Consider the following 55,124-nt stretch of genomic DNA (forward strand, 5'->3'; position numbering starts at 1 on the left):
GCCGGCGACATCGTGATCATCCGTTACGAAGGCCCGAAAGGCGGCCCGGGCATGCAGGAAATGCTCTACCCGACCTCGTACCTGAAGTCCAAAGGCCTGGGCAAGGCTTGCGCCCTGCTCACCGACGGCCGATTCTCGGGCGGTACCTCGGGCCTGTCGATCGGCCACGCCTCGCCGGAAGCCGCTGCCGGCGGTGCCATCGGCCTGGTGCGCGACGGCGACAAGGTGCTGATCGACATCCCGAACCGTTCGATCAACCTGCTGGTCAGCGACGAAGAGCTGGCCCAGCGCCGCGTCGAACAGGACAAGAAGGGCTGGAAGCCGGCTGAAGTACGCCCACGCAAGGTGACCACCGCGCTGAAGGCCTACGCCCTGCTGGCGACCAGTGCCGACAAGGGCGCTGTGCGTAACAAGGCGATGCTGGAAGGGCTGTGAGGCTCTGACAGTGTGAAAAAAGAACCGGCGCCTTGAGCGCCGGTTTTTTTATGCCTGTCAGGGCCCTTTCGCAGGTAAACCCGCTCCCACAGGTACGACGTCTGCCTCAAAGGCTGTGGGGTCCTTGTGGGAGCGGGTTTACCCGCGAAGAGGCCGGTACAGGCAACACACCAACTACTGGATCTGCTCCGGCGTCACGATCACCCAGTTCTTGTCCGCCGTCACCGGCAGCCCTTCCCTGGCCTGCGCCGCCGCATTTTTGGCAATCATCCCGTTCAACTGGTCCATGTACTTGGCCTTGCGGTTTATCCACAGGTGGATGCCGCCCTTGCCCACATCCACCCCATGGAACTGCATGTAGCCATCACTGGTCGGCGTATCGCCGCCCACCAGCACCGGTTTCTTCCATTCATCGATATAAGTCAGGATCGCCGCCTGCTTGCCTGCCATCCAGGTGGCCGGGGTCCACAGGTACGGAGTCAGCTCCAGGCCCTCGTTGGCCTTGGCATCATATTGCCCGGCGCTGATCTGCTTGCGCGCGGTGGTCAGCTGGCCGCTGGCACGGTCCTTGAGCAGCAGGCTCACACCAATCACGTTCTGCGGTTTCACGTTGTAGCCATACTTGGGGTCTGACGCGACCATGCGCACCAGTTCCTCGGAAGCCGCCGAAATCACATAGACCTCGATCCCGTTCTCCATCAGCTTGTTGTACAGCTCGGCCTGGCCCTGGAACACCTTGGGCGGCTGGACCTCGATGGCCTTCACCTGGTCACCTTCGTAATAGGTGCTGGGGATCGGCTTGGTCGAGGCCATCAGTTCGTCCACCTGCACCTTCAGCTCCTTGAGGGTAAAGCCAGAGAACACCTGGGCTACCCACGGGTAGCAGACCATGTCGTCGATTTCACACAACCGGTAGTAATAGCTGAACAGGCTTTCCTTGTGCTCGGCGGTGTCCTTGAACGGTATCAGCTTCAACGATGGGTCGAGCTTGTCGCGGCTCAACAGCCCCTTGTTTTCCATGAACGGCAACAAGGCTTCTTCGAGGTCGTAGCGATAGCTGGTGTTGTCCATGTCGAACACCGCGTAATTACCCTTGTTGGCATTGGCGGCAATCATGCTGTCGAGCTGTTTGGCCGCCTCGGCAGGCCAGTGCTTGAGCTCGGTGGCGAAGGTTTCGATACTGAACAGCAGGGACAGGCCGATGGCGACAGCTTTCGGAGCGAACTTCATGTACGAATCTCCTGAAATGACCCAGAAACGCTAGTGCAAGAATCCCCTTGGGCAACCCCCGATAACGACCTCCATGCAGCCGCAAACGCCGCGTTCATTGCAATTTGCGACACGCTGTTATTCCATAAACGACTATACAAATTCCATTTGGGTATAAATTCGTTTGTTTTCAGCCTGTTAGCATTTCCGTTCGCAATCGCTCACAGAGGCGATGCCACTTCTGCTTTTTTCTGCTGGAGCTTCAATGAACCTGCCGCTGTCACTAAACCTGCTGGCGTTCCTGGCCCTGTTGCTGGGCCTGGCACAAACCCGCCGCACTGACTGGAGCCTGGCCAAGAAGGTACTGCTTGGCCTGGTGCTGGGCGTGGTCTTCGGGCTGGTCCTGCACACTATTTATGGCGCTGGCCACCCGGTGCTCAAGGCCACCATCACCTGGCTCGACCTGGTTGGCAACGGCTACGTCGGCCTGTTGCAGATGATCGTCATGCCGCTGATCTTCGCCTCGATCCTCAGTGCCGTGGCGCGCCTGCACAATGCCTCGTCGCTGGGCCGCATCAGCGTGCTTAGCATTGGCACCCTGCTGCTGACCACCGCCATTGCCGCGCTGATCGGCATCGTGTTGACCAACCTGTTCGGCCTCAGCGCCGAGGGCCTGGTGGCCGGTGCCCAGGAGAGCGCGCGCATGCAGGTTATCCACAGCGACTATGCAGGCAAGGTCGCCGACCTGAATATCCCGCAGCTGCTGCTGTCGTTCATCCCCAGCAACCCGGTGGGTGACCTGGCGCGGGCCAAGCCGACCTCGATCATCAGCGTGGTGATCTTTGCCGTGTTCATCGGCCTGGCTGCGCTGCAGCTGATCAAGGACGATGCCGAGAAAGGCGAGCGCGCGCTGTCGGCCATCGACACCCTGCAGGCCTGGGTAATGCGCCTGGTGCGGGTGGTGATGAAGCTGACCCCGTATGGCGTGCTGGCGCTTATGACCAAGGTCGTCGCCAGCTCGAACATGGAAGACATCCTCAAGCTGGGCAGCTTCGTGGTGGTGTCGTACCTGGGCCTGGCGCTGATGTTCGTGGTGCACGGCATCATCCTCGCCGCCACGGGCGTGAGCCCACTGCGCTTCTTCCGCAAGGTGTGGCCAGTGCTGACCTTTGCCTTTACCAGCCGTTCAAGCGCCGCCAGCATTCCGCTGAACATCGAAGCACAAACTCGCCGCCTGGGTGTGCCGCAGTCGATCGCCAGCTTCAGCGCATCGTTCGGCACCACCATTGGCCAGAACGGCTGCGCCGGGCTCTATCCCGCCATGTTGGCGGTGATGGTGGCGCCAGCAGTGGGCATCGATACCTTCGACCCGCTGTGGATCGCCACCCTGGTGGCCATCGTCACCCTGAGTTCGGCAGGGGTTGCTGGCGTCGGCGGTGGCGCTACCTTCGCCGCGCTGATCGTGCTGCCGGCCATGGGCTTGCCGGTGGAGCTGGTAGCGCTGCTGATCTCGGTGGAACCGCTGATCGACATGGGCCGTACGGCGCTGAACGTGAACGGCTCGATGACTGCGGGCGTGGTGACCAGCCAGCTGCTGAAAGAGACCGACAAGGAAGTGCTGGCTGGCGATGAACATGCCGAGCTGAGCCATACCTGACAAATCGCCGGGCCCTGTGGGAGCAACTGTCTTGCTCAATTTCTAGAAGCTGGCGCGATCCCTGTGGGAGCGGGCTTGCCCGCGAACACGGGCGAAGCCCGTGCCATCCACTGCGGTGTCTTCTTCGCGGGTGAACCCGCTCCCACAAGGTACTCGGTACGCCATCTGACATAGGCGAAGGGCTGCAAAGCAGCCCCGTCCATCTCAAACCTTGGCCCAAACTTCGAAGTGATACGCCGGTTTACCTTCCTCAGCCTGTGCCTCACTCGACATCAACTTCCATTGCCCCTGCTCAAACTCCGGGAACCACGCATCCCCCTCCGGCGCCAATTCCACCCGCGTCAGGTACATACGGCTGACCAGCCCCTTCTCCAGCGCCTGCCTATACAGCTGCGCCCCGCCAATCAGCATCAGCTCATCGGACCCTTGCTCCCGCGCCCACTGCTCGGCGCGCACCAACGCTTCTTCCAGTGAGCCGAACACCTCGGCCCCTTCCAGTTGCAGCCCAACCTGGCGGCTGACCACGATATTCAACCGCCCAGGCAGCGGCCGCCCCAGCGAATCCCAGGTCTTGCGCCCCATGATGATCGGTTTGCCCAGGGTGGTGGCCTTGAAGTACTTGAAGTCCCCCGGCAGATGCCAGGGCATGGAGTTGTCGATGCCGATCACGCGGTTCTCGGCGTGAGCCGCGATCAGGCTGAGGGGGAGTGATGTATTCATGCCAGCGAGGATAGCACCGGGCGTGTGGGTTATGCTTCTGCCCTGAACTGTGCAATGGAAGACCTTGTGACTGCACCGACATCACTGGACAAGCGCTGGCTCACCGAAGCGGTACGCCTGCGTGAGGAACATGCCGGCCCCCTGGAGGACCAGGAAGCCAACCGCCGTGCCCGCCAGCTAGGCGGCGACTTGGCAACGCGCATCGAAACCCGTGCGTTGTTCCTGGCCGAGCGCGACGGCATGAGCACCGCCCTGCGCCACTGGAAGCAGGGCGCGCGCCTGGCACTGCTGGCCCTGCTGCTGCTGGCCGTGCTCAGCGGCGCCGGCCTGGCGCTGGCCGCCCTCGGCGACGGGCAGCGCCCGGTGAATGTGTTCTGGGCGCTGGGCAGCCTGCTCGGGCTGAACTTGCTGATGCTGTTGGGCTGGGCTATCGGTTTTGCCCTGAGTGGCGAGCATGGCGCAGGGCTGGGGCGCCTATGGCTGTGGCTGAGCGAATGCTTTGCCCGTGACGCCAAGGCCGCGCACCTGGCGCCGGCGCTGCTGGTGCTGCTGCAACGCCAGCGCCTCAACCGCTGGCTGCTCGGCTTACTGGTGCACAGCCTGTGGCTGCTGGCGATGCTCACCGCGCTGGGCATGCTGCTGGCGTTGCTGGCCACCCGCCGCTACGGCTTTGTCTGGGAAACCACCCTGCTCGCCGCCGACCCGTTCATCCACCTGACCCAGGCGCTGGGCGCCCTGCCCTCGCTGCTGGGCTTTACCGTGCCCGACGAGGCCATGATCCGCGCCAGCGGCGCCAGCCTGCCGGCGCTCGACCTGGCGCGCCAGGCTTGGGCCAGCTGGCTGCTCGGCGTGGTGCTGGTGTATGGCCTGCTGCCGCGCCTGCTGCTGGCCGGGCTGTGCCTGTGGCGCTGGCGCCAGGGCCGCCAACACCTGGCACTGGACCTGAGCCTGCCTGGCTATGCGCAACTGCGCGAAGCCCTGATGCCGCGCAGCGAGCGCATCGGCGTGCAGGACGCCGCCCCCGAAGCCTTGCCAGAATTTGCCGCCGGCCAGCTGGAAAGCGGCAGCAGCGGTGCCCTGCTGGTCGGCCTGGAACTGGACGACCAACGCCCCTGGCCGCCCACCCTGCCGAAAAGCGTGACCGATGCCGGTGTGCTCGACAGCCGCGAATCGCGCAATCGTCTGCTCGAACAGCTAAGCCGCTTCCCCCCGGCCCGCCTGGCGATTGCCTGCGACCCACGCCGCTCGCCCGACCGCGGCAGCCTGGCGCTGCTCGCCGAGCTGGCGCGCAATGCCGGCGCAACCCGTATCTGGCTGCTCCAGGCCGCGCCAGGCCAGGCCCTGGACGCCCAGCGCCTGGGCGACTGGCACGAAGCCCTCGACCGCCTTGGCCTGCCGCACGCCGACACCTCACCGCTGACCTGGCTGGAGCATGGCCATGACTGAGCCACTGAAGCTGGCCGTGGTCGGCCATACCAACGTCGGCAAGACCTCGCTGCTGCGCACCCTGACCCGTGACGTTGGCTTTGGCGAAGTGTCCCACCGGCCCAGCACCACCCGCCATGTGGAAGGTGCGCGCTTGTCGGTGGACGGCGAACCCTTGCTGGAGCTGTACGACACCCCGGGCCTGGAAGACGCCATCGCCCTGCTCGACTACCTCGAACGCCTGGAGCGCCCGGGCGAGCGCCTGGACGGCCCAGCCCGCCTCGAACGTTTTCTGCAAGGCAGCGAAGCGCGCCAGCGTTTCGAGCAGGAGGCCAAGGTGCTGCGCCAGCTGCTGGCCAGCAATGCCGGGCTGTATGTGATCGATGCCCGCGAACCGGTGCTGGCCAAATATCGCGACGAACTGGAGGTGCTGGCCAGCTGCGGCAAGCCGTTGCTACCGGTGCTCAACTTCGTCGCCAGCCACCAGCACCGCGAGCCACAATGGCGTGAAGCCCTTGCCCGGCTTGGCCTTCACGCGTTAGTGCGGTTCGACAGCGTGGCCCCGCCCGAGGATGGCGAGCGCCGTTTGTACGAAAGCCTGGCCCTGCTGTTGGAGGACGCCCGCCCGGCCCTGCAGCGGTTGATCGATGACCAACAGGCGCAGCGCTTGGCCCGCCAGCACAGCGGCAAGCGCCTTATCGCCGAGCTGCTGCTGGACTGCGCTGCCTGCCGGCGCAGTGTCGAAGCTGAGCCAGCGGCCGAAGCCAAGGCTATCGAGGCACTGCGCCAGGACGTTCGCCAGCGCGAGCAGCGATGCGTCGAGGCGTTGCTCAAGCTGTATGCCTTCCGCCGCGAGGATGCCCATGCCAGTGACCTGCCGCTGCTGGACGGCCGCTGGGGCGATGACCTGTTCAACCCCGAAACCCTGAAGCTGCTGGGCGTGCGCCTTGGCAGTGGCGTGGCGGCGGGGGCTGCAGCCGGTGCCGGTGTCGATTTGCTGGTTGGTGGGCTTACCCTGGGTGCAGCGGCGCTGGCCGGGGCGATTGCCGGTGGTGCGCTGCAGACGGCACGCAACTATGGGTCGCGGTTGATGGGCAAGCTCAAGGGCAAGCGCGAACTGACCGTGGACGATACTGTGTTGCGCTTGCTGGCCTTGCGTCAGCAGCAATTGATGGTGGCACTGGATAACCGCGGGCATGCGGCGCAGGACAGCATTCGCCTGGGCGCACTGGATGAAAAGGCCTGGCGCGAGGGCAAGTTGCCGGAGGCACTGGTGAAGGCGCGGGCGCATCCGCAGTGGTCCACCCTCAACCCTGGGGCGAAGCTGAACCAGGCAGAGCGGCAAGAGCAACTGGAGGCGCTGGTTTCGCAGTTTTGAGTGGGCAGGCCTGGCCTCTTCGCGGGTAAACCCGCTCCCACAGGGATCACCACATGATTCAACGCCTGTGGAGTACCTGTGGGAGCGGGTTTACCCGCGAAGAGGCCAGCACAGGTAACCTCAAATCAAGGCCAAGGCCTTGTCCTTCAGCACTGCCAAATCCACCACCGGCACCCCAACCTCCTTGGCCCGCTCATCCCACTCCCGCATGCGCAAGCTCACCTCGAACAGCGGATCAAGCTCGAACGCATCCGCCTCCGCCTCACTCATCACGCTCCCCTGATACTCCAAGGTCCGCCGGCTCGCCTCGCTCAACCGCTGGTAATACCCAGGCTGGCGCAACGTCAGGTAGCGCTTGGCCTCCACGTGATACTGCACCAGCCGCGCCATGCGCTCGCCAAAGCCACAGCGGCGCAGGTACTCAGCCCCGATACGTTCATGGCTGACCACGCCATAGCCACCCATGCTGGCGTCGCCGCCGCACAGGTGGCCGATGTCGTGGAAAAATGCCGCCAGCACCACTTCATCGTCGTAACCTTCAGCCATGGCCAATTGTGCGGCCTGGGACATGTGTTCGAGCTGGGTGATGGCTTCGCCGATGTAGTCGTCGCTGCCGTGGCGGTGGTACAGGGCGAAGGTGCTGTCGATGATCTCGGCAGGGGTGGGCATCACAAACTTCTCCTGGCTTGATTCGGTGGTGGCCTCTTCGCGGGTTTACCCGCGAAGAGGACGGTACAGGTTACTGCTGGGCCACCTTCTCCGACTTGCCGTCAAAGCGCTTGCGCCACTCGGCCAAAATCTCGTCACGGTTCTTCGATGCCCAGGCAAAGTCATTCTTGATCAACCGCTGCTCATAGTCCGCCGGCAACTCGGTCTGTGGCTTGGCAATCCCCGGCGCAGCCAATACGGCAAAGTTTTCCTTGTACAGCTCCATGGCCGCCGGGCTGGCCGAAAAATCAGCCAGGCGCTTGGCCGCATCCGCCTTAGGCGAGCCTTTGATCACCGCAGTCGCCTCGATCTCCCAGCCCAATCCTTCCTTCGGCAACACGATATCCAGCGGCGCGCCCTGGCGTTTCAACTGCACAGCCGGGTACTCGAACGAGATACCGATCGGGAACTCGCCCGCCGCCGCCAGCTTGCACGGTTTGGAGCCGGAATGAACGTACTGGCCGATGTTCTGGTGCAACGCGTCCATGTAGGCCCAGCCCTGTGGCTCGCCGAAAGTCTGCAGCCAGGCGCTGACGTCGAGGAAACCGGTACCCGACGAAGCCGGGTTGGGCATGACGATCTTGCCCTTGTACTCAGGCTTGGTCAGGTCCTGCCAGCTCACCGGCTTGCTCAGGCCCTGTTTCTCGGCCTCGATGGTATTGAAGCAGATAGTCGCGGCCCACACGTCCATGCCGACCCAGGCGGGTGGGTTGGCAGCGTCGCGGTAGTTGCCGGCAATCTTGCCCAAGTCCTTCGGCGCATAGGCTTCAAGCATGCCGTTCTGGTCGAGGATGGCCAGGCTGGACGCCGCCAGGCCCCATACCGCGTCGGCTTGCGGGCGGTCTTTCTCGGCCAGCAGCTTGGCGGTGATGATGCCAGTGGAGTCACGGACCCACTTGATCTCGATGTCCGGGTTGGCCTTTTCGAAGGCCTGCTTGTAACTTTTGAGCTGTTCGGCTTCCAGCGCGGTGTAGACCGTCAGCTGGGTACCGGCGGCCGAAGCCTGCAGGCTGAACACGGCGGAAACGGCAGCGGTAAGTGCAAGGTGCTTGTACATGGGTAGGTTCCTTACAGGTCAGACGGTCGCGGCGCGTTGGCGCCAGGCTTGGGAGCGGCGCAACAGGCCGCGTGAGGCTGCGGCCAACAGCAGTGAAGCGCCGGCACTGGTCAGCAGGATCAGGGTGGACATGGCGGCGGCGCCGCCGACGTTGCCGGCGTCGTCCATGTTCAGCACGGCGACGGCCGCCAGGATGGTGTCGGGGCTGTACAGGAAGATCGCCGCCGATACGGTGGTCATCGCCGAGACGAACAGGTAGCGGATGATGTCCAGCAGCGCCGGCAGGCAGATCGGCACGGTCACCCGCAGGAAGTGCTTGTACAGCGGCGCCTTCAGCGACAGGGCGGCGGCCTCGAACTCGCCATCAAGCTGACGCAGCGCGGTGGTCGCGGTCATTTGCGCGGTGGTCAGGTAATGGGCGATGGTGCACACCACCAACAGGCCCATGCCGCCATACAGCACATGCAGCGGGTTGCCGTTGAGGTTGAAGAAGAAGACGTAACCCAGGCCCAGCACCAGCCCCGGCACGGCCATGGGGATGAAGCTGAGCAGGCGCAGCACCTGGTTGAGCAGGCGCTGGCCCTGGGTTTTCTCCATCAGGTAGGCGCCGGTGAAAATCACGATGCTGCCGATCAGCGCGGTGCCGATGGCCATGGTCACGCTGTTGCGGTAGGCCAGCCAGCCGCCACCTGCGGTGTCCTCGAACATGTAATGGCGCAGCGACAACGACAGGTTGTAGGGCCAGAAGGTGACCAGCGAGGAGTACACCGCCATGCCGATCACCAGCAGCAACGCCGCGCACACCAGCAGCACGATGGCCAGGAAGCAGGCATCACGGCCCCGCGACGGCTTGGGCTCGAACACCTGGGCACGGCCGCTCATGGCTTCGCCCTGGCGCCGACGCAGCCAGGCATCGACGCTGAAGCTGAACAGCGCCGGCAGCAGCAGCACCATGCCGATCAGCGCGCCACGGCCAAACTGCTGCTGACCGACCACGGCCTTGTAGGCTTCTAGCGCCAGCACCTGATAATCGCCACCCACCACGACAGGTACACCGAAGTCGGTGATGGTCAGGGTGAATACCAGGCAGAATGCCGCGAACACCGCCTGGCGCGTGGCCGGCCAGGTAATACTGGTGAACGCCCGCCAAGGGCCGGCCCCCATGCTGGATGCCGCATCGAACAGACGCGCATCGGTCAACGACAGCGCCGACAGCAAAATCATCAGGGCATGCGGGAAGGTGTAGATGGCCTCGCCCAGCACGATGCCCCAGAAACCGTAGATATTGTCGCTGAGCAACCCGCGCAGCAGCCCCTGGTTGCCGAACAGGTAGACCAGGGCAATGGCCGGCAGCATCGACGGCGCCAGCAGCGGCAGCAGCGAAATGCCCCGCCACAGGCCTTTGGCCGGGATCAGTGTGCGTTGCAGGGTATAGGCAAACAGATAGGCCAGCGGCACCACGATGGCCGCGACAGTGAAGGCCACCGACAGGCTGTTGCCCAGCAACCAGTGGAAGTTGTCACTGGCGAACAGTTCGCGGGCGGCCAGCAAGCCACCGCCCTGGCCAGCTTCACCACTGAAGCCTTTCCAGAAAATCGCCAGCAATGGCATCAGCACGGCCAGCACCAACAGGATCAGCAGCAGGCTCTTGCCGCCGACGACGAACAACCGGTCACCCAGGGCGACACCAGCACGCGGGGCGGCTTTGGCCTGGCTCAGCGGCAGGGACATTGGCGCGGCCATCTCAGGCAAACACCTGCAGGCTCTGCGGCGGCAGCGCCACCCAGATATCCTGCGAACCCAGGCGTGGCATGGCCTCGGGGGCCAGCTCGGCCAGTAGTGCATGGCCTGGCAGGGCCTTGAGTTCGAAGCTCATGCGGCAGCGGTTACCGAGGAAAGTGATTTCGCGAACCATGGCCGGAAACAGGTTTTCCTCATGTACCAACGGGTTGACCGTGATCGCCTCTGGGCGGCAGAACAGCCGGCCACTGCTGGCCCGGGCCGAGCCCGGTGCCAGGCGCATGCTCATGGCCCCGACCTGGGCATGGCTGTCGCCGCTGCGCTGGAACGGCAACCAGTTGCCCTGGCCAACAAACTCGGCGACAAACGGCGTGGCCGGCTGATCGTAGATTTGCTGTGGGGTGGTGTACTGCTCGACCTGGCCGTTGTTCATCACCGCAATGCGGTCGGCCATCAGCATGGCCTCATCCTGGTTGTGGGTGACCATCAGCGTGGTGATGCCCAGCTGGCGCTGCAGCTGGCGCAGTTCGGTGCACAGGTGCTCGCGTACCCGGGCGTCCAATGCCGACATGGGCTCGTCGAGCAGCAGCAGCGACGGCGACGGTGCCAGCGCGCGGGCCAAGGCCACGCGTTGCTGCTGGCCACCAGAAAGTTGGCCGGGGTACTTCTTCTCGCTGCCGGCCAGGCCTACCAGTTCGAGCATTTCGGCCACTCGCTGGCGAGCCTGCTCGCGGCCACTGCCGGTGAGGCCGTAGGCGATGTTGGCTTCGACGGTAAGGTTGGGGAACAGCGCGTAAGACTGGAACAGAATGCCGTAGTCACGGGCCTGGGGCGGCAGCTCGGAGATATCGCGTTCGCCGATGTACAGCGTACCGCGGTCCTGGCGCTCCAGGCCGGCGATGCAACGCAGCAGCGTGGTCTTGCCACAGCCGGACGGGCCAAGCAGGCACACCAGTTCGCCGGCGGCGATGTCCAGCGAGACATCGTTGAGCGCGGTGAAGGCGCCGAAGCGCTTGTGGATGTTGCGCACTTTCATCTGTGCGCCGGAGGTGGTGTGGTTCATGGCAGGGCCTCATCGAAGAGATGGGGGCCATGCTAGGAAGGCTGTGCGAAGGTTCTGTGGCTTTAAGGCAAAAGCCGGTGATAGTGGTATAGGCAGATTTTGTACTAGCCCTTGAGGGCCTCTTCGCGGGTAAACCCGCTCCCACAGGGATCGCACCGCATCTGAAGGCTGCGCATTAGCTGTGGGAGCGGGTTTACCCGCGAAGAAGCCAACACAAATTTAGAAGTGCGAACCGGCCACTTCCTGCGCCACCCCGAGGAACGCCGCCGGTAACCGGGCCTGGCGCCGTTCCTTCAGGCAATACAGGTACTCATGCATCACCGGCGCATTCTCCAGCGCCAGCACCCGCAGTTCTGGGTTGTGCGGCACCTCATGGCGGGCAATCACGCTAATGCCGATGTTGCGCAGCACCGCCTCACGGATCGACTCGCGGCTGCCGATTTCCAGCAACGCCCCGGCCTTCACCCCAGCCTCCTGCATCATCTGCTCGGTCAGCTTGCGGGTGGTCGAGCCCTTCTCACGCATCAGCAGGCAATGCCCAGCCATCGCCTCGATGGACACCGCCTGGCGATGGGCCAGCGGGTGGTTGCGGTGCACCGCCACCACCAACGGGTCAGTACCCAACACCCGCCGCACCAAGCGCGCGTCCTCCACCAACTGTGATGAAGCGGCGATATCCACCCGGTAATCCTCGAGCATTTCCAGCACCTGCTGCGAGTTGCCGATCTCCACCGCCACTTCCACCTGCGGCAGGCGTTCGCGGTAGATCTTCACCAGGTCGAGAATGTAGTAAGGCGCCGTGGCCGCAATGCGCAGGCTGCCTTGCGCCTGGCCACTGTTACGCAGTTTGAATTCGATGTCGGCCTCCTGCTGCAGCAGTGCCTTGACCATCGGCAGCAGACGCACGCCCTCCTCGCTCAACACCAGGCGCCGCCCGCCGCGGTAGAACAGCTCCACCGCGTATTGGCTTTCCAGGTTGCGAATCTGTGTGGTCACCGTCGGCTGGCTGAGCCCGAGCTTCTTCGCCGCCAGGGTGATGCTGCCCAGGCGGGCCACCATGTAGAAGGCTTTAAGCTCCGAACTCAGCATGCACGTCCTCTATTTGCGCAGCAGGCGCAACCCGTTGAACACTACCAGCAGGCTCACGCCCATGTCGGCGAACACCGCCATCCACATGGTGGCCATGCCGGCAAAGGTGATTGCCAGGAATATCGCCTTGATACCCAACGCCAGAACGATGTTCTGCATGAGGATCGCCGCACTTTGGCGCGACAGCCTGACGAAGGCCGGGATTTTCCGCAAGTCGTCGTCCATCAGCGCCACATCGGCGGTCTCGATGGCAGTGTCGGTACCCGCCGCGGCCATGGCAAAGCCGATCTCGGCGCGGGCCAGCGCCGGGGCGTCGTTGATGCCGTCACCCACCATGCCTACCCGATGGCCCTGGGCGTACAGGGTTTCGATGCTGTTGAGCTTGTCGGCAGGCAACAGGTTGCCTTCAGCGCGGTCGATACCCACCACAGCAGCGATTGCCTGGGCGGTATGCGGATTGTCACCGGTCAGCATGACAGTCTTGATGCCCAGCTCATGCAACTCGGCAATGGCCTGGCGGCTGCTGTCCTTGACCGTGTCGGCCACGGCGAACAGGGCCAGCGGGCCAGAGCGGTCGAGCAACAGCACCACGGTCTTGCCTTGGCGCTCCAGCGCATCCAGCTGGGCCTCCAGCTCCGGCGAGCACAACCCCAGCTCCTCGACCAGGCGGTGGTTGCCCAGGTGGTAGACCTCGCCAGCGATGGTACCGCGTACACCGCGGCCAGCCAGGGCGGCGAAATCTTCGACCTCGCTCAAGGTCAGGCCTTGCTCCTTGCCGAACTGGGCAATGGCGTGGGAAACCGGGTGGTCCGAACGCTCGCCCAGGCTGGCGGCCAGGGCTTGCGCGCGGCCTTCGAACAGCGGCTCCAGCACCCTGGCATCGGTCTGCACCGGCTTGCCGTGGGTAATGGTGCCGGTCTTGTCCAAGGCCAGGAAGTCCAGGTGGCGGCCACCTTCCAGGTACACGCCACCCTTGATCAGGATGCCTTTGCGCGCGGCAGCAGCCAGGCCGCTGACGATGGTTACCGGGGTAGAGATCACCAGGGCGCATGGGCAAGCCACCACCAGCAGCACCAAGGCACGGTAGACCCAGTCGAACCAGGCGCCGGCCATGAACAGCGGCGGTATCACCGCCACGGCCAGGGCGATGGCAAATACCACCGGGGTGTAGATCCGCGAGAAGCGATCGACGAAGCGCTGGGTAGGCGCACGTGCGCCTTGCGCTTCCTCGACAGCCTTGATGATCCGCGCCAGGGTCGAGTGCCCGGCGGCGGCAGTGACACGGAACTCCAGCGCCCCCGCCTGGTTGATGGTGCCGGCGAACAACTTGTCGCCCACTGCCTTCTCCACAGGCAGGCTTTCGCCGGTGATCGGCGCCTGATCGACGCTGGATTGCCCACTGGTCACTTCACCGTCCAGCCCGATGCGTTCGCCGGGGCGTACCCGCACCAATGCGCCGATGGCCACCTCACGCACCTCCACCTCGCGCCACTGGCCGTCAGCCTGCTGTACCGTGGCCATGTCCGGTGTCAGTTGCATCAGCCCGCTGATGGCATTGCGCGCACGGTCCAGCGAACGGGCCTCGATCAGCTCGGCGACGGTGAACAGCACCATGACCATGGCCGCTTCCGGCCATTGGCCGATCAGCACCGCACCGGTCACGGCAATGCTCATCAGCGCGTTGATGTTGAGGTTGCGGTTTTTCAGGGCGATCCAGCCCTTCTTGTAGGTGCCCAGGCCACAGCCGAGGATCGCTGCCAGTGCCAGTACCGCTACCAGCCATTCCGGGGCCAGTGCGCCGAAGTGCACGATTTCGGCGGCGATCGCGGCAATACCCGACAATGCCAGCGGCCACCAACGGGCCTTGGCCGGTTGTGGCGTGCTGGCACTGCCGTCGTCCTCGGCACCAATCGGCTCGGCCTTCATGCCCAGGCTGTCGATGGCCCGCTCGATGTCGGCGGTTCCAACCAAGGTGTGGCGTACGCCGAGCACGCGGTTGATCAGGTTGAATTCCAGCTGCTCGATACCGGCCAGCTTGCCCAGTTTGTCCTGGATCAGCGTCTGCTCAGTGGGGCAATCCATCGCCTCGATACGGAAACGGCTGAACTGGGCATGGCTGCTGGTGTTCTCGCTCAACTGCACTTTGGCTGGCCCAGTGGCAGCGCCACAGCAACTGTGGGCGTGGTGGGCGTGCTTGTGTTCGTGGCTGACAGGCTGGTTCATGGGGTCATCCTTAAATTGAGCCTGTTGCCAAGTGAACACCCTGTAGCCACTATAGGGTCAAGCCACTTGCTGGAGATTTCGTGATGAAGATCGGAGAACTGGCCAAAGCCACCGACTGCGCGGTGGAAACCATCCGCTACTACGAGCGTGAGCAGCTGCTGCCGGAACCGGCGCGTAGCGACGGCAACTACCGGCTGTACACCCAAGCCCACGTCGAGCGGCTGACCTTCATCCGCAACTGCCGCACCCTGGACATGACCCTGGACGAAATCCGCAGCCTGCTACGCCTGCGTGACAGCCCGGATGATTCATGCGGCAGCGTCAATGCGCTGATCGACGAACACATCGAGCATGTGCAGGCGCGGATCGATGGGCTGGTGGCGTTGCAGGAACAGCTGGTGGAGCTGCGGCGGCGCTGCAATGCGCAGGGGGCGGAGTGCGCCATCTTGCAGCAACTGGAGACGAACGGGGCGGTATCGGTGCCAGATACCGAGCATTCGCATGTGGGGCGAAGCCACGGGCATTGAGTATTTGGGGGCGCTTTGCGCCCCAATCGCGACACAAGGCCGCTCCCACAGGGACCGCACAGGATCTGAAATTGACACCGCACCTGTGGGAGCGGCCTTGCGTCGCGAATGGGCTGCAAAGCAGCCCCGGCAATCTAGAAAATCACACCGCCATCGGCGCCGTCATCGGCGCATGGTGCTCATACCCTTCCAGCCAGAAATCACTAGGCTCGATCTTCTCCAGCCACTCCGGCTCGTACTTGCCGGTCTCGGCAAACGATGGCACACGGTCGCTGATCACCAGCTTCGGCGCTTCCAGCGGCTCGCGCTTGAGCTGCTCGTTGAGCATGTCCAGATGGTTTTCATACACATGGGCATCGCCGATGAAGTAGGTGAACCAGCGCGGGGTGTAGCCAGTCAGGCGGCCGAACAGCGACAGCAGCGCCGCGCCCTCGGTGAGGTTGAACGGTGTGCCCAGGCCCAGGTCATTGGAGCGGATGTAAAGGGTCAGGGAAATTTCCCTGGTCTCGACATTCGGGTGGAACTGGTACAGCAGGTGGCACGGCGGCAGGGCCATTTCGTCCAGCTGTGCGCAGTTCCAGCCGTGGAACAGGATGCGGCGGCTGCCCGGGTCATTGGCGATGGTGTCCAGGCACTGGCGCACCTGGTCGATGGCCTTGTACAGGACGACGAACGCGACGCCGTCCTCTTCGTCCTGGGCGATGCGGCGGAAGCCTGCCTGCTCGGCCATTTCGATGGCCGCCGGGTTGCTCAGCGGGATGCGCTTGTAACCCGGCCACTGGCGCCATTGCACGCCATAGATCTCGCCCAGGTCGTCATGGCCCTGGCGGAACGGGTTGGCCAGCCACTGGGCGTTTTCGTTGGCGTTCTGGTCCCAGACCTTGCAGCCCAGCTCACGGAATTCAGCGGCGTTCTTCACGCCACGCAGGAACCCGACCATTTCGCCGATTGCCGACTTGAACGCCAGCTTGCGCGTGGTAATGGCCGGAAAGCCCTTCTGCAGGTCGAAACGCAGCATGGCGCCCGGCAGGCTGATGGTGCGGATGCCGGTGCGGTTTTCCTGCAGCGTGCCGTTGTCGATGACGTCACGGACCAGGTCTAAATACTGTTTCATGGCTTACCTGTAACAAGAACGGCAGGGGGATCACCCCTGCCGTGGAAATCAGACTGCGGCCTTGGCCGTCGGTTTACGGTTGTAGGCCCACCAGATCAGGAAGATGCCGCCAACGATCATCGGCACGCACAGCAACTGACCCATTGTCAGCCAGCCGAAGGCTATGTAGCCGAGCTGGGCGTCGGGCACGCGTACGAATTCCACAATGAAGCGGAAAATGCCGTAGAACAGCGCGAACATGCCGGAAACCGCCATGGTCGGGCGCGGCTTGCGCGAGAACAACCAAAGGATGAGGAATAATGCCACACCTTCAAGGGCAAATTGGTACAGCTGCGACGGGTGACGCGGCAGCTGCGCCGGGTCGCTGAACGGTGGGAAGACCATCGCCCATGGCACGTCGGTGGCCTTGCCCCACAGCTCGGCGTTGATGAAGTTGCCGATGCGCCCGGCACCCAGGCCAATCGGCACCAGCGGGGCAACGAAGTCCATCAGCTCGAAGAACGACTTGTTGTTGCGCTTGCCGAACCACAACGCCGCCAGCATCACGCCGATGAAGCCGCCGTGGAACGACATGCCGCCCTTCCACACTTCGAAGATCAGTGTCGGGTTGGCCAGGTAGGCGTGCAGGTCGTAGAACATTACGTAGCCCAGGCGGCCACCCACGATCACCCCCATCGACAGCCAGAACACCAGGTCGGAGAGCTTTTCGCGGGTCCAGGTAGGGTCGAAGCGGTTCAACCGGCGCGAGGCCAGCAGCCAGGCGCCGCCGATGCCGACCAGGTACATTAGGCCGTACCAATGGATTTTCAGCGGCCCGATGGCCACGGCCACGGGGTCTATCTGCGGGTAAGGCAGCATGGAACTTCCTCTCGATTCAAATCAAAAAGCTGAGGCCGACACAGAACAGCAGGGCTGCGAACAGGCGTTTCAACAAACGTGGCGACAACGTATGCGCCAGGCGCGCGCCGAAGCGGGCGAAAAACATGCTGGTCACGGCAATGCCGACCAGCGCCGGCAGGTACACGTAACCCAGGCTGTGGGCCGGCAGGTGCTCCTCGTGCCAGCCCAGCAGCATGAAGCTCAGGGCACTGGCCACGGCAATCGGCAGCCCGCAGGCCGAGGACGTGGCCACCGCCTGCTGCATGGGCAGGCTGCGCCAGGTCAGGAACGGCACGGTCAGCGAACCGCCACCGATGCCGAAAATGGCCGAGGCCCAGCCGATCACGCTACCGGCCCCGATCAATGCGGGTTTGCCAGGGATGCCGCGGCTGGCCTTGGGTTTGAAGTCCAAAGCCATCTGGGCGGCGATAACCAGGGCGAACACGCCGATAATCTTCTGCAGCAGCGGCCCCTGGATCAACGACGCGGTCTTGGCGCCGACACCGGCACCCAGGAGGATACCCAGGGTCATCCAGGCGAAGATCGGCCACTGCACCGCACCTTTGCGGTGGTGCTCGAGCACGGCGTTGATCGAGGTGAAGACGATGGTTGCCAACGATGTGCCGACCGCCAGGTGGGTCAGCACCGAGGCGTCGAAGCCCTGCAGGGTGAAGCTGAACACCAGTACCGGCACGATGATGATGCCGCCGCCCACGCCGAACAGCCCGGCCAGCACACCGGCACAGGCGCCCAACAGCAGATAGAGCACGAATTCCATTCGGCTTCCCCAAAAAATCAATCCGGCATGGTAACGGAAGCCGGGCTCGGGGCTCTAGTGAACTTCGTGACAGGATGGATCAGCCCCGCCGCTGTGGGTACAGTGGCAAAAAACATAGAGGCCCAACCGATGTGCCTGATCGTATTCGCCTGGCGGCCGGGGCACACCCTGCCGCTGATCGTGGCGGCCAACCGCGACGAGTTCTATGCCCGCCCCACCCAGGCCCTGGCGGCCTGGGAGGATGCGCCCGGGGTGCACGCCGGGCGTGACCTGGAGGCCGGCGGTACCTGGCTGGGCGTGGGCCCGCAGGGGCGCTTTGCGGCGCTGACCAATATCCGTGACCCGGGGCAGGCGCTGGGCCCGCGCTCGCGGGGCGAGCTAGTGGCGGCGTATCTGCAGGGTGAGCTGGGGGTTGAGGCTTACCTGGACCAGGTGGCCAGCCGCAGTGGCCAGTATTCGGGGTTCAACCTGCTGGTGGGTGATGACCGGCAGCTGGGCTACCTGCATGCCCGTGACGCCACGCCGCGCCTGCTGGAGGCCGGGGTGTACGGGCTTTCCAATGCCGGGCTGGACACGCCGTGGCCGAAGCTGGTGAAGGCGCGTAGCGGGTTGCAGAGGTTGCTGGAAACGCCGGAGCCGCAGCGGTTGCTGGCGTTGCTGGCTGATGCCGAGCCTGCGGCTGATGGTGATCTGCCGGAGACAGGCGTGGGGGTGGCGACCGAGAAGCTGCTGTCGAGTGTGTTTATTGCCAGCCAGAATTACGGGACCCGGGCCAGTACCGTGCTGATTGTGGATGATCAGGGCAGAAGGCGGCTGGTTGAGCGCAGTTTTGGGCCCTTTGGTGGGCATCTGGGAGAAATTGAGTTGCTGGCCTGAGGATTTGATGTTGCTTGTGAGGGCCTCTTCGCGGGTGAACCCGCGAAGAGGCCGGAACAGGCAACCTCACATTCAGAGGGTTTTGTTGGCCCCAGGCCCAATCATCCGCGCCAGCCCAAGGTTTTTCAGGGCCAGCTGCAGCGAGCTGTGGATAACCTGCGGGTTGTCATGGCTCAAGGCCTCGGCCAGCAGCTCCTTGGCCTTGCTCATGTTCACCTGGCGTAGCATCCACTTCACCTTCGGCAAGTTGGTGGCGTTCATCGACAGGCTGTCGAAGCCCATCGCCATCAGCAGGATCGCTGCCGCCGGGTCACCGGCCATCTCGCCGCAGATGCTCACCGGCTTGCCTTCGCCATGGGCGTCGCGCACCACGGTGTTCAGGGCCTGCAGCACCGCCGGGTGCAGGTAGTCGTATAGGTCGGCGACCCGCGGGTTGTTGCGGTCCACCGCCAGCAGGTACTGGGTCAGGTCGTTGGAACCGACCGACAGGAAGTCCACCTGCCGCGCCAGCTCCTTGGTCTGGTACACCGCAGCCGGGATTTCCACCATCACCCCCACTGGCGGCATCGGCACGTCGGTGCCTTCGTCACGCACTTCGCCCCAGGCGCGGTGGATCAGGTGCAGCGCCTCTTCCAGCTCATGGATGCCGGAAATCATCGGCAGCAGAATGCGCAGGTTGTTCAGGCCTTCGCTGGCCTTGAGCATGGCGCGGGTCTGCACCAGGAAGATTTCCGGGTGGTCGAGGGTGACGCGGATACCGCGCCAGCCGAGGAACGGGTTTTCTTCCTTGATCGGGAAGTACGACAGCGCCTTGTCGCCACCGATGTCGAGGGTGCGCATGGTCACCGGCAAAGGGTGGAAGGCCGCCAGCTGCTCACGGTAGATGGCCAGCTGCTCTTTCTCGCTGGGGAAGCGCTGGTTGATCATGAACGGCACTTCGGTGCGGTACAGGCCCACCCCTTCGGCGCCGCGCTGCTGGGCGCGGGCCACGTCGGCGAGCAGGCCGGTGTTGACCCACAGCGGCATGCGGTGGCCGTCGGGGGTGACACATGGCAATTCGCGCAGGGCATCCAGGCCCTGTGCCAGCTGGCGTTCTTCCTCGACCACGTCACTGTACTGCTTGCGCAGCACTTCGCTGGGGTTGGTGAACACCTCGCCTTTGTAGCCGTCGACGATCAGCTCGATGCCGTCGACCTTGGAATAGGGCAAGTCGACCAGGCCCATGACCGTGGGGATACCCATGGCGCGAGCGAGGATGGCGACGTGGGAGTTGCCCGAGCCCAGTACCGAGACCAGGCCGACCAACTTGCCTTCCGGCACTTCGCCGAGCATGGCCGGGGTCAGTTCTTCACTGACCAGGATGGTGTTGTCGGCATACACCAGCGACTGCGAGCGGGCTTCCTGCAGGTAAGCCAGCAGGCGCCGCCCCAGGTCCTTGACGTCGGAAGCACGCTCACGCAGGTAGTCATCGTCCATCAGCTCGAAGCGGTTGACGTGCTCGCCCACCACCTGGCGCAGGGCGCCCTGGGCCCACTGGCCGGTCTTGATGACCTCAGTCACCTCACCACCCAGGGCCGCGTCTTCAAGCATCATCAGGTACACGTCGAACAGCGCGCGCTCTTCCGGGCGCAGCTGGGTGGCCAGCTTGGCCGACAGCTTGCGCATGTCGTCGCGCACGCCTTCAAGGGCGTTCTGGAACAGTTTCAGTTCGGCGTCGATGTCATCCACGGCCTTGTCAGGCACCACTTCCAGATCGGCCGGCGGCAGCATCACCACCGCACGCCCCACGGCGGCGCCTGGCGAGCCCGGCACACCGACAAAGCGCGCTTCCTGGATGCCCTTGCCCTGGCGGCCCAGGCCACGGATCGAGCCGGTGGCTTCGGCGTGGGCGATAACCCCGGCGAGCTGGGCGCTCATGGTGACCAGGAAGGCTTCCTCGCCCTCGTCGAACTGGCGGCGCTCCTTTTGCTGGATGACCAATACCCCGACCACACGGCGGTGGTGGATGATCGGCGCACCCAGGAAGGAGGCGAATTTTTCTTCGCCGGTTTCGGCAAAGTAACGGTAACGCGGGTGGTCGGCGGCGTTTTCCAGGTTCAGCGGCTCTTCGCGGGTACCCACCAGGCCGACCAGGCCTTCATTGGGGGCCATGCTGACCTTGCCGATGGAGCGCTTGTTCAGGCCCTCGGTGGCCATCAGTACGAAGCGGTTGGTTTCCGGGTCGAGCAGGTAGACCGAGCAGACCTGGCTGCCCATGGCCTCCTTGACGCGCAAGACAATGATCCCCAACGCCGACTTGAGATCTTTGGCGGAGTTTACTTCCTGGACGATCTTGCGCAGCGTATTGAGCATGGCTCGGGGTCGAACTCCGTCGTCAGTCGCGCGTCAGCAGACGCGGTGCTAGCTCTTTCAGGGCGCGTCGGTAGACCTCGCGCTTGAATGTCACAACCTGGCCCAGCGGGTACCAATAGCTCACCCAGCGCCAGCCGTCGAATTCCGGCTTGCCGGTCAGGTCCATCCGCACCCGTTGTTCGTTGCTTACCAGGCGCAGCAGGAACCACTTCTGCTTCTGGCCGATGCACAGCGGCTGGCTGTGGGTACGGACCAGACGCTGGGGTAAACGATAACGCAACCAGCCACGGGTGCAGGCAAGAATTTCCACATCATCGCGTTCAAGGCCAACTTCTTCGTTCAGCTCGCGGTACAGGGCGTCTTCCGGCGTCTCGTCAGGGTTGATACCACCCTGGGGGAATTGCCAGGCATCCTGGTTGATCCGTCGAGCCCATAGCACCTGCCCGGCATCATTCGTGAGAATGATCCCGACATTGGGGCGAAAACCATCCGGGTCGATCACGGCAGCAACCTCGCAAACGCATGTCACCGCATTGTTCCACAAAGCTTGCGAGCGCAGCAACGCGCCCGCCAAGCTTATGTGCAGCAGCGTGAAAACTCCGTATTCTGCGGGCCTACCTTGTGGCTGATGCGAGTGACCGCAATGCGCCTGGCTTTATTCGACCTGGACAATACCCTCCTCGGTGGCGACAGCGACCATGCCTGGGGCGACTACCTTTGCCAGCGTGGCATTCTCGACCCGGTCGCCTACAAGCAACGCAACGATGGTTTCTATCAGGACTACCTCAACGGCACCCTGGACCTGCAGGCCTACCTGGCCTTTTCCATGGAAATCCTCGCGGCAACGCCCATGGCCCAGCTCGACCAATGGCACCGCGACTTCATGCGCGACTGCATCGAGCCGATCATCCTGCCCAAGGCCCTGGCCTTGCTGCAGCAGCACCGCGAGGCCGGCGACCAGCTGGTGATCATTACCGCCACCAACCGCTTCGTCACTGCGCCGATTGCCCGGCGACTTGGGGTTCGCGTGCTGCTGGCAACCGAATGCGAGATGCGCGATGGCCGCTATACCGGGCGTAGTACCGATATACCGTGTTTCCGTGAAGGCAAGGTGACGCGGCTTGAGCGGTGGATGCTGGAGAACAGTTTTGATCTTGAGGACAGCTACTTCTATAGCGACTCGATGAATGATGTGCCGTTGCTGCAGCGGGTGGCGCATGCGGTAGCGGTGGACCCCGACCCGAAGCTGCGGGCCGAGGCCGAGAAGTGTGGGTGGCCGGTGGTTTCGCTGAGGGCTTGAGGTTTTGCTGTGCCGGCCTCTTCGCGGGTAAACCCGCTCCCATAGGGATCACCACAGGTATCAAACCCTTTGCAGTACCTGTGGGAGCGGGTTTACCCGCGAAAGGGGCGGCACAGGCAACTCGGACTGTCAGACTGGCTTTGCCCCCATCAACCCGGCAATCGACAGGAAGCAAACCCCGCTGAACACCGCCAGCGCCAGGGTAAAGCGCAACCCCACCACCTCAGCCTTGCGCAGCCGGTTCAGCCTTACCAGCAGCCACCACACGGCAAACGCGCCGAACGTATAGATGACGCTGGAGGCCAGCACCCAGGTCTGCCCCAAAGGCCAGCCCACCAGGTGCACCAGCCACCAGCCGGTGAACGGCATGCTCACCAGGCACAGGCCCATCACCAGCCAGACGAACACCAGCGGCCGGCGCAGCAGCTTGGCATAGGCCTGGGCATCGCCCTGGCGGCGGGCGCGCACCGTCCAGATCGCCAGGCCCAGGGCGCCCAGCAGCAGCAAGGCAGTAGCGATGATGTGCAGGGTTTTCAGGGTGGTCAGGTGTTCCATGTCACTGTGTCCTTGAGCAAGCCATTTTGTGCAGGCTTCTTCGCGGGCTTGCCCGCGAATAGGCCATCAGCCCAGCTTAGCCGCTCAGCCCAGGAACAGCTTGTAAGCCGGGTTCTCGGTCTCGTCCCAATACGGGTAACCGATCTTGGCCAGCGCCGCCGGCACCAGATGGCGCTCGTCCTCAGGCACCTGCAACCCGGCCACCACACGCCCGTCCGCAGCACCATGGTTACGGTAATGGAACATCGAGATGTTCCAGCGCCCACCCAGCTTGTTGAGGAAGTTGAACAAGGCCCCCGGCCGCTCGGGGAATTCGAAGCGCAGCACCATTTCGTCGCTGGCACCGGCCGAATGGCCGCCGACCATATGGCGAATGTGCAGCTTGGCCAGCTCGTTGTCGGTCAGGTCGGTAACCGGGAAGCCCTGCTCGGTCAGATGCTGTACCAGCGCCGCCCGCGGGTCGTTTTCCGGGTGGGTCTGCACGCCGACGAAGATATGCGCCTCGTCGGAGGTGTGCTTGCGGTAGTTGAATTCAGTGATCTGGCGCTTGCCAATGGCCTCGCAGAAGGCCTTGAAGCTGCCTGGGCGCTCGGGGATGGTCACGGCGATGATCGCTTCGCGCTTTTCACCCAACTCGGCACGCTCGGCCACATGGCGCAGGCGGTCGAAGTTGACGTTGGCGCCGGAATCGATGGCCACCAGGGTCTGGCCGGTCACACCGTACAACTCAACGTACTTCTTGATGCCCGCCACACCCAAGGCGCCAGCAGGTTCGGTGATCGAGCGGGTATCGTCGTAGATATCCTTGATCGCCGCACAGATTTCGTCGGTGCTGACGGTCACCACCTCATCCACATGGTGGCGGCAGATATCGAAGGTGTGCTGGCCGATCTGCGCCACCGCCACGCCGTCGGCGAACAGCCCTACCTGCGGCAGCACCACGCGCTCACCAGCGGCCATAGCCGCTTGCAGGCAGTTGGAGTCGTCCGGCTCGACGCCGATGACCTTGATTTCCGGGCGCAGGTACTTCACGTAGGCGGCAATGCCGGCAATCAGGCCGCCACCGCCCACCGGCACGAAGATCGCGTCCAGTTGGCCAGGGTGCTGGCGCAGGATTTCCATGGCCACGGTGCCCTGCCCGGCGATGGTGTGCGGGTCGTCATAGGGGTGGACGTAGACGAAGCCCTTTTCATCGACCAGTTTCAGCGAATAGGCCAGCGCCTCGGGGAACGAGTCGCCATGCAGCACCACCTTGCCACCGCGCGAACGCACGCCTTCGACCTTGATTTCCGGGGTGGTCTTGGGCATCACGATGGTGGCCTTGATGCCCATTTCGCGCGCGGCCAGGGCCAGGCCCTGGGCGTGGTTGCCGGCCGAGGCGGTAACCACGCCACGGGCCAGTTCTTCCGGGGTCAGCTGCGCCAGTTTGTTATAGGCCCCGCGGATCTTGAACGAGAACACCGGCTGCAGGTCTTCCCGCTTGAGCAGAATCTGGTTGCCCAGGCGCTTGCTCAGCTGCCCGGCGCTCTGCAGCGGGGTTTCGACGGCAACGTCATAGACGCGCGAGGTGAGGATCTTCTTGACGTACTGTTCGAGCATCTGGAAAGCATCACTGGGCCGCGGGACAAGGGCTGGAAGTCTACCCCAGCGCTACGTCGGGCGACCACAGCAAAGCCGTGCGAGCCGTTATACTAGGCTCTTTTCAAAACCGCCCTGCCCCTCTCGGAGCCCGCATGACCCAGGACCAACTCAAACAGGCCGTCGCCCAGGCCGCTGTCGACTTCATTCTGCCCAAGCTGGATGAAAAGAGCGTTGTCGGCGTCGGTACCGGTTCGACCGCCAACTTCTTCATCGACGCCCTGGCTCAGCACAAGACCGCCTTCGACGGCGCCGTCGCCAGCTCCGAAGCCACCGCCCAGCGTCTGAAGGGCCATGGCATCCCGGTCTACGAGCTGAACAGCGTCAGCGAGCTGGAGTTCTACGTGGACGGCGCCGACGAGAGCGACGCGCACCTGAACCTGATCAAGGGCGGCGGCGCAGCCCTGACCCGCGAGAAGATCGTCGCGGCCGTGGCCAAGACCTTCATCTGCATCGCCGACGGCAGCAAGCTGGTGCCGGTGCTGGGCGCCTTCCCGCTGCCCGTCGAGGTGATCCCGATGGCCCGCAGCCACGTGGCGCGCCAGCTGGTCAAGCTGGGCGGAGACCCGGTGTACCGCGAGGGCGTGGTGACCGACAACGGCAACGTGATCCTCGACGTGCACAACCTGCAGATCACCAACCCGGTGGAGCTGGAAGCGCAGATCAACGCCATCGTTGGCGTGGTGACCAACGGCCTGTTCGCCGCACGGCCGGCGGATTTGCTGCTTCTGGGTACCGCTGAAGGTGTGAAGAGCCTGAAGGCCGAGTAACCTTCGGCGAGGGCTTTGCCCTCGTTTCGCGACACAAGGCCGCTCCTACAGGGGTATGCGATCTCCTGTAGGAGCGGCCTTGTGTCGCGATGGGCTGCAAAGCAGCCCCAATTGTTCAATCAGCAGGCTGCTTGAACACATAGAACAGGTTCGGCTCACTGACCAGGTAAATGGTCCCCGCCTCGTCCATCGCTATCCCCTCCGCCTGCGGCACCGTCGCCTGCAACCCCTGGAAACCCTTGCGCAACGACAAGGTACTCAGCGGCCGGCCCTCGACATCCAGCTCCAGCACCAGCCGCGACTCGTCCGACAGCGCCAGCAAATGCCCGCTGCGCTCATCGAACTGCAAACTCGACAGGTCCCGCACAAACAGCCGTGAATCGCGCTTGCGGTCCTGCACCACATGCACGGCGTAGGGCTTTTCCGGGTTGTCATGCGGGAAACCGTGCACCTCGTAGATCAGCATCGGGTCACGCTCCTTGGCCACGAACAGGCGCTTGCCCGCCGAATCGTAGGCCAGCCCCTCGAAGCCCTTGTTGCCGTTCAGGCCAATGCCCAGGCTGAGCTGCTCGGCATCACCGGCATCGAGGAACAACGTGTCGTCGTCCAGGCGCACGCGGATCAGCCGCTGCTGACGTTCGTCGGTGATCACATAGCTGTTGGGCCCGACGTACTCCACCGCCTCCGGGTCGCCGAAGCCGGTCAGCGGCACCCGGCGCAGGATGCGCCCGTCCAGCGACAGCTCAATCAGCTCCGAGCGGGCATTGGTGACGGTGAACAGGGTTTTGCGGTCGGGGTCGTAGGTCAGCGCCGAAAGGTCATCATCCAGCCCTTCGACCGGCTGCGCCTCCACCACCACCCGGTAGCGGTCCAGGCCCATGCTCTGCTCGGCGGGCTGCCACCAGCTCTTGAGGTTGAACCAGCCACGTTCGAACAGGCGGAACTCCTGCCCGGCCCAGCCAAGCAGGAACAGGCCGGCAACGGCCATGACAAGGAACAGGCGAACAATACGGCGCATGAAGGCAGACTCGACACAGGGATGGCGAATCTAACCATTAACGGCTGAAGCAAAGCTTAACGCCAGCGTCAGGCAAGTCTGATAATGCTGTCAGTTCTTCTTGAAGCGATAGAACAGCGCCGGTTCACTGACCATGTACAGGTTGCCCTTGTCGTCCATGGCCACCCCTTCGGCACGCGGAATGGTGTCCTGCAGGCCGTTGAAACCGCCGAGCAGGGTCATGAAGCTGACCTGTTGGCCTTGCTCGTCCAGCTCCAGCAGCATGTTGGAGTCGGCCGACAGCGCCAGCAGGTGGCCGGTGCGCGGGTCTACGCCCAGTGCCGAGAGGTTGCGCAGGTCCAGCTCATCGCTGGGCAATGGCTGTTTTTCGCCCTTGAGCGGGCTGCGCCCATCGGTGTTCCAGGTGTACAGCTTGGGCGGGCGCTCCTCGCCGATGACCAGGCGCTGGCGCAGCGGGTCCCAGGCCAAGCCCTCGAAGCCTTTGTTGCTCTTCACCGACGGGCCCAGGTCGTGGCTCTGGAAGTCATCATGGTTCAATACTGTGGTCTGCGCATCCACCTTGACCACGGTCAGGTCGTGCAGGCGCTCGTCAGTGATCGCCAGGTAGTCGTCTTCCAGCACGGCGACGCCTTCCGGGTTGCTCCAGCCGTTGAGCGGGATCTTGCGCAGCACGTCGCCATCCAGGCTCAGCTCTACCAGGGTCGGGTTCTTGCCCATGATCGCGAACAGGGTACGGGTACGCGGGTTGAAGCTCACGTCCGAGGCTTCGTCATCGTCCATGCCCGGCAGCGGCTTGGCATCGATGTCGACCTGGTAGTCCGGCAGCCACACGCTTTCGCTGCGTTCGGCGGTGCTTTCGAAGCTTTCCTTGACCCATAGCGCGCCGCGGTCATCCCAGTGCATGGCCACGGCCACGCCATAGCCGATCACCGCGGCCACGGCCAGGCCGAAGGGCCAGCGCAGGTAGAAACGACGCTTGGGGGTTACCGGGGCGCTGGAGGGTGATGGCATGCGTGGGTCCTGGGGAAATGGGCGTAGGTCCGCGCATTATCCGGATTGGGTGTGAAAAATCGGTAAACAGGCCCGGCCTCTTCGCGGGTAAACCCGCTCCCACAGGTACAGCGTCGCCCTTGAGGATGACGCAAAACCTGTGGGAACGGGTTCACCCGCGAAGAAGGCGACGCGGGTTCAGCTCAGAGCACCCGGCTTTCGAAGCGGCTCACACCCGGCAGTTCCAGCACCAGTTCGTCACCGACATTGAACGGCCCCACACCTGCCGGGGTACCCGTGAGGATCACATCCCCCGGCTGCAGCGAGAAATGCGCCGCCATGTGCTGGATCATCGGCACGATCGGGTTGAGCATCATCGCGCTGTTGCCATCCTGGCGTACTTCGCCGTTGACGGTCAGGCGCACCGGGATGTCGGTTACATCCTCGAAGCTGCCGGCCGACACGAATGGCGGCAGTACGCAGGCGCCGTCAAAGCACTTGGCCAGCTCCCACGGCAGGCCTTTCTCTTTCAGCTTGGCTTGCACATCGCGCAAGGTCAGGTCCAGCGCCGGGGCATAACCGGAAATGGCGTCCAGCACCTCTTCCTCGGTCGGATGGGTCGACAGCGGCTTGCCCAGCAACACGGCAATTTCCGCCTCATAGTGCACCGAGCCACGCTCGGCCGGGATCTTGAAGCCACCTTCGGCCGGCACCACGCAGCTGCCCGGTTTGATGAACAGCAGCGGCTCGGTGGGTATAGGGTTGTCCAGTTCCTTGGCATGCTCGGCATAGTTACGGCCAATGCACACCACCTTGCCCAGCGGGAAGTGAATGCGCGTGCCGTCTACGTACTGGTGCTGGTAACTCATGGCCGACTCCTCTGGATACTGCTTTTTATTCAGGAGAAAAGATCTTACCCGGATTCATGATGCCGTTAGGGTCGAACACGGCCTTGATTGCCTTCATGCAAGCGATTTCTTCCGGCGAGCGGCTGTAGCCCAGGTAGTCGCGCTTGGTCATGCCCACGCCATGTTCGGCAGAGATCGAGCCGTTGTAGCGCTTGACGATCTCGAACACCCACTTGTTGACCTTGGTGCACGAGGCGAAGAACTCGTCCTTGCTCATGTGCTCGGGCTTGAGGATGTTCAGGTGCAGGTTGCCGTCGCCGATATGGCCGTACCACACCACTTCATAATCCGGGTAATGCTCAGCGACGATGGCATCGATATCGCGCAGGAACGCCGGCACTTTCGAGACCGTAACGGAAACGTCGTTCTTGTACGGGGTCCAGTGCGAGATGGTTTCCGACAGGTACTCGCGCAGCTTCCACAGGTTTTTCAGCTGGGTTTCGCTCTGGCTCATCACCCCGTCCAGCACCCAGCCCTGCTCGACGCAGTGCTCGAAGGTGGCCAAGGCTTCGTTGGCCACCTCTTCAGTACTGGCCTCGAACTCCAGCAATGCATAGAACGGGCAGTCGGTTTCGAACGGTGCCGGCACATCGCCGCGCGCCAGGATCTTGGCCAGGCCCTTGTCGGAGAAGAACTCGAAGGCGGTCAGGTCCAGCTTGCCCTGGAAGGCGTGCAGCACCGGCATGATCGAGTCGAAGTCCGGCGTACCCAGCACCATGGCGGTGAGGTTGCGCGGAGCGCGGTCCAGACGCATGGTGGCCTCGACCACGAAGCCCAGCGTACCTTCGGCGCCGATGAACAACTGGCGCAGGTCGTAGCCGGTGGCGTTCTTGATCAGGTCTTTATTGAGCTCCAGCAGTTCGCCCTTGCCGGTAACCACTTTCAGCCCGGCCACCCAGTTACGGGTCATGCCGTAGCGAATCACCTTGATCCCACCAGCATTGGTGCCGATATTGCCGCCTATCTGGCTGGAGCCGCTGGAAGCGAAGTCCACCGGGTAATACAGGCCTTGCTCTTCGGCATAGCTTTGCAACTGGCGGGTGATTACCCCAGGCTGGCAGACCACGGTGCGGTCGAAGGCATTGAAGTCTAGAATCTGGTTCATGTAGTCGAAGGCGACCACAACCTCGCCGTTGGCCGCTACGGCACCGGCGGAAAGCCCGGTGCGTCCGCCAGACGGCACCAGCGCCACCTTGTGCACATTGGCCCAGCGTACAATGGCCTGCACCTGTTCTACCGTCTTGGGGAACACGATAGCGCTGGGCGCGGGGGGGGTAATGCTTGGTCCAGTCCTTGCCATAGGCCTCGAGGGAAGCCGCGTCGGTCAGGACCTTGCCAGGGTCGACAAGGGTCATCAGTTCTTCAATAGCAGCGGGGTGGGTCATCGCTGGAACTCTCGACTTATTCATAGTCACCCTGAGCACTCTTCACCTGTCGGGATAAGCTCAGATTGTGTCGCGTATGCTAGCATAGCCCTCCCGCTGTTCATGCTAAGGCTGCCCCCGCGCCTAGCATCACCCCTCGCCATTTTTTCTCCGGGATACAGGTTTACGCAGATGAGCAAGACTTCTCTCGACAAGAGCAAGATCCGGTTCCTTCTTCTTGAAGGTGTGCACCAGAACGCGGTCGATACCCTCAAGGCCGCCGGCTACACCAACATCGAATACCTCACTGGTTCGTTGCCGGAAGCCGAGCTGAAGGAAAAGATCGCCGATGCCCACTTCATCGGCATCCGTTCGCGCACCCAGCTCACCGAAGAGATCTTCGACTGCGCCAAGAAACTGGTCGCCGTTGGCTGCTTCTGCATCGGCACCAACCAGGTTGACCTGGAAGCTGCCCGCGAGCGCGGTATCGCCGTATTCAACGCGCCGTACTCCAACACCCGCTCGGTAGCCGAGCTGGTACTGGCCGAAGCCATCCTGCTGCTGCGCGGCATCCCTGAGAAGAACGCTTCCTGCCACCGTGGTGGCTGGATCAAGAGCGCGGCCAACTCGTTCGAGATCCGCGGCAAGAAGCTGGGCATCGTCGGCTACGGCTCGATCGGTACCCAGCTGTCGGTCCTGGCCGAGAACCTGGGCATGCAGGTGTATTTCTTCGACCCGCTGACCAAGCTGCCACTGGGCAACGCGGTGCAGGTCACCAGCCTCAACGAGCTGCTGGGCCTGGCCGACATCGTTTCGCTGCACGTGCCTGAGCTGCCGTCCACCCAGTGGATGATCGGCGAGAAGGAAATCCGCGCGATGAAGAAGGGCTCGATCCTGATCAACGCCGCCCGTGGCACCGTGGTCGAACTGGACCACCTGGCTGCTGCCATCAAGGACAAGCACCTGATCGGCGCCGCCATCGACGTGTTCCCGGTCGAGCCGCGCTCCAACGACGAAGAGTTCGAAAGCCCGCTGCGCGGCCTGGACAACGTGATCCTGACCCCGCACATCGGTGGTTCCACCGCCGAAGCCCAGGCCAACATCGGCCTGGAAGTGGCCGAGAAGCTGGTCAAGTACAGCGATAACGGTACCTCGGTATCTTCGGTCAACTTCCCGGAAGTGGCCCTGCCGGCGCACCCAGGCAAGCACCGCCTGCTGCACATCCACGAAAACATCCCGGGCGTGCTCAGCGAGATCAACAAGGTCTTCGCCGAGAACGGCATCAACATCTCCGGTCAGTTCCTGCAGACCAACGAGAAAGTCGGTTACGTGGTGATCGACGTTGACGCCGAGTACTCCGACCTGGCGCAAGAAAAACTGCAACAGGTCAAGGGCACCATCCGTTCCCGCGTACTGTTCTAAGTTTGCTTGCCGCATGAAAAAGGGAGGCCCTGGTGGCCTCCCTTTTTTGTTTTCCTGCCAGATCATCGGGCCTGCCTTGCAGGCCTTGTGTCGCGAAAGGGGCGCAAAGCGCCCCCGCTTTTTTACTTCACTTCAACCGTGATCTTCTTCGACTCAACGCTCGGCTTGAACGGCACGTGATACTGGTCACCCAGCACCAACTGCAGGGTGTGCTTGCCCGGGGTCAGTGTAATGCTGGTTTCGGTCTGCGCCTTGCCGAAGTGCAGCACCTGCGGGCCCGCCGGCAGTGCGGTACCGGCCTCTGGCATCAGGCTGCTTGGCAGTGCCATATCGGCCACTGGCTCTTTGTCTACATCCACCAGCAGATGGTGGTGCCCGGTGTGCGGGGTCTGGTCACCCGCAGGCTTGAGTTCCATGCCTTCGATGCCGAACTTGACGGTGAAGGTCTTGTCGACCGTGGCACCATCGGCGGGGGAAACGATGAAGACCTTGGCCTCCTTGGGCGGCTCCTGGCTCTTCAGGGCATCAGCGGCACTGGCAAACACCGACGCTCCCATCAGCAGACCGGCAACGGCAGCACGCGAAAATAGGCTGTTCATTCACTTCTCCTGTGATTCACTTATTGACCGCCACCTATAATCCAACGGCGGCGGTAGTTCACCTTAGTTGAAATGTGCGCCCAGGTGTTCAACATCACCTGACATAAATATTTCAATCCGGGTTAAACAATGCCGGGCCTTCAAGGTCATAGGCTGCGCTCGACCACGGCGAGGAAGAAAGCCGTGGCGAAAGTAATTCATCTGCCAAAGAGAAAAGGGGCTTTCATGCGTTCGACCATAGGGGTACTGCTGGCAGTACTGATCACGCCTTTCGCTCAAGCCGAGCTGATAGACGAAATTGCCGACCGGGGCGAACTGCGTATTGCCGTGCAAGCCGACAACCAGCCGTACGCCTTCAAGCAGGACGACCACCTGACCGGTTTCGACATCGAGTTTGGCCAGGACCTGGCCCGGGAGCTGGACTTGCGCGCCGAGTTCGTCGAAGTCCCCGCAGCCGAGGTATTGCCCGGTGTCGAAAGTGGCAAATACGACATCGCACTTACCCCCTCCAACGAATCGCTCAAGGGCGACGGCCCGCTCGATGTGAGCCTGCCATTTGGTGAAAAGAAGCTGGTGATCCCGTTCCAGAAGGACAACCCGGCTTTCGAGAGCGCAGTGAACAATGCGTTGCAGCGGCTGCAAGACCGTGGCCGGACTGCCGAGCTTGAGCAGAAGTGGTTCAAAGGTGTGCAGGAAACTGCGACCGGGCAGTAAGTTCTTTATTGCCTGCAACGGCCCTTTCGCGGGTGAACCCGCGAAAGGGCCGGTACAGGCTTAAGCTGAAAGCCCAGCCAGCGCCTGTTCCGCCTGATCCAGCTCCAACTCGCTGAACACCTGCACCCCGGCCCGCCGCAGTAATGCCGTGGTCACCCCTTCCCCCGCCACCTTCACGCCACTGAACGTGCCGTCATAGGTCACGCGGTTGCCACACGAAGGGCTGCCCGACTTCAGCACCGCCACGCCAATGCCATGCCGGCGCACCAGATCCAGCGCCAACTGCGCCCCGGCCAGAAACGCGGCGCTGACATCCTCGCCCGTCACCGTCAGTACCTGTGCATCACCGTCAAGCACCGCACCACCCTGCCCGCCCGGTATCTCCGCTGGCGGGCGCGGGGTCGGCAAGCCACCGGCTACCTCCGGGCACAACGGCACCACACGCCCTTCGGCCTGCCACTGCTGCAGCAGGTCGGGGTGGCCGCTGGCCCGGCCGTCATAGCGCACCGGTTGCCCCAGCAGGCAGGCGCTGACCAGCACCTTGGGCAGGTCAGAACGGGTCATTGCCACGGCGCCGGAACCAGCCAGTCAACGACAGCCGCTCACGCCCGGCCGGCAGCACTTCGTGGGGCACTTCGCCCGACAGGAACACCACCAGGCAGCCCGCTACAGGCTCGACATCGTGCTCGACACCGTCCGCCAGGAACATGCGCAATTGCCCACCATCTTGCGGCTGCCAGCCTTCATTGAGATAAAGCACCGCCGACACCATGCGCCGGTCATCGTCGCGGAAGCGGTCCAAATGCCGGCGATAGAACGCCCCGGGTGGGTACAGGGCAAAATGGCACTCGAAGTCTTCCAGGCCGAGGAACAGGCCCTGGTTGATGGTCAGCCGCAACTGGTCCATGGCTGCCAGGTACTGATCGCAGGCCGCGGCCTGGCCAGGGTCGATCCACTGGATCTGGTCGCCGCGAATGGCCTCGCGTACTTCCTGGGCATCACCGCGCCCAACCCCCGCGGGGTTGAGTTCGCCTTCGGCATCACGGCGCCGGCATTCGGCCGCCAGCGCGCGCACCAGGTCGGCAGGCAGAAACAGCGCCTGCTGGGACCAGCCATGGGTGGCCAGATCGTCGACGACGGCCGCAAGCATCGGGTTTTCGGGGGAAGTGTGCATGGCGCGCATCATATCCATTCGCCCTGTCGGCGCACAGCGCCACTTGGCCGAGAAACACGCGGATATCTCGACAAACCGGCGCCGGGCCAAGGACAATAGCCACCTGCCGACAGGAGTCCTGAATGCGCCGTCTGTTTTCCCTGATTCTGCTGATGATCTGCACCATGCCTGTCTGGGCAGACAACCTGGATCAACTGTACAAGGCCGCCGGCTGGCCCGACCAGCGCGCCCACTTCAACGATGCCCTGACCGCCGCCCAGGCGCGCTACCGCAACAGTTTGCCGCCCGCCGTGTACCAGGCGCTGGTCAACAACAGCAACCAGCGCTTCCAGGCCCAGGCGGTGGACCGCCGTGCCCAGGCAAAGCTGCGCGCCAGCCTGGCCAACCCGGCACCGGCCCTGGCGTTTTTCCAGTCGCCACTGGGGCGCAAAGTGGTTGCGGCCGAACTCAAGGCCACGCGCAAGGACGAACTGGCCAAAAACGCCAAGGGCCTGCCGAAGATCCAGGCCAGCGATGACCGCCTGCTGATCATCGGCCACCTGGCCCAGGCCTTGCCGGCACGCGAAGCCGGTGCCGAAGTCAGCCTGGCCATTGCCGGCGTGGCGGCCGACAGCCTCAGCTCGATGATCCCCGGCCTGTTCGGCGGCGGCCAGGCCCAAGGCCTGCTCGATGGCCAGCGCCAGCGCTTGATGGGCCAGATTGGCGAAGATCTCAACAACACCTTGCTGTACGTCTACCGCGACCTGTCCGACGCCGAACTGGAAGAGTTCGCCACCTTTGCCGAGTCGCCCGAAGGCAAGGCGTACTACCAGGCCGCACTGGCCGCCGTCCGCGCCGGCCTGGCGGTTGGCCAGAGCAGCAACGACCTTAAGTAATCAGCCCAGGCGCTGGTCGATGAAGTCGAAGTAGCGCTGGCGAATGCCCGGCAGCTCGTTCGCCAGGTGGTGGCGCGCCTCGGGCAGCATCAGGATCTGCGGCTCGGCGAACTTGGCCTTGAGCACTTCCAGGTTATGGGGCCAGTCCACAGTGCCATCGGCCTCCCCCTGCACGATCAACGGCTGCCGCGTACTGCGCGGCGCGGCCTCGATGCGCTTGACCCAGGCGATCAATGCGCCTACCCAGGCGGTCGGCAGCTGGCGTGGTTGCAGCGGGTCGGCTTCGAGAAACGGCAGGAAGGCCGGGTCATTGGTGTTCTCGCTGAAGCGCCGTTCAATGCCGTTGACGAAGTGGCGCAGCACGCGATAGCTGAACTTCGACCAGCGCCAGGAGCGTGGCCGCACCAACGGTGCCAAGAGGATGACCTGGCCATCGATGGGGCTGCGCACACCCTGGTGCAGCAGGTGGTCCACGGCAATCGCACCGCCGGTGCTCTGCCCGCACAGGTGCCATGGGCGCGGCAGTTGCAGCGTGCGCGCCTGTTCGAACAAAGCCTCCAGCACCTGCTGGTACACCGCGAAATCACTGATGTTGGCCCGCTCGCCGCTGGACAGGCCATGGCCGGGCAAGTCGCAGCTGATCACCGCGAAACCCTGCTTGAGCGCCCAATCGATCACATGCCGGTACAGGCCCATGTGGTCGTAATAGCCGTGCAGCAGGAACAGCGTCGCGCTTGGCTGCTCGGGTAGCCAGGCCTGCCCGACCAGGTCGAACCCCGCCGCCTGAAAGCCACCCAGCCAGCTGTGTGCCGGCAGGTTCAGGCCATAGAAGCGCTGGTAGTCCTGCGCCTGCGCCGACAGCGGCTGGCGAGCGCTCAACGGCGCGAGGCTGGTGCGCAGGTGGTCGGGGTGAAAGGCAGCGGGCATCGGGTACATCCACATTGAAGCAAGTATTGATCTGGAATCTTCAGCTCTGGCCGGCGCCGTGGCAAGCTTGCTCACATCGTTCAATCAGTACCGATCTAATTGTGGGAGCGGCCTTGCGTCGCGATAGGGCCGCAAAGAGGCCCCCGGCTTTCAGCTTCGCCGCAGAAATTGCCGGGACCGCTGCGCGGTCCTTTCGCGACGCAAGGCCGCTCCCACAAAGGGCCCGCGTCTCCTCATGAATAACAAGATCGTCAAACAGATAGCCGTCGTTTTCGCCCTGCTGCTCTGCGCAGCTCTGGTCTGGCAGGCCTATACCACCTTCCAGGCCCGCTACCAGCGCCCGTTCGACAACCAGGCCACCCTATTCGACGGCAGCCAACTGCAACTGCCCCCAGAGCTGGCCGGCCCCGGCCCGATCCGCGTGGTGCACTTCTGGGACCCGGCCTGCCCGTGCAATGTCGGCAACCAGCAGCACCTGGGCGACCTGGTCAGCCAGTTCGCCAACAAGGGCGTGAGCTTCCATGTGCTGCAAAAGCCCGGCAGCCACGGCCAGTTGCCGGCCAACCTCAACGCCCTCCAGCCACTGGCCAGCCTGCCCGGCAGCGAACACCTGCCCGCCTCCCCAGCCGTGGCCATCTGGGACCGGCAAGGGCACCTCGCCTACTTCGGCCCCTACAGCGAGGGCGCAGTGTGCAATGCCAGCAACAGCTTCATCGAGCCCATCCTCAAGGCCTTGCTCGACGGTCGCCAGGTCACCGCCTTCAACACACTGGCGGTGGGCTGCTATTGTCCTTGGGCCGGATGACGAATGCACAAGGAGTCCCCATGAAGCGCAGCCTGACCCTGTTGGCCGTGGTGGTTGCCGTGGCCGCCGGCGCCGGTTACTGGTACGTGCAGGGCAAGCTGCCGCAACGCGCGGGCGAGGTGGCCATGGCTGGCCTGCAGGCACCGGTCAGCGTGCGCTACGACGCCCGCGGCGTGCCGCACTTGCAGGCGCAGAGCGAGCCAGACCTGTACCGCGCCCTCGGTTACGTGCATGCCCAGGACCGATTGTTCCAGATGGAGATCCTGCGCCGCCTGGCCCGTGGCGAGCTGGCCGAGGTGCTGGGCGACAAGCTGCTGCCCACCGACACCCTGTTCCGCAGCCTGCGTATTCGCGAGCAGGCTGCGCTGATGGCCAAGCGACAGGACCACCAGTCACCTGCCTGGCAGGCCCTGCAGGCCTACCTTGACGGTGTGAACAGCTGGCAGGCCAGCCACCCCAAGCCCATGGAGTTCGACCTGCTCGGCATCACCCCACGCCCGTTCACCGCCGAAGACACCCTGAGCATCGCCGGCTACCTGGCCTACAGTTTTGCCGCCGCGTTCCGCACCGAACCGGCGCTGACTTACATCCGCGACCAGCTAGGCCCTGACTACCTGAACATCTTCGACCTTGGCTGGCAGCCCGAGGGCGCGCTGGGCACACCTCTGGCCGCAGCCGACTGGCAAAGCCTGGAGTCCCTCGCCCGCCTCAGCCATGAGGCGCTGGGCGACGCCGGCATCCCGCAGTTCGAAGGCAGCAACGCCTGGGCAGTCGCGGGTAGCCGCACCCGCAGTGGCAAGCCGCTGCTGGCCGGCGACCCGCACATCGGTTTCGCGCTGCCGGCGGTGTGGTACGAGGCCGAGCTGTCGGCGCCAGGCTTCAACCTGTATGGCTACTTCCAGGCGCTCAACCCGTTCGCCATGCTCGGCCACAACCGCGATTTCGGCTGGAGCCTGACCATGTTCCAGAACGATGACGTCGACCTGATCGCCGAACGCACCAACCCGGCCGACGCCAACCAGGTCATGGTCGATGGCAAATGGCAGGCGCTGGAAAAGACCGAGCAGACAATTGCCGTCAAGGGCGAGCAGCCGGTCACCCTCAGCCTGCGCCGCTCGCCCCATGGGCCGATCGTCAACGATGTGCTGGGCGCCACTGCAGGGCCTACGCCAATCGCCATGTGGTGGGCGTTCCTTGAAACCGAAAACCCGATTCTCGATGGCTTCTACCAGCTCAACCGCGCCGACACCTTGGGCAAGATGCGCGAAGCCGCGGCCAAGGTCCAAGCGCCGGGGCTGAACTTTGTCTGGGCCAACGCCCGTGGTGATATCGGCTGGTGGGCCGCAGCGAAGCTGCCGATCCGCCCCGACGGCGTCGACCCGGCGTTCATCCTCGACGGTACCAGCGCGCAGGCCGACAAGCTCGGTTTCTACCCGTTCAGCGTCAACCCGCAGCAGGAGAACCCGGCGCGTGGCTATATCGTCTCGGCCAACTACCAGCCGCCAGCTACAGTGCCGATACCGGGTTACTACAACCTGCCTGACCGGGGCCGCCAGCTCGACCGCCACCTGGCCAACCCAGAGGTGAAGTGGGACACCCAGAACAGCCAGGCACTGCAGCTGGACACTGCCAGCGACCACGGCCCGCGCACCCTCGCCCCGCTGCTGGCAACCCTGCGCGCGGTGGCCGAAGGTGACGAAGAAAAGGAACTGGTCGAGCAACTGGCGGCCTGGGCTGGCGACTACCCGCTGGACTCGACCAGCGCCACGCTGTTCAATCAGTTCCTTTACGAACTGGCGTTCGCGGCGCTGCATGACGAACTGGGCGACACCTGGTTCCCGGTGCTGATCAGCACCCGTGCCATCGATGCCGCCTTGCCGCGCCTGGCAGCGAATGCCAATTCACCCTGGTGGAACACCCGCGGTGGCAACCAGCGTACCGACCGTACCGCCATCGTACGCATGGCCTGGCAGAACAGCTTGAAGCACCTGCGCGACACCCTGGGCAACGACCCAGCCAGCTGGCAGTGGGGCAAGGCCCACACCCTGACCCATAACCATCCGCTTGGGGTGAAAAAGCCGCTGAACCTGCTGTTCAACGTGGGGCCGTTTGCGGCGCCTGGTACCCACGAGGTACCGAACAACCTGTCGGCGAAGATCGGCCCGGCGCCCTGGCCGGTGACCTATGGGCCGTCGACGCGACGGTTGATCGACTTTGCCGATGCCGGGCAGGCGCTGACCAGCAACCCGGTCGGTCAGAGTGGCGTGCCATTTGATCGGCATTACTCGGATCAGGCCGAGGGGTACGTGCAAGGGCAGTACCAGAAGGCGCAGATGGGGGTGATCCCGGCGCAGAGCACACTCAGGCTTGTACCAGGCCAATGAACACATACTTGAACTGCACAAGACCGGCGCATGCCCGATAGCCTGCAGTTCCTTTCAGGCGAGAATTGATTCATGCAAAGAAACTTCATCGAGATCGACGGCGCCCGTATGAGCTACATCGACCAGGGCGAAGGCTTCCCGGTGCTGCTTGGCCACAGCTACCTGTGGTCTGCCGCCATGTGGCAGCCGCAGATCGACGCGCTGTCGCAACATTTTCGCGTGATCGTGCCCGAGTTGTGGGGCCACGGCGGCTCCGACGCCCCGCCGGCCAGCACCAAGGGCATGGCTGACCTGGTTCGCCAGCACCTGGCGTTGCTCGACAAGCTGGATATCGGCAAATGCCACCTGGTGGGTTTGTCGGTCGGCGGCATGTGGGGAGCGCCATTGGCCAGCGAGCACCCTGAGCGCTTCGACCGCCTGGTCTTGATGGACACCTACCTCGGTGCCGAACCTGAAGCCACCCGGCAAAAGTATTTTGCCCTGCTGGATGCAGCCAGCGCCGCCGGGGAGTTCAGCGACGCCCTGCTCGACATCATTGTGCCGATATTCTTCCATGCCGGTGGGCAGACAGTGCCAGAGGTTCGTGATCAGTTCCGTGCAGCGCTGAAAGCAACCAGCGCCGAAACCATCCGCAACAGCCTGGACCCCATGGGCCGCATCATTTTCGGGCGGCCCGACCTGCTGGACAGGCTCGCGGGCTTGCCAGGCGAGCGCACCATCGTGATGTGCGGCGACCAGGACATCCCTCGGCCGCCGGAAGAGTCCAACGCGATGGCACAACTGATCAACTGCCTGGCAGCGCAGATTCCGTTTGCGGGGCATATCTCCAGCCTGGAGAACCCGCGGGTGGTGAATGAGTTCTTGCTGAGCTGGCTACCGCGTAACCTTTGAGATTGCCGGGGCTGCTGCGCAGCCCCAGAATCAAATCACTGCAAGCGCATCAGAACGCCGGCAGCACCGCACCCTGGTACTTCTTGGCGATGAACTCTTTAACTTCCGGGCTGGTCAGCGCCTTGGCCAGTTTCTGGATCGCTTCGCTGTCCTTGTTGTCCGGGCGGGCAACCAGGAAGTTCACATACGGCGAATCGGCACCTTCGATCACCAGCGCATCCTTGGCCGGGTTCAGGCCAGCTTCCAGGGCGTAGTTGGTGTTGATCATGTCCAGGTCAACCTGGTCCAGCACACGCGGCAGCATGGCCGATTCAAGCTCGCGGAACTTCAGCTTCTTCGGGTTCTCGGCGATGTCCTTGGGCGTGGCCAAGGCGTTCTTCGGGTCCTTCAGGGTAATCAGGCCAGCCTTTTGCAGCAGCAGCAGGGCACGGCCGCTGTTGCTGCCTTCGTTAGGGATGGCAACGCTGGCGCCTTCTTTCAGCTCGCTCAGGCTCTTGACCTTCTTCGAGTAACCACCGAACGGTTCGACGTGCACGCCAACCACGGTTTCCAGGTGGGTGCCCTTGCCTTCATTGAAGTTCTGCAGGTACGGCAGGGTCTGGAAGTAGTTGGCGTCCAGGCGCTTCTGGTCCACCTGCACGTTCGGCTGCACGTAGTCGGTGAAGACCTTGATCTGCAGGTCCACGCCTTCCTTGGCCAGCGTCGGCTTGATCAGTTCGAGGATTTCGGCGTGCGGTACCGGGGTAGCAGCAACCACCAGTTTCTCGGCGGCGGCGGCCAGGCCGGAGAACGACAGGGCAGCGGCCAGGGCAGTGGTCAGCAGGGTCTTCTTCATGGTGGTCCTTGTTCTGAATCTGGGCCATCGGCGATGGCGAATCGGCTGCCCAACCGGTTCACCAGTGGGCGTGAGGCGGACAATACCTAGATTTTTTATTCCGTAACAATATCTTTTACTTAGCTACTTATTCCAAAAACAACCGCAACCAGCCACTTTGCTTATGAGCCATGTCTAGCCCGCGGGGTTGAGCAGGTCGAGGTCCTCCGGCTGGATCTCTGCGCCGTCATTCACCAGCAAGGCAAAGTGGATGACGTTCTCCAGTTCGCGGGTGTTGCCGGGCCAAGGGTGGGCTTCGAGCACCCGCTGCGCGGCTTCGCTGACCAGTGGCACAGGGCGCTGCAGGCGCACGCTGTAGATACCCACAAAGTACTCGGCCAGCGGCAGGATATCGCCCGGCCGCTCGCGCAGCGGTGGCAGTTCCAGCGCACCTTCGCGCAGGTACTGGTACAGCCGCTCGTTGAAGCGCCCCGCGCGCACCACCCGTGCCAGGTCGATGCTGGTAGCCGCCACCAGCCGCACATCCACCGGCTGTGGCTGCTGCGCACCTACTCGGGTGACCTCTCGGTTTTCCAGGGCCGCTAGCAACTTGCCCTGGATGGCCAGCGGCAAGTCGGCGATCTCGTCCAGGTACAGCGTGCCGCCATTGGCAGAACCGAACCAGCCGGCGCGGCTGCTGGCCGTGCCGCCCTGGCTGCCGGCGCTGTAGCCGAACAGCTCGGCATCGGCGTAGGTAGGGCTGATAGCCGCGCAGTTGACCGACACGAACAGCCCAGCACGGTCGCTGGCACGGTGGATCTGCCGGGCCAGCAGCTCCTTGCCGGTACCGGTCTCGCCACGGATCAGCACCGGCAGAGGTTGCGGCGCCAGGCGCTCAAGGTCCTCGCGCAGCTGCTGCGAACGCGGGTCGATGAACACCAGGGCCTTGGCACGGATGCTCAGCGGGCTCTTGTCCAGTTCGGGGAAGGTCAGCAGCGGCTGGCCAAACGGGTTTTGAAAGGTCATGACGAACTCCCGCCCCAGGCCTGCAATGGCCGGGCGTCAGGCAAACGGTAAACAGTAAGGGCGATCAGGCGCGGCGCAGTGCGCGCTGCTCAACCCGGCTCTGCAAGCGATACAGGTAGGCGAAACCTTGTTCCCAGCGCTCATGGCCGGACTTGACGTTGATGTGCCCGGCGTTACTCAGCAGCCCCGCTTCGGCGCCCCAGGCCTGAGCCAGGTACAACGCGCGCGGTACGCTCACGGCTGGGTCGTTGTCCGAGCTGACCACCTGGCTGGGGAACGGCAGCGTTTCGGTCGGGATCGGCGCGAAGTTGCGCAGGGCCGGCGCGCAGGTGGGCCGCTCGACGTCTGCGGGGGCCACCAGCAGCGCTCCACGTACTTGCCGCAGCAAGACCGGGCAGGCTTGTGCAGCCCAATGGGCGACGGTGATGCAGCCCAGGCTGTGGGCGATCAGAATCACCGGCGAGCGCTCGGCGGCAATCGCCTGCTCCAGCGCCTGCACCCAATCCTGGCGTTGCGGGGTGAGCCAGTCGTGCTGCTCGACCCGCGTGCTGTTGGGCAGGGTGCGCTGCCAGTGACTTTGCCAATGGTTGCCTGGCGATCCTTGCCAGCCCGGCACAATCAGGTAACGGATCGACTCATTGCGCATGGGGACGCCTCCAGTAAGTTTGCGTGCTTGGAGACAAGTATAGGAAGGGAGTTATATTCGTAAAGGAATAAGAAGCTATTTATTAATAACCAAAATCAACATCCTGAGCGCTATGCGGTCCCTGTGGGAGCGGCCTTGCGTCGCGTGGGGCGGCGCAGCAGCCCCGGCAATATGTGCAGTGGCAATAAAGTCCTGGGGGGCCGCTTCGCGCCCCTTTCGCGACGCAAGGCCGCTCCCACAGGGTTCGCGTGAACCTTGGATACAAAAAAAAAGGGCCAACCCCCTGCCAAGGAGATATGGCCCACAAGCACTTGCCTGAAGAGGTTTGCCAGGTATCAGCGGGCGGTAATCACCGCCAGCTTGTTGATCCCCGCACGTTCGATGGCCGCCATGGCCCGCGCCACTTCGCCGTAGTTCACGCCGTCGTCGGCCTGGAGCTGCACGCGCACATCCGCGTCCTTGTCCTTGGCGGCCTTGAGGTTGGTTTCCAGCAGGTCGGGCTGGATCTGGTCCTTGTTGATGAACAGCTTGCCCTCTCCATCGATGCTGACCACCAACGGGTCCTTCTGCTCCACCGGGGCCACGGCCTCGGTCTTAGGCAGGTTGATGGGGATGGCGTTGGTCAGCAGAGGAGCGGTGACGATGAACACCACCAGCAGTACCAGCATGACGTCCACCAACGGCGTGACGTTGATTTCACTTAGGACTTCGTCGCTGTCCTGGGTCGAAAAGGCCATATCAGGACGCCTCCTTCACCGGCTGGGTGAAACCGGCTTGGGGCTTGTGCACCGCAGGGTGCACCAGCACGCGGAAGGCACTCTTCTGCGCCAGGCTGTAGAAGTCGTGGGCGAAGTCATCCAGGTCGGCCGCAGTCAGCTTCAGGCGGCGCAGGAAATAGTTGTAGACCAGCACCGCCGGCACCGCGACGGCGATACCCACACCCGTTGCCACCAGTGCTGCACCGATTGGCCCGGCCACGGTTTCCAGGCTGGCGGAGCCGGCCGCGCTGATGCCCTTGAGCGCTTCCATGATGCCCCATACGGTGCCGAACAGGCCGATGAAGGGCGAGGTGCTGCCGATACTGGCGACCACTGCCAGGCCGGTTTCCAGTGAGCGTCGTTCACGCACGATCTGCTGGCGCAGGGCACGCTCCAGGCGGTCCTGATGGTTGATGGCATGGCTCAGGTCATTGCTATGGCTGTCACCGACGGCGATGGCTGCGTAACCCGACTGGGCAACGCGTGCAGCCGGGCCAGGCAGTTCGTGGCTGATTTCTGCGGCCGAGTCCAGGCTGGAGGCGGCCCAGAACTGCTGGTGGAAGCGCTTGTCCTGGTTCTTCAGCCGCACAAACTGCACGACCTTGACCAGGGCCAGGCCCCAGGTGACGACAGAGAAACCAACCAGCAGCCAGATGACTGCGCTTTCAACGGATTCGAGGGGGGATGCCAGCAGGCTCATGATGATGTCTTCCTGTGTTCTGCGAAAAAATTAGCGAAGCTTGAAATCGATCGGCACGCTGACCCAGCCGGTCTGCGCCACGTCGCCCTGCTTGGCGGGGACGAAGCTCCAGCGCTTGACCGCAGCCAGTGCGGCGGCATCGAGGGCATCGCGGCCACTGCTCTTCTGCACCTGGATCTGCCCGGGCTTACCGCTGGGCAGTACCTCAACGCGCAACAGCACGGTGCCCTCCCAGCCTCGCCGTTGGGCCATCTGCGGGTATTCCGGCGCCGGGTTCTTCAGGTACGCGGCGTTGGCCGAGGCTGGCGTGACCGGGGCCGGCGCCGGTGGTGCGGGCGCAGGGGGTGCCGGCGCGGCCACCGGAGCTGGCGGTGGCGCCTCGACCGGCTTGGGCTGCGGTTTCGGCGCTTGCTTGACCACCGGCTTGGGCACGGGCTTTGGTTTGGGTTTGGGTTTGGGCTTGGCGGCAAGCTCGTCGACGACTGGAGGTGGTGGCGGCGGCTCGACCACGGGCGGTGCAGGGGCTGGCGGCGGTGGCTCGACCACAGGCGGCGCCGGCGCGGCAAACTCGATGGTCATGGGCGGCACCTGCGGCGGCACCACCGGCAGCTCGGGCGTTGGCGCCTGGCTGACCCAGTACGCGGCAGCGCCGTGCAGCGCCAGCACCAGCAGGCCAAGCGCCAGCTTGTCGCGGCGCTTGAGCCCGCTGACGGGCGTGCGTTGCAGGCGCAGCTGGCCCAGCGGCAGGCGAAGCGTGCGTCCAAGCTCGACCAGGTCACCCGGGGCCGGGTGCCATGGCTGGTCGTAGGCCCTGACGGCCGACTGGACATTACCCATTGATCAAACTCCTGGGGTCTCGATTCAGGTGTGTGGCTGAATCATCGGGCTCAGGGTCTTATCCCATAAAGTAATGTTTAAAATTATAGTTATAACTTAAATGAATATTGGTTTTGGTAGGTTGTGGGAAGCCCACGGATTTCGCGGGCTGTGGCTGGGCAGGTTAAAGGCGATGCATTGCGGGCATGCAAAATATTCGCGCAAGGCATGAGATTGCCGCGAGGGCTGCAAAGCAGCCCCGGCAATCTCACAGGCATAAAAAAGCCCAGGACCAACCCTGGGCTTTCATCAGCATAAACGGCTCAGATATCCGCCACCTTCTGCCAAACCTTCGGCCGGAAGAACAACGTCTCACCCCGTGCCAACCCGGTCAGGCTGTCATGGTCCTTGACCACCTCGGCCTCGATCAGCTCGCTCTGCCCTTCCACCTTCAAGGTCACCCGCGTGGTCGCGCCCAACGGCCGAATGTCGCGCACCTCGGCTGCATGGTGGCCTTCGGTCTCATGCCGCGACAGCGACACCTCATGCGGGCGGAACAGCACATGGTGCCCTTCGCTCAAGGCCAGGCGGTTGGAATCACCGAGGAAGTGGTAGACAAAATCGTTGGCTGGCTGCTCGTACACCTCGCCCGGCGAGCCGATCTGCTCGATCACGCCCTTGTTCATCACCACGATGCGGTCGGCCACTTCCATGGCTTCTTCCTGGTCGTGGGTGACGAATACCGAGGTCAGGTTGATGTCCTCGTGCAGCCGCGCCAGCCAGCGGCGCAGCTCCTTGCGCACCTTGGCATCCAACGCACCGAATGGCTCGTCCAGCAGCAACACCTTGGGCTCTACCGCCAACGCGCGGGCCAGGGCGATACGCTGGCGCTGGCCGCCAGACAACTGCTCGGGGTAGCGGTCGGACAACCAGTCCAGCTGCACCATGTTCAGCAGTTCATGCACCTTCTCGGCGATCTTGCTTTCGCTCGGTCGCTCACCCTTGGGCTTCATGCGCAGGCCGAAAGCAACGTTATCGAACACGCTCATGTGGCGGAACAGCGCGTAGTGCTGGAACACGAAACCAACGTTACGGTCGCGCACATCATGGCCGGACACGTCCTCGCCATGGAACACAATATTGCCCTGGTCCGGGGTTTCCAGGCCGGCAATGATGCGCAGCAAGGTGGTTTTGCCGCAGCCGGACGGGCCGAGCAAAGCCACCAACTCGCCGCTGTTGATGTCCAGGTTGATGTTGTCCAGGGCCTGGAAGCTGTTGAAGCGCTTGCTGACGTTACGAACTTCGATCGACATGAATCATTCCTCCGCGGCGCTGTGGCGCAGGCGGTTAATACGGTTCTCGCTCCACTGCTTGAGCAGCAGGATGAAGAGCGCCAGGATCAGCAACAGGCTGGCCACGCTGAAGGCCGCAACGTGGTTGTACTCGTTGTAGAGGATCTCCACGTGCAGCGGCAAGGTGTTGGTCACGCCGCGAATGTGGCCCGACACCACCGACACCGCGCCAAACTCGCCCATGGCCCGTGCGGTGCACAGCACCACGCCGTAGATCAGGCCCCATTTGATGTTCGGCAAGGTCACGTGCCAGAACATCTGCCAGCCGTTGGCGCCGAGCAGGCGTGCGGCCTCTTCCTCCTGCGTGCCCTGCTCCTGCATCAGCGGGATCAGCTCACGGGCCACGAACGGTACGGTGACGAAGATGGTTGCCAAAACGATGCCCGGCAGGGCAAACACGATCTGGATGTCGTGGTCCTGCAGCCACGGCCCGAACAGGCCCTGGGCGCCGAACATCAGCACGTAGACCAGGCCGGCGATCACCGGCGACACCGAGAACGGCAGGTCGATCAGGGTGACCAGGATGCTCTTGCCACGGAACGTGTACTTGCTCACGCACCACGCGGCGCTAACGCCGAACACCAGGTTCAGCGGCACCGATATGAACACGGCGAGCAGGGTCAGCTTCAGTGCCGACAAGGCGTCGGGCTCGAAGATCGCTTCGAAGAAGGTACCAAAACCGTTCTTCAGCGCCTGCGACACCACGATCACCAGCGGCAGCAGCAGGAACAGCGCGAACACCAGCCAGCCAAGGCCGATCAGGATACGCCGCGAAGTCGCGCTGCCTCGTCGGGCAGCGTTGGCGGCGGCGCTTGCACTCAGGGATGAACTGGACATGCCGGCCTCCTTCAAGGGGTTTCGATACGGCGCTGCAGCAGGTTGATCAGCAGCAGCAGGATGAAGGAAACCACCAGCATCAATACGCCGATGGCGGTCGCGCCGGTGTAGTCGTACTGGTCGAGCTTGACCATGATCAGCAGCGGCAGGATCTCGGTCTTCATCGGCATGTTGCCGGCAATGAAGATCACCGAACCATACTCGCCCACACCACGGGCGAAGGCCAGTGCAAAGCCGGTGAGCCAGGCCGGCAGCAGGGCCGGCGCCAGGATGTGGCGGAACACCTGCAATGGCTTGGCGCCCAGGCAGGCGGCGGCCTCTTCCACTTCACGCGGGATATCGGCCAGCACCGGCTGCACCGTGCGCACCACGAACGGCAGGGTGACGAAGGTCAGCGCCAGGGTGATGCCCAGCGGGGTGTAGGCGATCTTGAAGCCCAGGTCGGTGGCGAACTGGCCAACCCAGCCGGCCGGCGCGTACAGGGCGGTCAGGGCGATACCGGCGACGGCGGTGGGCAAGGCGAACGGCAGGTCGATCATCGCATCGATGACTTTGCGCCCAGGGAAGGTGTAGCGCACCAGCACCCAGGCCAGCAGGGTACCGATCACGCCGTTGATGATGGCGGCGAACAGGGCAGTGCCGAAACTCAGCTTGAGCGCGGCGATCACCCGCGGCGCGCTGATGATGTTCCAGAACTGCTCGAAGGTCAGCTGCGAGGCATGGATGAACATGGCCGCCAGCGGTATCAGCACGATCAGGCTGAGGTACACCAAGGTGTAGCCCAGCGTCAGCCCGAAGCCGGGTATGACGGGGGAAATGCGACGTGACATAAATATCCCTGGTTGAATGCACTTGGCCCAGTATCGATCCGGGGCTGGTGCAGGCTTCTGAATCCTGGGGCTGCTTTGCAGCCCTTTCGCGACGCAAGGCCGCTCCCACAGCGATCGCGGTTCCACAGGGGGGATCGCGGCTCTTTGTGGGAGCGGCCTTGTGTCGCGATAGGGCCGCAAGGCGGCCCCCGCTTTTCCGTGGCCCTTACTGTGCCTGATAGATCTGGTCGAACACACCGCCATCATTGAAGAATTTCGGCTGTGCGGTCTTCCAGCCACCAAAGTCCTTGTCGATGGTTACCAGCTCCAGTTTCGGGAACTGCTTGCCGAACTCAGCAGCGACCTTTTCGTCACGCGGGCGGTAGAAGTTCTCGGCGGCAATCTTCTGCCCGGCCGGGCTGTACAGGTGCTTGAGGTATTCGGTGGCAATCTCGGTATTGCCCTTCTTCTCGGCGTTCTTGTCCACCACCGCCACCGGCGGCTCGGCGAGGATCGACAGTGACGGCACGACGATGTCGAACTTGTCAGCGCCACCGTCTTCCTTCAATGCCAGGAAGGCTTCGTTTTCCCACGCCAGCAACACGTCGCCCTGGCCGTTGTTGACGAAGGTGATAGTCGAGCCACGGGCGCCGGTATCCAGCACCGGCACATGCTTGAACAGCTCCTGCACGTAGGCCTTGGCTTTGTCTTCGCTGCCGCCGCTCTTCAGGCCATAGGCCCAGGCGGCGAGGAAGTTCCAGCGCGCACCGCCGGAGGTTTTCGGGTTAGGCGTGATGACCGAGACGTCCTTCTTGATCAGGTCGCCCCAGTCTTTGATGCCTTTCGGGTTGCCCTTGCGCACCAGGAACACGATGGTCGAGGTGTACGGAGTGCTGGCATCCGGCAGGCGGGTTTGCCAGTTTTCCGGCACGGTCTTGCCGAGCTTGGCGACTTCGTCGATATCGCCAGCCAGGGCCAAGGTCACCACGTCGGCGCGCAGGCCGTCGATTACCGCACGGGCCTGCTTGCCCGAACCGCCGTGGGATTGCTGGATCTTCACCTTGTCGCCTGGGTGGGCCTGCTGCCAGTGCTTGATGAACTCGGCGTTGTACTGCTGGTACAGCTCGCGGGTCGGGTCGTAGGACACGTTCAGTAGTTCGTAGTCCTTGGCGATGGCGGAACCGGCAAAAACAGCACTGGCCAGGGCGGCGAGCGCATAACGGCGGATGGACATGGTGAAGCTCCCGATTGGCATTTTTCTAGTTTTGAATGTTGTGGCGCGCTCAGCCGGCCTTGTTACCCGGCTGTTGCAGGCGGAACTTCTCCTTGCGCTCGATCTGTACGACCTGAGCGTTGTGCACAGTGATCTCCACCGCACCGAAACGCAGGTCGCGCAGGGCGCTCTGGATTTCCCGCAGAATGGTGGCTTCGTCCTGACCGTCGATGCTGCGCAGAGATGCACTCATGCTCGTTCTCCTTGGAGTGAGATGCCGGGCAGGGGTTTGAAGGGGGGTAATTGCCTGGCTTGAGGGCAATAGTAGTGAGGCGGGGTTATTCTTAAAAATACTGTTTAAGAATGTTTATATAACCAAAGTTGAAAGGCGATCTTGAAGGCGACAGAAGGCCCTGTGGGAGCGGGTTCACCCGCGAATGCGGCGGTGGCTCCATCATCGCATTCGCGGGTAAACCCGCTCCCACAGGGCTCAGTGCAAGGTTTCAGGAATGTTTCTGTGGCTCGCGGATCTTGTACCAGGCCACATACAGGGCCGGCAGGAACAGCAGCGTCAGCAAGGTCGCCACAATGATCCCGCCAATCATGGCGTAGGCCATCGGCCCCCAGAACACCTCGCGGGCAATCGGGATCATGCCCAGGCTCGCCGCTGCCGCAGTCAGCAGGATGGGCCGGCGCCGGTGGTTGGTGGCCTCTACCACAGCATCCCACGGCGAAAAGCCCTGAGCCTCGAACTCGTCGATCTGGGTCACCAGGATCACCGAGTTACGAATGATGATGCCCGCCAGCGCAAGGATGCCGAGGATTGCCACGAAGCCCATCGGCGTCCCTGTCGGCACCAGCGCCAGCACTACGCCGATCAGCCCCAGCGGCGCCACGCTGACAACCAGGAACAGCTTCTGCACGCTGTGCAGCTGGATCATCAGGAAGGTCGCCATCAGGAACAGCATCAACGGGATGACCTTGCGGATCGGCCCTTGTGCCTTGGCACTCTCCTCCACCGTACCACCTGTGGCTACTTCGAAGCCCACCGGCAGCTTGCTGGCGAACTCGTCGATCTGCGGCTTCAGTTGGGCCACCAGGTCGGTGGGCTGGATGTCGCCGTTGACCGAGGCCTTGATGGTGATGGTCGGCTTGCGATCGCGGCGCCATACCAGCGGCTGCTCCAGCTCGTAGCGCACGGTGGCGAACGACAGCAGCGGGATCGAGGTGCCGTTGGGGGTAAGGATCTGCAGGTTCTGCAGGGTATCGGGCGAGCCACGCTCGCTGTCCTCGGCGCGGGCAACCACGTCAACCAGGTAGATGTTGTCGTTGACCTGGGTGATATCCACGCCGCTGACGATGCTGTTCATCACATTGGCCACGTCCTCCGACGACAGCCCCAGCTGACGTGCCTTGTCCTGGGCGATTTCCACGCGCAGCACCTTACCCGGCTCGTTCCAGTCATAGATCATCTCGCCGATGTGCTCGTTCTGGTCGAGCAAGGTGGCCAGGTCGATGGCGTGCTTGCGCACCTCGTCGATGTTGGCACCACTGACCCGATACTGGATCGGCCGGCCTACCGGCGGGCCCATTTCCAGCGATTGCACGTTGACGCCGATACCGATGAAGTCTTCATGCAGGATCTTCTGCAGCCGCTCCATCATGCCCTTGCGCTCTTCGAAGCCCTTGCTGACGATCACCAGCTGCGCGTAGTACGGGTTCTGCAGCTGCTGGTCGAGAGGCAGGTAGAAGCGAATGGCGCCTTGGCCGATGTAGGTGCTCCAGCTCACCAGGTCCGGGTCGTCCTTGATCCGTGCCTCGAAGCGGTCGACTACCTTGCGCGTCTCCTCGATCGAGGCGTTCTGCGGCAGGTTGAGGTCGACGAGGATTTCCGGGCGGTCCGAGGACGGGAAGAACTGGTTCTGCACGAAGCGCTCGCAGAAGATTGCCAGGGCAAACAGCACGATGGTGCCGATGATGGTCAGCCAACGGTTGCGCATGCACCACAGCAGGCCATGCTCGAAGGCCCGGCCGACGCGCCCAGGCTCGGCTTCATGGGCCTTGAGCTTGGAGCTGCTGAGAATATGCATGCCCAGCACCGGGGCGAAGAACACCGCCACCACCCACGATACCATCAGCGCCACCGCAATCACCGCGAACAGCGTGTAGGTGTACTCACCCGCCGAACTTGCGTTAAGGCCGATGGGCACGAAGCCGGCCACCGTAACCAAGGTACCGGTCAGCATGGGGAACGCCGTCGAGGTGTAGGCGAACGTAGCCGCCTGTTCCTTGCTCTCGCCCATCTCCAGCCGCGTGACCATCACCTCGACCGTGATCATCGCGTCATCCACCAGCAAGCCCAGGGCGATGATCAGCGCACCCAGCGAAATCCGCTGCATGGTGATGCCGCTGTATTCCATGAACACGAACACCATCGCCAGCACCAGCGGAATCGAGCAGGCCACCACCAGGCCGGCGCGCATGCCAAGGCTGACGAAGCTCACCGCCAGCACGATCACCACCGCTTCGAACAGCGCGCTGGTGAAGCCGCCGACCGCCTGCTTGACCACTACGGACTGGTCCGACACGGTATGGACACCGACGCCGATCGGCAGGTCTTCGACCACCCGGTCCATGCGTTTTTTCAACGCCGCGCCAAATACCTGCATGTTGCCGCCGGCCTTCATGCCGATGGCCAGGCCGATGGCGGTCTGGCCGTTGTAGCGGAACATCGGTGACGGCGGGTCGACGTAGCCGCGCTGGATGTCGGCGATGTCGGCCAGGCGGAAGAAGCGGTCGTTGATCTTGAGGTTGACGGTTTGCAGGTCCTTCTCCGAGGCGAACTGCCCGGTGGTGCGTACCGAAATGCGCTCGGGGCCGGCCTCGATCACCCCGGCAGGGGTTACCGCGTTCTGCGACTGCAGGGCCTGCATGACCTGGCGCTGGTCGATGCCCAGGGCAGCCAGCTTGCGGGTCGAAAAGTTCAGGTACAGCACTTCGTCCTGGGTGCCGACCAACTCGATCTTGCCGATGTTAGGTACATCGCGCACCTCGGCGCGCGCCTGCTCCACGTAGTCGCGCAGCTGGCGCAGGGTCAGGCCGTCGGCAGTAAAGGCGTAGATCGAACCGAACACGTCGCCGAATTCATCGTTGAAGCCGGGCCCCTGGATGCCCGCAGGGAACTGGCCGCGAATGTCGGAGATCTTCTTGCGCACCTGGTACCAGATTTGCGGGATGTCCTTGGCCTTGGTGGTGTCGCGCAGGTACACGTACACCGTGGACTCGCCCGGGCGGGTGTAGCTCTTGGTGTAATCGAGGGAGTCGAGTTCCTCGAGCTTCTTCTCGATACGGTCGGTGACCTGGTACAGGGTTTCGTCCTGGGTCGCGCCGGGCCAGCGGGTCTGAATCACCATGGTCTTGATGGTGAACGACGGGTCTTCTTCACGGCCGAGGTTGAAATAGGAAAAAATCCCCATCAGCAGGCCAACGAACATCAGGTACCAGACGAACGATTGATGCTTGAGTGCCCATTCGGACAGGTTGAAGCTTCCTTTCATTGCGCATCCTCGTCGAAGGCGACCTTCTGGCCAGGCTTGAGGCTGTTCACACCTGCGGTAACCACACGCTCGCCGGGCTGCACGCCAGAGGTCAGCACAATGCTGTCGGCGGTGCGGTCAATCAGGGCCACGTCACGGGTGGCCACGGTTTTCTGTTGCGGGTCGATCACCCACACCTGGGTCTTGCCATCACGCTCGAGCAAGGCACTCAAGGGCAGTTCGCTGCGAGGGCTCACTTCCGAACTCAGGGTAACGCTGATGGCGGTGCCCAGGTGGAAGGCTGAAGGTGTGCTGGCCAAGGTAAGCCGGGCGCGGCGCGTGCGAGTGGTGGCGTCGGCCTGGGGTTCCAGTTCGCGCAGGCTGGCGGTGGTGTTGATGGTGGGGTCTAGCTGCGAGGCAACGGTGAAGGTCAGGCCTTTGTTCAACTGCTCGGCCAGGCCAATCGGCAGGTCGATCACCGCTTCCTTCACATCTGGCCGGGCCAGGGTCACCACGGCTTGCCCAGCGGTTACGGTTTGCCCAGCTTCTGCCTGCCAGGCGGTGATCACTGCGGCGTGGTCGGTACGCAGCGTGCTGTAGTCGAGCTGGTCACGGGCCTGGCTGAGCGCAGAGCGCGCCTGCTCCAACGCCGCACTGGTGGTTTTCAGGTTGGTCTGGGCGATGTCCAGCTGGGCCTGGGCGCCAACGCCACGGTCGTACAGCTGTTGCTGGCGGCGGGCATCGGCCTGGGCGTTGATCCACTGTGCCTGCACCTTGGCCAGGTCGCCTTCGGCGGCGCGCAGCTGGTTCTGCTGGTCGGTGGGGTCGAGCGTGGCCAGGGTGTCGCCCGGTTTGACCAGGGCGCCCACATCCAGCCAACGCCGGGCAATGCGCCCGGAAACCCGGAAGCCCAGGGTGCTTTCAAAGCGCGCCTCGATAAGGCCGGCGAAGCGGCCCAGCTGCGACTGCACCTGTGGCTCCACCTTGACCGACAGCACCGGCCGGATCGGCTCGGGCGCTTGCTCCTCGCTACCGCAGGCAGCCAGCAGCACGCCGGCCGACAGCATCAGCAGCTGGCGCTTCATAGCTCACCCCCTTCGGCATTGGCTGCGATCTTCTGTACCTGCATGCCGGGGTGCAGCAACTGGCTGCCGTTGACCACCACGGTCTCGCCAGCCTTCAGGCCGCTGGCGACCACGATCTTGCCGGTCAGGTAGCGGCTGACCTCGACCTTGCGCAATTCGACCTTGTCGCCCTCGCCCACCACCCAGACTGCAGGCTCATGCAGCGCCTTGGTCAACGCCGACCATGGCAGCTCGATGCTTGGCCGCCCCACCGCATTGGTGCTGGCAGTGACCGGCGCGCCAAGCTGCATGCCAGGTGGCACGTCCTTCAGTGCCACCTTGACCTGCACCGTGCCACTTTGTGCCGACACGGTAGGGGTGATCTCGCGGACGTAGCCGTGAGCCTGGACCTTGGGGTCATCCAGCAGGCTGACGATTACCCCGACATCGCTTGGTGGCGCCACCAGCAGCGATTCATAGACGTTGAACACTGCATCGCGATCGCCGTCGGTGGCCAGGCTGAAGATCGGCATGGTCGCCTGCACCACCTGGCCGACCTCGGCCTGGCGCTCGGTAATCACGCCATCGGCTTCGGACACCAGCGCGGTGTAGCTCAATTGCTCATTGGCATCGGCCAGCTCTGCCTGGGCGGCCTTGAGCGCGCTCTGGTTACTGCGCAGCGCGGCTTCGGCGGAATCGTATTCACTCTGGCTGGTGTAACCCTTGGGCAGCAGCTTTTGCTGGCGCACGAAGGCGGCGCTGGTCTGGGTAACCCGCGCTTGTGCGGCAAATACTTCGGCCTTGGCCGAATTGACGTTGTTCTGCAGGTCTTTAGGGTCCAGGCGCGCCAGCACCTGGTTGGCCTTGACGTGGTCGCCAACATCGACGCTACGCGAAATGATCTTGCCGCCCACACGGAACGACAGATCGGTCTGCACCCGCGCCTGTACGTCGCCAGTCAGGGTGACCCTGGCAGCGAAATCGGTCGGGGCCACCTGCTGTACGCCAACACGTGGCAGCGTTTCGGTTGTTTCTTCCTTGCTACAGCCTGACAGCAGGGACACCAGCCCCAGGCAAACGACCAACAGCGGACGCATCAACGTCATGCAGGCTCCTTGCTTGCGCGCAAATGATTCTTGGGATGCGACTGTTAGCGTAGATCAGGGTTGGATAAACGGCACTGAGCGGAATCAAGCTGGCATTTTCGGCGCCTGTGCGGGCCTCTTCGCGGGCACGCCCGCTCCCACAGGGAGAGCGTAGGCTTTGAGGCTTGTGCTGTACCTGTGGGAGCGGGCGTGCCCGCGAAGAGGCCGGTACGGTTCAAACCTGAACTGAAGCCCTGTTCAGTCCAAGCTCAATGTCATCAATCAGTGCTTTGGCAAAGCCACTGAGGATTCTGGCTGCACTACCCGCTAACCGGTCATTTTCCATCTCGGCTTCGGTTGTCAGGTGATTGATGCAGCCGAGCATGACGGAGAGTTCGGAGAAGGCATGATTGAAGGGGATGTTGGCCTGGACGCGGAACAGGTCCATGCAGGTTTCTTTACCCACTGTGCTGCTGTTGCCTGGATGAGCAGTATCAAGATCGTGCTTGGTCATGGTTGGAATCCAATGTCGTTGATTGAACCACCAACTCGTCTTTCTCACGGACAAGGGGTGGCAGCCATACGCGGGGTGAGAAACCGAGGACATTGAACCCGGCCAGGCCGAAACCTGCCCACGTAGGCTGCCATGACTGGAAGCCCGTTCAACATCGTTCGGGTTCTCACACCCGATCACCATGAATGGCGACCCAACGACGTTATCCCTGGGGCATTTCCCCTACAACAGAGCAGCTTCCACACGGCTCGTAGGATAATTCCCAAGCTGCTCCGACTGAAGCCTTGGGTTTGAGTTGATGAAAAGTCGTACGTCTTACTGGCCTCTTCGCGGGCTTGCCCGCTCCCACAGGTACAGCGCTGGCCTTGAGACTAGCGCTGTACCTGTGGG

Annotated in this window: 51 protein-coding genes and 1 pseudogene (1 of these 52 running past the window's edge); 14 read left to right on the forward strand and 38 right to left on the reverse strand. The window is 63.4% G+C overall.

Annotated features, from left to right (window positions below; all coding sequences use genetic code 11):
• On the forward strand, positions 1 to 435 hold the end of the coding sequence (gene ilvD / locus ABE456_RS05610; RefSeq protein WP_346643067.1) for a dihydroxy-acid dehydratase. 1,407 nt of this gene lie to the left of the window's left edge; only the last 435 of its 1,842 coding nucleotides appear in the window; the start codon falls outside the window, past its left edge; the stop codon is at positions 433 to 435.
• Between the two features lie 174 nt (positions 436 to 609).
• Here the strand turns inward: ilvD and ABE456_RS05615 are convergent, their stop codons facing one another.
• Positions 610 to 1,665: a haloacid dehalogenase-like hydrolase gene (locus tag ABE456_RS05615; RefSeq protein ID WP_346643068.1), complete on the reverse strand. Its 1,056-nt coding sequence runs from the start codon at positions 1,663 to 1,665 to the stop codon at positions 610 to 612.
• A 244-nt stretch (positions 1,666 to 1,909) separates the two neighbouring features.
• On the opposite strand from ABE456_RS05615, the gene ABE456_RS05620 reads away from it, so the two are divergent.
• The gene (locus ABE456_RS05620; protein ID WP_346643069.1) at positions 1,910 to 3,301 is read left to right on the forward strand and encodes an L-cystine transporter; all 1,392 of its coding nucleotides are present in this window, start codon (positions 1,910 to 1,912) and stop codon (positions 3,299 to 3,301) included.
• Positions 3,302 to 3,505: 204 nt separating this feature from the next.
• Here the strand turns inward: ABE456_RS05620 and ABE456_RS05625 are convergent, their stop codons facing one another.
• Positions 3,506 to 4,021, reverse strand: coding sequence for a dihydrofolate reductase (locus ABE456_RS05625; protein ID WP_346643070.1), 516 nt, complete (start codon positions 4,019 to 4,021; stop codon positions 3,506 to 3,508).
• Positions 4,022 to 4,075: 54 nt separating this feature from the next.
• On the opposite strand from ABE456_RS05625, the gene ABE456_RS05630 reads away from it, so the two are divergent.
• Positions 4,076 to 5,467: a DUF2868 domain-containing protein gene (locus ABE456_RS05630; protein ID WP_346643071.1), complete on the forward strand. Its 1,392-nt coding sequence runs from the start codon at positions 4,076 to 4,078 to the stop codon at positions 5,465 to 5,467.
• Positions 5,460 to 6,824, forward strand: coding sequence for a GTPase/DUF3482 domain-containing protein (locus ABE456_RS05635; protein ID WP_346643072.1), 1,365 nt, complete (start codon positions 5,460 to 5,462; stop codon positions 6,822 to 6,824). Before ABE456_RS05630 ends, ABE456_RS05635 begins: the two co-directional genes overlap by 8 nt.
• A gap of 120 nt (positions 6,825 to 6,944) precedes the next feature.
• On the opposite strand, the gene ABE456_RS05640 is transcribed toward ABE456_RS05635, so the two are convergent.
• From ABE456_RS05640 to ABE456_RS05665, 6 genes are all read right to left on the reverse strand, one after another.
• The gene (locus tag ABE456_RS05640) at positions 6,945 to 7,493 is read right to left on the reverse strand and encodes a phosphonate degradation HD-domain oxygenase (RefSeq protein WP_346643073.1); all 549 of its coding nucleotides are present in this window, start codon (positions 7,491 to 7,493) and stop codon (positions 6,945 to 6,947) included.
• A gap of 70 nt (positions 7,494 to 7,563) precedes the next feature.
• Positions 7,564 to 8,589 (reverse strand): putative 2-aminoethylphosphonate ABC transporter substrate-binding protein, encoded by a 1,026-nt coding sequence (locus tag ABE456_RS05645; protein WP_346643074.1) that lies wholly within the window; start codon positions 8,587 to 8,589, stop codon positions 7,564 to 7,566.
• An 18-nt stretch (positions 8,590 to 8,607) separates the two neighbouring features.
• Positions 8,608 to 10,332 (reverse strand): putative 2-aminoethylphosphonate ABC transporter permease subunit, encoded by a 1,725-nt coding sequence (locus ABE456_RS05650; RefSeq protein ID WP_346643075.1) that lies wholly within the window; start codon positions 10,330 to 10,332, stop codon positions 8,608 to 8,610.
• Position 10,333: 1 nt separating this feature from the next.
• Positions 10,334 to 11,392: a putative 2-aminoethylphosphonate ABC transporter ATP-binding protein gene (locus tag ABE456_RS05655; protein WP_346643076.1), complete on the reverse strand. Its 1,059-nt coding sequence runs from the start codon at positions 11,390 to 11,392 to the stop codon at positions 10,334 to 10,336.
• Positions 11,393 to 11,611: 219 nt separating this feature from the next.
• A complete protein-coding gene (locus ABE456_RS05660; protein WP_346643077.1) occupies positions 11,612 to 12,481 on the reverse strand; it encodes a LysR family transcriptional regulator in 870 nt (289 codons plus the stop codon).
• Positions 12,482 to 12,490: 9 nt separating this feature from the next.
• Positions 12,491 to 14,704, reverse strand: a complete 2,214-nt coding sequence (locus ABE456_RS05665) for a heavy metal translocating P-type ATPase (RefSeq protein ID WP_346643078.1) — start codon at positions 14,702 to 14,704, stop codon at positions 12,491 to 12,493.
• Between the two features lie 83 nt (positions 14,705 to 14,787).
• On the opposite strand from ABE456_RS05665, the gene cadR reads away from it, so the two are divergent.
• Positions 14,788 to 15,231 carry a cadmium resistance transcriptional regulator CadR gene (cadR, locus tag ABE456_RS05670; protein ID WP_016712550.1) on the forward strand — a complete coding sequence of 148 codons (444 nt, stop codon included), beginning with the start codon at positions 14,788 to 14,790 and terminating at the stop codon, positions 15,229 to 15,231.
• Positions 15,232 to 15,373: 142 nt separating this feature from the next.
• Here cadR and ABE456_RS05675 read toward each other — a convergent pair whose 3' ends face one another.
• Genes ABE456_RS05675 through ABE456_RS05685 form a run of 3 tightly spaced genes read right to left on the reverse strand, consistent with a single transcriptional unit; the run spans position 15,374 to position 18,002 of the window.
• A complete protein-coding gene (locus ABE456_RS05675) occupies positions 15,374 to 16,345 on the reverse strand; it encodes a thymidylate synthase (protein ID WP_346643079.1) in 972 nt (323 codons plus the stop codon).
• Between the two features lie 48 nt (positions 16,346 to 16,393).
• Positions 16,394 to 17,203 (reverse strand): prolipoprotein diacylglyceryl transferase, encoded by an 810-nt coding sequence (lgt, locus tag ABE456_RS05680; RefSeq protein WP_346643080.1) that lies wholly within the window; start codon positions 17,201 to 17,203, stop codon positions 16,394 to 16,396.
• Positions 17,204 to 17,219: 16 nt separating this feature from the next.
• Positions 17,220 to 18,002, reverse strand: a complete 783-nt coding sequence (locus tag ABE456_RS05685) for a sulfite exporter TauE/SafE family protein (protein WP_346643081.1) — start codon at positions 18,000 to 18,002, stop codon at positions 17,220 to 17,222.
• A gap of 129 nt (positions 18,003 to 18,131) precedes the next feature.
• Here ABE456_RS05685 and ABE456_RS05690 point away from each other — a divergent pair, with 129 nt between their 5' ends.
• Entirely contained in the window at positions 18,132 to 18,878 is a 747-nt protein-coding gene (locus ABE456_RS05690) for an NRDE family protein (protein ID WP_346643082.1), read from the forward strand.
• A gap of 72 nt (positions 18,879 to 18,950) precedes the next feature.
• On the opposite strand, the gene ptsP is transcribed toward ABE456_RS05690, so the two are convergent.
• Positions 18,951 to 21,230 (reverse strand): phosphoenolpyruvate--protein phosphotransferase, encoded by a 2,280-nt coding sequence (gene ptsP, locus ABE456_RS05695; RefSeq protein ID WP_346643083.1) that lies wholly within the window; start codon positions 21,228 to 21,230, stop codon positions 18,951 to 18,953.
• A gap of 22 nt (positions 21,231 to 21,252) precedes the next feature.
• Positions 21,253 to 21,732, reverse strand: a complete 480-nt coding sequence (locus ABE456_RS05700) for an RNA pyrophosphohydrolase (RefSeq protein WP_003249017.1) — start codon at positions 21,730 to 21,732, stop codon at positions 21,253 to 21,255.
• 141 nt (positions 21,733 to 21,873) lie between these two features.
• On the opposite strand from ABE456_RS05700, the gene ABE456_RS05705 reads away from it, so the two are divergent.
• Positions 21,874 to 22,530, forward strand: coding sequence for an HAD family hydrolase (locus tag ABE456_RS05705; RefSeq protein WP_346643084.1), 657 nt, complete (start codon positions 21,874 to 21,876; stop codon positions 22,528 to 22,530).
• Positions 22,531 to 22,659: 129 nt separating this feature from the next.
• On the opposite strand, the gene ABE456_RS05710 is transcribed toward ABE456_RS05705, so the two are convergent.
• Positions 22,660 to 23,085, reverse strand: a complete 426-nt coding sequence (locus tag ABE456_RS05710; RefSeq protein WP_346643085.1) for a DUF2269 domain-containing protein — start codon at positions 23,083 to 23,085, stop codon at positions 22,660 to 22,662.
• Between the two features lie 84 nt (positions 23,086 to 23,169).
• Positions 23,170 to 24,684 carry a threonine ammonia-lyase, biosynthetic gene (ilvA, locus tag ABE456_RS05715; RefSeq protein WP_346643086.1) on the reverse strand — a complete coding sequence of 505 codons (1,515 nt, stop codon included), beginning with the start codon at positions 24,682 to 24,684 and terminating at the stop codon, positions 23,170 to 23,172.
• A 134-nt stretch (positions 24,685 to 24,818) separates the two neighbouring features.
• On the opposite strand from ilvA, the gene rpiA reads away from it, so the two are divergent.
• On the forward strand, positions 24,819 to 25,493 hold the full coding sequence (gene rpiA, locus ABE456_RS05720; protein WP_016502110.1) for a ribose-5-phosphate isomerase RpiA: 675 nt from the start codon (positions 24,819 to 24,821) through the stop codon (positions 25,491 to 25,493).
• Between the two features lie 115 nt (positions 25,494 to 25,608).
• On the opposite strand, the gene ABE456_RS05725 is transcribed toward rpiA, so the two are convergent.
• The 4 genes and pseudogenes from ABE456_RS05725 to ABE456_RS05740 all read right to left on the reverse strand — a co-directional run bounded on the left by ABE456_RS05725 (position 25,609) and on the right by ABE456_RS05740 (position 29,794).
• A complete protein-coding gene (locus ABE456_RS05725) occupies positions 25,609 to 26,511 on the reverse strand; it encodes an SdiA-regulated domain-containing protein (RefSeq protein WP_346643087.1) in 903 nt (300 codons plus the stop codon).
• A gap of 90 nt (positions 26,512 to 26,601) precedes the next feature.
• Positions 26,602 to 27,522 carry an SdiA-regulated domain-containing protein gene (locus ABE456_RS05730; RefSeq protein WP_346643088.1) on the reverse strand — a complete coding sequence of 307 codons (921 nt, stop codon included), beginning with the start codon at positions 27,520 to 27,522 and terminating at the stop codon, positions 26,602 to 26,604.
• 182 nt (positions 27,523 to 27,704) lie between these two features.
• Positions 27,705 to 28,370, reverse strand: coding sequence for a fumarylacetoacetate hydrolase family protein (locus tag ABE456_RS05735; protein ID WP_346643089.1), 666 nt, complete (start codon positions 28,368 to 28,370; stop codon positions 27,705 to 27,707).
• A 25-nt stretch (positions 28,371 to 28,395) separates the two neighbouring features.
• A pseudogene (locus ABE456_RS05740) lies at positions 28,396 to 29,794 on the reverse strand (FAD-binding oxidoreductase).
• A gap of 171 nt (positions 29,795 to 29,965) precedes the next feature.
• Here ABE456_RS05740 and serA point away from each other — a divergent pair.
• Positions 29,966 to 31,195 (forward strand): phosphoglycerate dehydrogenase, encoded by a 1,230-nt coding sequence (gene serA / locus ABE456_RS05745; protein ID WP_145191129.1) that lies wholly within the window; start codon positions 29,966 to 29,968, stop codon positions 31,193 to 31,195.
• A 122-nt stretch (positions 31,196 to 31,317) separates the two neighbouring features.
• Here serA and ABE456_RS05750 read toward each other — a convergent pair whose 3' ends face one another.
• Positions 31,318 to 31,794 (reverse strand): DUF4399 domain-containing protein, encoded by a 477-nt coding sequence (locus ABE456_RS05750; RefSeq protein WP_346643090.1) that lies wholly within the window; start codon positions 31,792 to 31,794, stop codon positions 31,318 to 31,320.
• 225 nt (positions 31,795 to 32,019) lie between these two features.
• Here ABE456_RS05750 and ABE456_RS05755 point away from each other — a divergent pair, with 225 nt between their 5' ends.
• On the forward strand, positions 32,020 to 32,508 hold the full coding sequence (locus ABE456_RS05755) for a transporter substrate-binding domain-containing protein (RefSeq protein ID WP_346643091.1): 489 nt from the start codon (positions 32,020 to 32,022) through the stop codon (positions 32,506 to 32,508).
• A gap of 60 nt (positions 32,509 to 32,568) precedes the next feature.
• On the opposite strand, the gene ABE456_RS05760 is transcribed toward ABE456_RS05755, so the two are convergent.
• Positions 32,569 to 33,072 (reverse strand): DUF523 domain-containing protein, encoded by a 504-nt coding sequence (locus tag ABE456_RS05760; protein ID WP_346643092.1) that lies wholly within the window; start codon positions 33,070 to 33,072, stop codon positions 32,569 to 32,571.
• On the reverse strand, positions 33,059 to 33,691 hold the full coding sequence (locus tag ABE456_RS05765) for a 2OG-Fe(II) oxygenase (RefSeq protein WP_346643114.1): 633 nt from the start codon (positions 33,689 to 33,691) through the stop codon (positions 33,059 to 33,061). Before ABE456_RS05765 ends, ABE456_RS05760 begins: the two co-directional genes overlap by 14 nt.
• 113 nt (positions 33,692 to 33,804) lie before the next feature.
• Between ABE456_RS05765 and ABE456_RS05770 the strand changes: the two genes are divergently transcribed.
• Complete coding sequence (locus tag ABE456_RS05770; protein WP_346643093.1) at positions 33,805 to 34,557, forward strand: DUF2059 domain-containing protein; 753 nt, start codon at positions 33,805 to 33,807, stop codon at positions 34,555 to 34,557.
• Here the strand turns inward: ABE456_RS05770 and ABE456_RS05775 are convergent, their stop codons facing one another.
• A complete protein-coding gene (locus ABE456_RS05775; protein ID WP_346643094.1) occupies positions 34,558 to 35,484 on the reverse strand; it encodes an alpha/beta hydrolase in 927 nt (308 codons plus the stop codon).
• A 235-nt stretch (positions 35,485 to 35,719) separates the two neighbouring features.
• Between ABE456_RS05775 and ABE456_RS05780 the strand changes: the two genes are divergently transcribed.
• The 3 genes from ABE456_RS05780 (at position 35,720) to ABE456_RS05790 (ending at position 39,564) form a co-directional block, all read left to right on the forward strand.
• Complete coding sequence (locus ABE456_RS05780; RefSeq protein WP_346643095.1) at positions 35,720 to 36,289, forward strand: DUF6436 domain-containing protein; 570 nt, start codon at positions 35,720 to 35,722, stop codon at positions 36,287 to 36,289.
• 20 nt (positions 36,290 to 36,309) lie between these two features.
• Entirely contained in the window at positions 36,310 to 38,673 is a 2,364-nt protein-coding gene (locus tag ABE456_RS05785; protein WP_346643096.1) for a penicillin acylase family protein, read from the forward strand.
• Positions 38,674 to 38,745: 72 nt separating this feature from the next.
• On the forward strand, positions 38,746 to 39,564 hold the full coding sequence (locus ABE456_RS05790; RefSeq protein ID WP_346643097.1) for an alpha/beta fold hydrolase: 819 nt from the start codon (positions 38,746 to 38,748) through the stop codon (positions 39,562 to 39,564).
• Positions 39,565 to 39,613: 49 nt separating this feature from the next.
• On the opposite strand, the gene ABE456_RS05795 is transcribed toward ABE456_RS05790, so the two are convergent.
• The 15 genes from ABE456_RS05795 to ABE456_RS05865 all read right to left on the reverse strand — a co-directional run bounded on the left by ABE456_RS05795 (position 39,614) and on the right by ABE456_RS05865 (position 54,734).
• Positions 39,614 to 40,399 carry a MetQ/NlpA family ABC transporter substrate-binding protein gene (locus tag ABE456_RS05795; RefSeq protein WP_346643098.1) on the reverse strand — a complete coding sequence of 262 codons (786 nt, stop codon included), beginning with the start codon at positions 40,397 to 40,399 and terminating at the stop codon, positions 39,614 to 39,616.
• A gap of 174 nt (positions 40,400 to 40,573) precedes the next feature.
• Positions 40,574 to 41,404, reverse strand: coding sequence for a sigma 54-interacting transcriptional regulator (locus ABE456_RS05800; protein WP_346643099.1), 831 nt, complete (start codon positions 41,402 to 41,404; stop codon positions 40,574 to 40,576).
• A gap of 64 nt (positions 41,405 to 41,468) precedes the next feature.
• The gene (locus tag ABE456_RS05805) at positions 41,469 to 42,050 is read right to left on the reverse strand and encodes an alpha/beta hydrolase (RefSeq protein WP_346643100.1); all 582 of its coding nucleotides are present in this window, start codon (positions 42,048 to 42,050) and stop codon (positions 41,469 to 41,471) included.
• Positions 42,051 to 42,385: 335 nt separating this feature from the next.
• Positions 42,386 to 42,787: a biopolymer transporter ExbD gene (locus tag ABE456_RS05810; protein WP_346643101.1), complete on the reverse strand. Its 402-nt coding sequence runs from the start codon at positions 42,785 to 42,787 to the stop codon at positions 42,386 to 42,388.
• Position 42,788: 1 nt separating this feature from the next.
• Positions 42,789 to 43,508 (reverse strand): MotA/TolQ/ExbB proton channel family protein, encoded by a 720-nt coding sequence (locus ABE456_RS05815; protein ID WP_346643102.1) that lies wholly within the window; start codon positions 43,506 to 43,508, stop codon positions 42,789 to 42,791.
• A 30-nt stretch (positions 43,509 to 43,538) separates the two neighbouring features.
• On the reverse strand, positions 43,539 to 44,345 hold the full coding sequence (locus ABE456_RS05820) for an energy transducer TonB (protein WP_346643103.1): 807 nt from the start codon (positions 44,343 to 44,345) through the stop codon (positions 43,539 to 43,541).
• Between the two features lie 302 nt (positions 44,346 to 44,647).
• Positions 44,648 to 45,637, reverse strand: coding sequence for a sulfate ABC transporter ATP-binding protein (locus tag ABE456_RS05825; protein WP_019098644.1), 990 nt, complete (start codon positions 45,635 to 45,637; stop codon positions 44,648 to 44,650).
• A gap of 3 nt (positions 45,638 to 45,640) precedes the next feature.
• The gene (gene cysW, locus ABE456_RS05830) at positions 45,641 to 46,513 is read right to left on the reverse strand and encodes a sulfate ABC transporter permease subunit CysW (RefSeq protein WP_346643104.1); all 873 of its coding nucleotides are present in this window, start codon (positions 46,511 to 46,513) and stop codon (positions 45,641 to 45,643) included.
• Between the two features lie 11 nt (positions 46,514 to 46,524).
• Positions 46,525 to 47,343: a sulfate ABC transporter permease subunit CysT gene (cysT, locus tag ABE456_RS05835; RefSeq protein ID WP_346643105.1), complete on the reverse strand. Its 819-nt coding sequence runs from the start codon at positions 47,341 to 47,343 to the stop codon at positions 46,525 to 46,527.
• 205 nt (positions 47,344 to 47,548) lie between these two features.
• On the reverse strand, positions 47,549 to 48,556 hold the full coding sequence (locus ABE456_RS05840; protein WP_346643106.1) for a sulfate ABC transporter substrate-binding protein: 1,008 nt from the start codon (positions 48,554 to 48,556) through the stop codon (positions 47,549 to 47,551).
• A 49-nt stretch (positions 48,557 to 48,605) separates the two neighbouring features.
• Positions 48,606 to 48,788, reverse strand: coding sequence for a sulfur starvation response protein OscA (oscA, locus tag ABE456_RS05845; protein ID WP_016712582.1), 183 nt, complete (start codon positions 48,786 to 48,788; stop codon positions 48,606 to 48,608).
• A 250-nt stretch (positions 48,789 to 49,038) separates the two neighbouring features.
• Complete coding sequence (locus ABE456_RS05850; protein ID WP_346643107.1) at positions 49,039 to 52,092, reverse strand: efflux RND transporter permease subunit; 3,054 nt, start codon at positions 52,090 to 52,092, stop codon at positions 49,039 to 49,041.
• A complete protein-coding gene (locus tag ABE456_RS05855; protein WP_346643108.1) occupies positions 52,089 to 53,156 on the reverse strand; it encodes an efflux RND transporter periplasmic adaptor subunit in 1,068 nt (355 codons plus the stop codon). Before ABE456_RS05855 ends, ABE456_RS05850 begins: the two co-directional genes overlap by 4 nt.
• A complete protein-coding gene (locus ABE456_RS05860; protein WP_346643109.1) occupies positions 53,153 to 54,241 on the reverse strand; it encodes an efflux RND transporter periplasmic adaptor subunit in 1,089 nt (362 codons plus the stop codon). The genes ABE456_RS05855 and ABE456_RS05860 overlap by 4 nt, the downstream gene beginning before the upstream one ends.
• Positions 54,242 to 54,455: 214 nt before the next feature.
• Positions 54,456 to 54,734, reverse strand: a complete 279-nt coding sequence (locus tag ABE456_RS05865; protein ID WP_346643110.1) for a DUF3077 domain-containing protein — start codon at positions 54,732 to 54,734, stop codon at positions 54,456 to 54,458.
• Between the last annotated feature and the right edge of the window lie 390 nt (positions 54,735 to 55,124).

The organism is Pseudomonas sp. TWI929 (genome assembly GCF_039673335.1).
In the GTDB taxonomy this organism is placed as follows: Bacteria; Pseudomonadota; Gammaproteobacteria; order Pseudomonadales; family Pseudomonadaceae; genus Aquipseudomonas.

Coding starts and splice junctions, on each gene's coding strand:
- ABE456_RS05615 (WP_346643068.1), bottom strand. CDS start 1,665: ATGAAGTTCGCTCCGAAAGCTGTCGCCATCGGCCTGTCCCTGCTGTTC.
- ABE456_RS05620 (WP_346643069.1), top strand. CDS start 1,910: ATGAACCTGCCGCTGTCACTAAACCTGCTGGCGTTCCTGGCCCTGTTG.
- ABE456_RS05625 (WP_346643070.1), bottom strand. CDS start 4,021: ATGAATACATCACTCCCCCTCAGCCTGATCGCGGCTCACGCCGAGAAC.
- ABE456_RS05630 (WP_346643071.1), top strand. CDS start 4,076: ATGGAAGACCTTGTGACTGCACCGACATCACTGGACAAGCGCTGGCTC.
- ABE456_RS05635 (WP_346643072.1), top strand. CDS start 5,460: ATGACTGAGCCACTGAAGCTGGCCGTGGTCGGCCATACCAACGTCGGC.
- ABE456_RS05640 (WP_346643073.1), bottom strand. CDS start 7,493: ATGCCCACCCCTGCCGAGATCATCGACAGCACCTTCGCCCTGTACCAC.
- ABE456_RS05645 (WP_346643074.1), bottom strand. CDS start 8,589: ATGTACAAGCACCTTGCACTTACCGCTGCCGTTTCCGCCGTGTTCAGC.
- ABE456_RS05650 (WP_346643075.1), bottom strand. CDS start 10,332: ATGGCCGCGCCAATGTCCCTGCCGCTGAGCCAGGCCAAAGCCGCCCCG.
- ABE456_RS05655 (WP_346643076.1), bottom strand. CDS start 11,392: ATGAACCACACCACCTCCGGCGCACAGATGAAAGTGCGCAACATCCAC.
- ABE456_RS05660 (WP_346643077.1), bottom strand. CDS start 12,481: ATGCTGAGTTCGGAGCTTAAAGCCTTCTACATGGTGGCCCGCCTGGGC.
- ABE456_RS05665 (WP_346643078.1), bottom strand. CDS start 14,704: ATGAACCAGCCTGTCAGCCACGAACACAAGCACGCCCACCACGCCCAC.
- cadR (WP_016712550.1), top strand. CDS start 14,788: ATGAAGATCGGAGAACTGGCCAAAGCCACCGACTGCGCGGTGGAAACC.
- ABE456_RS05675 (WP_346643079.1), bottom strand. CDS start 16,345: ATGAAACAGTATTTAGACCTGGTCCGTGACGTCATCGACAACGGCACG.
- lgt (WP_346643080.1), bottom strand. CDS start 17,203: ATGCTGCCTTACCCGCAGATAGACCCCGTGGCCGTGGCCATCGGGCCG.
- ABE456_RS05685 (WP_346643081.1), bottom strand. CDS start 18,002: ATGGAATTCGTGCTCTATCTGCTGTTGGGCGCCTGTGCCGGTGTGCTG.
- ABE456_RS05690 (WP_346643082.1), top strand. CDS start 18,132: ATGTGCCTGATCGTATTCGCCTGGCGGCCGGGGCACACCCTGCCGCTG.
- ptsP (WP_346643083.1), bottom strand. CDS start 21,230: ATGCTCAATACGCTGCGCAAGATCGTCCAGGAAGTAAACTCCGCCAAA.
- ABE456_RS05705 (WP_346643084.1), top strand. CDS start 21,874: ATGCGCCTGGCTTTATTCGACCTGGACAATACCCTCCTCGGTGGCGAC.
- ABE456_RS05710 (WP_346643085.1), bottom strand. CDS start 23,085: ATGGAACACCTGACCACCCTGAAAACCCTGCACATCATCGCTACTGCC.
- ilvA (WP_346643086.1), bottom strand. CDS start 24,684: ATGCTCGAACAGTACGTCAAGAAGATCCTCACCTCGCGCGTCTATGAC.
- rpiA (WP_016502110.1), top strand. CDS start 24,819: ATGACCCAGGACCAACTCAAACAGGCCGTCGCCCAGGCCGCTGTCGAC.
- ABE456_RS05725 (WP_346643087.1), bottom strand. CDS start 26,511: ATGCGCCGTATTGTTCGCCTGTTCCTTGTCATGGCCGTTGCCGGCCTG.
- ABE456_RS05730 (WP_346643088.1), bottom strand. CDS start 27,522: ATGCCATCACCCTCCAGCGCCCCGGTAACCCCCAAGCGTCGTTTCTAC.
- ABE456_RS05735 (WP_346643089.1), bottom strand. CDS start 28,370: ATGAGTTACCAGCACCAGTACGTAGACGGCACGCGCATTCACTTCCCG.
- serA (WP_145191129.1), top strand. CDS start 29,966: ATGAGCAAGACTTCTCTCGACAAGAGCAAGATCCGGTTCCTTCTTCTT.
- ABE456_RS05750 (WP_346643090.1), bottom strand. CDS start 31,794: ATGAACAGCCTATTTTCGCGTGCTGCCGTTGCCGGTCTGCTGATGGGA.
- ABE456_RS05755 (WP_346643091.1), top strand. CDS start 32,020: ATGCGTTCGACCATAGGGGTACTGCTGGCAGTACTGATCACGCCTTTC.
- ABE456_RS05760 (WP_346643092.1), bottom strand. CDS start 33,072: ATGACCCGTTCTGACCTGCCCAAGGTGCTGGTCAGCGCCTGCCTGCTG.
- ABE456_RS05765 (WP_346643114.1), bottom strand. CDS start 33,691: ATGCGCGCCATGCACACTTCCCCCGAAAACCCGATGCTTGCGGCCGTC.
- ABE456_RS05770 (WP_346643093.1), top strand. CDS start 33,805: ATGCGCCGTCTGTTTTCCCTGATTCTGCTGATGATCTGCACCATGCCT.
- ABE456_RS05775 (WP_346643094.1), bottom strand. CDS start 35,484: ATGCCCGCTGCCTTTCACCCCGACCACCTGCGCACCAGCCTCGCGCCG.
- ABE456_RS05780 (WP_346643095.1), top strand. CDS start 35,720: ATGAATAACAAGATCGTCAAACAGATAGCCGTCGTTTTCGCCCTGCTG.
- ABE456_RS05785 (WP_346643096.1), top strand. CDS start 36,310: ATGAAGCGCAGCCTGACCCTGTTGGCCGTGGTGGTTGCCGTGGCCGCC.
- ABE456_RS05790 (WP_346643097.1), top strand. CDS start 38,746: ATGCAAAGAAACTTCATCGAGATCGACGGCGCCCGTATGAGCTACATC.
- ABE456_RS05795 (WP_346643098.1), bottom strand. CDS start 40,399: ATGAAGAAGACCCTGCTGACCACTGCCCTGGCCGCTGCCCTGTCGTTC.
- ABE456_RS05800 (WP_346643099.1), bottom strand. CDS start 41,404: ATGACCTTTCAAAACCCGTTTGGCCAGCCGCTGCTGACCTTCCCCGAA.
- ABE456_RS05805 (WP_346643100.1), bottom strand. CDS start 42,050: ATGCGCAATGAGTCGATCCGTTACCTGATTGTGCCGGGCTGGCAAGGA.
- ABE456_RS05810 (WP_346643101.1), bottom strand. CDS start 42,787: ATGGCCTTTTCGACCCAGGACAGCGACGAAGTCCTAAGTGAAATCAAC.
- ABE456_RS05815 (WP_346643102.1), bottom strand. CDS start 43,508: ATGAGCCTGCTGGCATCCCCCCTCGAATCCGTTGAAAGCGCAGTCATC.
- ABE456_RS05820 (WP_346643103.1), bottom strand. CDS start 44,345: ATGGGTAATGTCCAGTCGGCCGTCAGGGCCTACGACCAGCCATGGCAC.
- ABE456_RS05825 (WP_019098644.1), bottom strand. CDS start 45,637: ATGTCGATCGAAGTTCGTAACGTCAGCAAGCGCTTCAACAGCTTCCAG.
- cysW (WP_346643104.1), bottom strand. CDS start 46,513: ATGTCCAGTTCATCCCTGAGTGCAAGCGCCGCCGCCAACGCTGCCCGA.
- cysT (WP_346643105.1), bottom strand. CDS start 47,343: ATGTCACGTCGCATTTCCCCCGTCATACCCGGCTTCGGGCTGACGCTG.
- ABE456_RS05840 (WP_346643106.1), bottom strand. CDS start 48,556: ATGTCCATCCGCCGTTATGCGCTCGCCGCCCTGGCCAGTGCTGTTTTT.
- oscA (WP_016712582.1), bottom strand. CDS start 48,788: ATGAGTGCATCTCTGCGCAGCATCGACGGTCAGGACGAAGCCACCATT.
- ABE456_RS05850 (WP_346643107.1), bottom strand. CDS start 52,092: ATGAAAGGAAGCTTCAACCTGTCCGAATGGGCACTCAAGCATCAATCG.
- ABE456_RS05855 (WP_346643108.1), bottom strand. CDS start 53,156: ATGAAGCGCCAGCTGCTGATGCTGTCGGCCGGCGTGCTGCTGGCTGCC.
- ABE456_RS05860 (WP_346643109.1), bottom strand. CDS start 54,241: ATGACGTTGATGCGTCCGCTGTTGGTCGTTTGCCTGGGGCTGGTGTCC.
- ABE456_RS05865 (WP_346643110.1), bottom strand. CDS start 54,734: ATGACCAAGCACGATCTTGATACTGCTCATCCAGGCAACAGCAGCACA.